The sequence below is a fragment of the Pantoea sp. Ft-CA_14 genome (assembly GCF_024520875.1).
In the GTDB taxonomy this organism is placed as follows: domain Bacteria; phylum Pseudomonadota; class Gammaproteobacteria; order Enterobacterales; family Enterobacteriaceae; genus Pantoea; species Pantoea agglomerans.
The window spans coordinates 54,357-110,474 of the sequence record NZ_JALNPM010000013.1; the positions used below are offsets into that span (position 1 = coordinate 54,357).

The window sequence follows — 56,118 nt, forward strand, 5'->3', positions numbered from 1 at the left end:
GGCGATTTCCACAGCAGCCAGTGATGAAAACGCGGCGATGAACGGGCAAAACACCAGGCCGCCAGCAGCATGAATGGCGTGGTAGGTAATAAAGGTAATACAATGCCCAGCGTCCCCAGCACAATCGCCAGCCAGCCGAGGGTTAATAACAGAATGCGTTGCATGAATGCCGCCCAACTCTTTCCTCATCAGCGTACGTTAGCACAATTGAGCGTCACGCGATGAGTGCGATCGCCATACAACAGCGCCTGCAACAGCTCCTTATCGCCCTGCGGCAGGAACTCGCCTGCCATTCAGATGGGGTTTGCCGTCTGCCACGTTTTGATACTCAGCTGTTTCGCACCAAAGGCACGCGGCTGGCTGATTACCTGCTGGAAGTGGAACAGAATTTTGCCCGGCTGTGCGACAGCAGCCACGATCTGGCCCGCAGTGCCTGGCTGGCTGAACGCCTGGTCGATCAGATTGCCGCCCTGCAACGTGAGGCGAGTACGCAACAGCTGCGTACCCGACGCGAACAGCCCGTCAGGAACCCACGCGCCGCAAAATATCAGGAGTACCGTGAATTTGAACGGCGTTTGCTGGCAATGATCGATCAGCGTGAGCAGCGGCTGGCGCTGGCCGAAACGCTGGCGGTACAGCATCAGCTGAAACAGGATCTGGAAACGTTAGAGCAGCGACTGGCACGCTGTCGGCAGGCGATTCGCTCTGTCGAATGGGCCTCTTCGTTGCGCGGCAGCGAATAAAGCGCAGCGTGACAAAAGCGCTCCTATACTGGGTGTGATTCGGCGCGGAGAAGAACCATGGCTTTACTTGTGTGGCTGTTAAGCGGTTTACTGCTGGGGTTGCTGAAGCGCCTGCTGATGCCGGGACCACCGGGCGGCCTGGTTGCTACCCTGACGCTGTCGATGATCGGGGCACTGATTGGCGGCTATATCGCCACCTATTTTGACCTGGGCACCCTGGCAACGCTGCATATTGGCGCACTGGGCGTGGCGATTCTCGGTGCATTAGTGATGCTGCTGGTCGCGGCCCGACTACGTATTTAGGAGAAGAGATGTCACTGGAAAATGCCCCTGACGACGTCAAACTGGCAGTTGATCTGATTCAACTACTGGAAGAGCATCAACTGCCGGTAGAAACCGTGCTCTCAGCGCTGGCCATGGTGCAGCGCGATTTCGAAAACAAGCGTGATCGCCCATCGGCTTAGTGGTGGGCAGTCAGCGTCGGACTGAGGCGCAGCATATCGATAAAGGCATTGACCAGCGTCGGCGCGTCTCCGGCTAAATCAAAACTGTCCGGCGCAAACAGCCAGCTTTCCATCATACCGTTGACGTAACCGCGCAGGATAAGAGCGGCCTGACGCGTGCTGAGACTGCCCGGAAGTTGTCCGGCTTCGATACACTGGCGCAGCACATCTTCAATTTTGTCGTAGCACTCCAGCAGTAAGCTCTGCTGCATATTCTTCAGCGCCGACATTTCGCCCACAAATTCACATTTGTGGAAAATGATCTCCATCAAGGCGCGGCGCTGCGGATCCTTTGCTGTCGCGTCAAAGATATAGACCAGCATCGCTCGCAACACAGAGAGTGGATCGCCAGGGTATTTTGTCTGATACTCAAGTTCCACATCGTCCAGACCAGCATCACAACGAAGCCATATTTCATGTAATACATCGGCTTTATTTTTGAAGTGCCAGTAGATGGCCCCTCGCGTGACGCTGGCAGCGGTTGCAATATCCGCCAGAGAAGTGGCTGAAACGCCCTGCTGCGAAAACAGAACAATGGCGGCATCAAGAATTTGATGTCGCGTTTCAAGTGCTTGCGCTTTGGTTTTTCGTGCCATAAGGGGCTTTTTTTACAAACAGGTAAGTTTACATACATTTGCGAATGTATGTACCATAGCATGACCTGCGACTTGACACAGCAATGGGTTTTTCAGTTTGTGATCCATTGACCAATTGATATCGGACACTAGAGGTTTATTTATGAATAAAATCAGAGGATTATCGCCTCTGGCGGCCGTCCTGATGCTATCAGGCAGCTTTTTGTTAACAGGATGTGACAACAATAAATCCGAACAAGCCGCCCAGCAACCGCCAGCAGTGGGGGTTGTAACACTGAAAACTGAACCCCTGAAAATCTCGACTGAATTACCTGGCCGCACCTCGGCATATCGTGTCGCCGAAGTCCGTCCGCAGGTTTCCGGTATCATTCTGAAGCGTAACTTTGTTGAAGGCAGCGATGTCAAAGCGGGTCAGTCTCTTTATCAGATCGATCCAGCTACCTATCAGGCTGCCTATGACAGCGCCAAAGGTGATTTAACTCAGGCGCAGGCCAATGCACGCATCGCTCAGCTGACAGTCAAACGTTATAAGCCTTTACTCGGCACCAAATATATCAGTCAGCAGGATTACGACACCGCCGTTGCCACGGCCGCGCAAAACGATGCTGCGGTTCAGGTAGCAAAAGCCAATGTAGAAACGGCCCGCATTAACCTGGCTTATACCAAAGTCACCTCGCCTATCAGTGGCCGCATCGGCAAATCGTCAGTAACGGAAGGTGCGCTGGTACAAAACGCACAAACCACCGCTCTGGCCACTGTGCAGCAACTTGACCCGATGTATGTCGACGTCACCCAGTCGAGCGAAGATTTCATGCGCTTACGTTCAGAACTGGAGTCGGGTCAGCTGAAGCAGAACGATGGCAAAGCCAACGTGACCCTGCTGATGCAGAACGGCAACAGCTATCCACAGACAGGTACGCTGGAGTTCTCTGACGTTACCGTTGATGAAACCACGGGTTCTATCACCCTGCGCGCCATTGTCCCGAACCCGAACCATGCGCTGTTACCGGGCATGTTTGTTCGCGCTCGTCTGGATGAAGGTACCAATCCTAATGCGTTGCTGGTTCCGCAACAGGCGGTAGCCCGCACCCCAACGGGTCAGGCAACGGTCATGGTGGTGGGTGCAGATAACAAAGTGGAAGCTCGTCAGGTCACCACCTCTCAGGCGATTGGCGACAAGTGGTTAGTCACCGACGGTGTTAAAGCGGGTGAACGTGTGATCAGCACGGGTCTGCAGCGAGCCAAGCCGGGCGCACAGGTTACCCCACAAGAAGTCTCAGACGATGCGAAAGCGGCACCCGATTCAAAGCCGCAGTCTGACAAGTCATCGTCATAACAGGAGCCGTTGATTCATGGCTAAGTTCTTTATCGATCGGCCCATCTTTGCGTGGGTGCTCGCCATCATCATTATGCTGGTCGGTGCGCTATCGATTCTCAAACTTCCGATTGAGCAATATCCCAATGTTGCACCGCCGGCGATTGAGATTCAGGCCACCTACCCTGGTGCAGATGCTAAAACGCTGCAGGACTCGGTGACCCAGGTCATCGAACAAAATATGAACGGCATTGATGGACTGATGTATATGTCCTCAAGCAGCGACTCATCCGGTACGCTGACCCTGACGATCTCCTTTGAGTCAGGAACAGATGCCGATATCGCGCAGGTTCAGGTGCAGAACAAACTGCAGCTGGCGACGCCGCTGTTACCGCAGGAAGTACAGCAACAGGGGATTCAGGTTAAGAAATCTTCCAGTAGCTTCCTGATGGTAGCGGGCTTCATCAGCGACGATGACAATATGACGCAGAATGATATTTCTGACTTTATTTCATCGTCCATCAAAGACCCGATCAGCCGTACCAAAGGCGTGGGTGATACCCAGGTATTTGGTGCGCAGTACGCGATGCGTATCTGGATGGATCCGCACAAGCTGAACAACTACAACCTGACGCCGGTTGATGTTATCAGCGCCCTGAATACGCAGAACACCCAGGTTGCTGCCGGTCAGTTGGGCGGTACGCCTCCGGTTCCGGGACAGCAGCTTAACGCCTCGATCATTGCGCAAACCCGTCTCACCTCTACCGATGAATTCGGCAAAATCCTGCTGAAAGTGAATGAAGATGGTTCTCAGGTTCGTCTGCGTGATGTGGCAAGGATTGAACTTGGCGCGGAAAACTACGAAATCGTTGCCCGTTATAACGGCAAGCCTGCGTCCGGTATCGGTATCAAGCTGGCCACCGGTGCGAATGCGCTGGATACCGCCAATGCGGTGAAAGAAGAACTGGCCAAATTGCAGCCGACGTTCCCGGCCGGTTTGAAAGTGGTCTATCCGTATGACACCACGCCTTTCGTTAAAATCTCGATTTTCGAAGTGGTGAAAACGCTGATCGAAGCGATCGTGCTGGTGTTCCTGGTCATGTATCTGTTTCTGCAGAACTTCCGCGCCACGCTCATTCCTACCATCGCGGTCCCTGTGGTATTGCTGGGTACGTTTGCCGTTATCAGCGCTTTTGGCTATTCGATAAACACCCTGACGATGTTCGGGATGGTGCTGGCCATCGGCTTGCTGGTGGATGACGCCATCGTGGTGGTCGAGAACGTTGAGCGCGTAATGGCGGAAGAGGGATTACCGCCAAAAGAAGCGACTAAGCGTTCTATGGAGCAGATCCAGGGCGCACTGGTCGGTATCGCGCTGGTGCTGGCTGCCGTATTTATTCCGATGGCGTTCTTTGGTGGTTCGACCGGTGTTATCTACCGTCAGTTCTCCATCACTATCGTTTCGGCAATGGCGCTGTCGGTGCTGGTCGCCTTTATTCTGACTCCGGCACTCTGTGCCACCATGCTGAAACCGATTAAAAAAGGCGAGCACGGTAAAACCACCGGTTTCTTCGGCTGGTTCAACCGCATGTTCGACAAAAGCACCAACCACTATGTGGATGGTGTGGGTCACATGGTTCGCAGTACGGGTCGCTATATGGTGATCTATCTGGTGATCGTGGTCGGTATGGCGTTTCTGTTTGTGCGACTGCCCTCTTCATTCTTACCGGAAGAGGATCAGGGTCTGCTGCTGGCTCAGGCGCAGCTGCCTGCTGGTGCAACCCAGGAGCGTACGCAGAAAGTGCTGGACCAGGTGACGGATTACTTCCTGACCCAGGAGAAAGACACGGTTAAATCGGTGTTTACCGTTAACGGCTTCGGCTTTGCCGGTCGTGGACAGAACACCGGTATCGCCTTCGTCAGTCTCAAGCCGTGGGATGAGCGTACCGGCAGCGACATGAAAGTACCGGCGATTGCTGGCCGTGCCATGCAGGCGCTGGGCGCGATCAAAGATGCAATGGTCATTCCTTTCAACCTGCCAGCCATTATTGAACTGGGTAACGCGACCGGCTTCGACTTTGAGCTGATCGACCAGAATAACCTTGGCCACGATAAGCTGACGGAAGCGCGTAATCAGCTGTTCGGCATGATTGCGCAGCATCCTGATACGCTGGTTGGCGTCCGTCCTAACGGGATGGAAGATACCCCGCAGTACAAGCTGACGATCGATCAGGAGAAAGCACAGGCGCTGGGCGTATCACTGAGTGATATCAACACCACGCTGGCGGCTTCCTGGGGCGGTTCCTACGTCAATGACTTCATTGACCGCGGTCGCGTGAAGAAAGTTTACGTCATGGGTAAAGCGGACGCCCGCATGCTGCCGGACGACATTGGTAAATGGTACGTGCGCAACAGCAGCGGAACCATGGTGCCCTTTTCTGCCTTCTCGTCAGCGAAATGGCAATATGGTTCACCGCGTCTTGAGCGTTACAACGGTCTGCCTGCGATGGAAATCCTGGGACAGGCTGCGCCAGGCAAAAGCTCGGGTGCGGCAATGGACCTGATGGAAGAGCTGGCCGCGAAACTGCCTGCCGGTATCGGCTATGACTGGACCGGCATGTCCTATCAGGAACGCTTGTCAGGTAACCAGGCCCCTGCGCTCTATGCCATCTCGCTGATTGTGGTCTTCCTGTGTCTCGCCGCACTGTACGAGAGCTGGTCGATTCCATTCTCGGTTATGCTGGTTGTCCCGCTCGGGGTCATTGGTGCACTGATCTTTACCACCCTGCGTGGCCTGAGTAATGACGTCTACTTCGTAGTGGGGTTACTGACAACCATCGGCCTCTCCACCAAGAACGCCATCCTTATCGTCGAATTTGCTAAAGATTTGATGGATAAAGAGGGTAAAGGGCTGATTGAAGCTGCGCTGGAAGCGTGCCGTATGCGTCTGCGTCCTATCCTGATGACGTCACTGGCGTTTATTCTCGGGGTACTGCCGCTGGCGATCAGTACCGGGGCCGGTTCCGGTTCGCAAAACGCCGTAGGTACCGGTGTTATCGGTGGTATGGTCACCGCGACCATACTGGCGATCTTCTTCGTTCCTGTGTTCTTTGTGGTGGTACGCCGCCGCTTTGGCAAGAAAAAAGAAGAATCAGCGAACAGTCATCCGGTTGAGCATAACCAGACTCACTAAGCTGTAAATCATCTGAGGCCGCGCAAGCGGCCTTTTTTTATGCCTGCGATTCTGCCCTTCTCCTTTCCTGTCCCCTTGCTTTTCCTGTCTCACGGACAGTTGCAATCCTGGCCTGTGCATCGCATAATATTGTTATAGTATAACATTACATAGGTGTGCATTATGAAAGCGAATATTCATCCTCACTATCGTCACGTGGTTTTCCATGACACATCGGCTGATGTCTGGTTCAAAATCGGATCAACCATCAAAACCGATCGCACCGTGGAGTTCGAAGGCGAAACGCTGCCCTACGTCACCCTGGATGTGTCGTCTGCCTCACATGTGTTCTACACCGGTAAACAGAAAGATTTTGCCAAAGAGGGCAGCACCGCGCGCTTTAACCAGCGTTTCGGGCGCTTTCTTGGAAAGAAATAGAGGAGAGGATCATGCAGGTATTAAGCTCGCTGCGTTCAGCAAAAAATCGCCATCGGGATTGTAAAGTGGTCCGCCGCAAAGGCCGTATTTACGTGATCTGTAAATCGAACCCGCGGTTTAAAGCAGTACAGGGAAGAAAGAAAAAACGCTAGTTTGTGTCGTGATGACTGGCCGGGCTTGCCCGGCCTTTTTTATGCTTAGTGCATGCTCTTCAGCATCGCATTCACGTTGTGTTTAAAAGCCGCCTGATAGGTGGCTGCCGGGCCAGAGGCCGTGGATAACGCTTCCGGATAGAGCTCACCACCCGGCTCTGCCCCGGTGGCGCTGGCAATCTGTTTTACCAGACGCGGGTCGGTCTGGTTCTCAATGAAATAGCGGTTGATGTGCTGCTGCTTCAGCTGAGTGATTAAATTACCCACGTTGCTGGCACTCGCTTCCGCCTCAGTAGAGAACCCTACCGGCGCCAGGAAAGTCACGCCATATCGCTGTCCAAAATAACCAAACGCATCGTGACTGGTCAGCACTTTACGCTTATCGGCTGGCACAGCGTCAAAGGCGGTTTTTGCCCAGCGATCCAGCGCCTGCAGTTGCTGAATGTAATTCTGTCCACGCTGACGAATGGCCGGAGCATCTTCAGGATCGGCTTTGACCAGCGCATTCATCACGTTGGTCGCGTAGATAACGCCGTTCTGCATGCTGTTCCAGGCGTGAGGATCGGTAACGGTTTTACCCTCCTCCTCCATGCTGCGGGTGGTGACACCGGTTGAAGCGACAACGGGCTGACCGCGATACCCTGAGGCGCTGACCAGCCGATCCATCCACCCTTCCAGTCCCAGTCCGCTGACAAACACCAGATCGGCCTTCGCCAGCGCCTGACTGTCCTGCGGTGTCGGTTCAAAAGTATGAGGATCGCCATTCGGCCCCACCAGGCTTTTAACCTTTACATGCTCGCCGCCGACCTGCTTAACGATGTCAGCCAGCACGGTAAAGCTGGCCACGACATCCACCGTTTTGGCCATCGCCAGAGGCGTGGCAAACAGCGCAGCGAGCGCCAGGCTAACCGGTAATTTTTTCATAGATACCCCTTAAGATTAATGGCGGCGTAAAATTCCGCCGCACGGCCCTGTAAGAATGGAGAAAAAAAACAGCATGGCGGCGCTCAGCACTACAGCGGGACCCGCCGGCAATGAGAAGTGCCAGGAGAGCATCAGCCCGGCCAGCGCCGAAATCATTGCCATGAAAATGGCGATAACCAGCATCGCGGCGAGATGGCGACTCCAGAAGCGGGCGCTGGCGGCGGGCAACATCATTAAACCCACTGACATCAGGGTGCCCAGCACCTGAAAACCCGCCACCAGATTCAGCACCACCAGCATTAAAAACAGACCATGCACCAGCGGCGCGCTCCATTTTCCCTGCGCACGCAGGAAGTCGCCGTCAAATGCATCGATGACCAGCGGACGATAGATCACCGCCAGCAGAATCAGCGTAAAGGCAGCGATGCCGCCCACCAGCAACAGCGCTGCGTTGTCTACCGCCAGCAGCGAGCCAAACAGAACGTGCAGCAGATCCACACTTGAGCCGCGTAATGAAACCAGCGTGACGCCCAGCGCCAGTGAACCCAGATAGAACCCGGCGAAACTGGCATCCTCTTTCAGCGGCGTGTAGCGACTGACCGCGCCAGAGAGCAGCGCCACGGCTAAACCGGCGATCAGGCCGCCGACACCCATCGCGACCAGTGACAATCCGGAGATCAGATAGCCAATGGCGGCACCGGGCAGCACCGCGTGTGATAAGGCATCGCCAATCAGGCTCATACGTCGCAGGGAGAGGAATACCCCGAGCGGCGTGGCGCTGACGGCCAGCGCCAGACAGGCCACCAGCGCGCGTCGCATAAAACCAAACTCAATAAAGGGTTGAATAAGAGTCACGGCGCACGACTCCGCAGAGAGGAAGCAGGCAGGCAGGTGCAGTTAACCTCACGTTCATCCATCGACATCACGTTACTGAAGTAGCGCGCCACCAGCGGACGATCGTGCAGCACCACCAGCAGGGTTGTTCCGGCCTGCTGTTGCTGCTCAAGGATCGACATCAGTAGCGTCACCGTCTGGCTGTCAATGCCGTTAAAAGGCTCATCCAGAAGCCAGAGCTGGCTGCGCTGCAGCATCAGCCGCGCAAACAATACCCGCTGCAGTTGTCCACCGGATAACGTCGCGGGCTGCGCATCCGCATAATCACTCATCTGAACCGCTTCCAGCGCCTGCCAGATCTCCCGACGCAGTATCCGGTTAATGCCGCCGAACCAGCCGCAGCGTGGCCAGCAGCCAATAGAGACCAGTTCAAATACCGTCAGGGGAAAGCGGGTCTCAAGTTCGGTGCGCTGCGGCAACCAGCCGATATCCCGGCGTGCAACCTGCAGCTCACAGCGCCCGGCTATCGGTGGCAGTAAGCCAGCAATGGTTTTTAACAGGGTTGATTTGCCGCTACCGTTCGCGCCGACCAGCGCGGTCATCGAGCCGGCTGCGAGCTGGCCGGTAATAGCCGGGGTCACAACCTGTCCCTGGTAGCCCGCGCGAAGCGCGTTAAACAGGATCATGCGCTGATCCCCCATTTTATTGCCACAGCAAGCAGCGTGATAAATAGCAGTGCTACTCCCAGCCGCCCGCTCAGTGACATAAGTAGTCCACTCTGACGCATTACTTCACCATAATGTTATAACATAACAGTAAAGATACCTGATGTTGCTCTCTGTTGAATGTGGGATTGTGTATCAAAAGATAAATACCACCTGCACGCACTGGCAGACCCGCGCTGGCGGTAAGGCCTGCGGCTGCGTCTGGCAAATCTCAGAAACTGAGAGTTTTGTGCTCAACTGACTTGCAAACCAGTTGCAGAAAACCAATGATAGGTTTATTAACGGTTATAAGTGGAACAGATATGCTGTCACGCATTGAATGTGATATTGCCGCGGGTGAATCGGACTGCGCAAAAATAGCAGAGATTGTTCAGCGGAATATTCTCAAAATAACCGATTTGCTGGTAGGGGATTTACGCTGGTACTCACATAATGCCCGGTTAGTTCCAGGCAGTTTAAAAATCATTTCGGTTGAATACCAGGATCTGAATAGTTTTAAATTACTTTACGATTTTGACTGGAATTTATTTAGTCCCTGCCTGGATCTAAATGAAACCGTGACGCAGTCAGAACAGGTAAACTTTCACATTAAGCCCGGTGCACTTGAGTTTGATGTGATCGACAATGAGCAACCCTCCCCTGGCGATGAATTGTAATATTTAGTAATGGAGGTGAGCAGAACTAATGGTTTTACACTATCTTTAAGGTATCCCGTTTAATAACTGCCCGAATAATCGCTTCCTGGCCGCGTGATCTTCTCTCGCCGCCCTGCGGCAACTGTGCTAGCTATGGAGGGGAAAAAGATGGACGAATACTCACCGAAACGGCATGATATTGCCCAGCTTAAATACCTTTGTGAGAGTCTGTTTGACGACAGCATGGCAACATTAACCGACAGTCATCATGGCTGGGTTAATGATCCCACTTCTGAAAGCAATCTACAGCTTAACGATTTGATTGAGCATATCGCCTCTTTCACCATGAATTACAAAATTAAGCACGTTGAAGATGAAGCGCTGATTTCGCAAATCGATGAATATCTTGATGATACTTTTATGCTATTCAGCAATTATGGTGTCAATAGTCCGGATCTTCAGCGGTGGCAACGTTCAGCAAAACGCTTATTTAATCTGTTCACTGAAGAGTGCGCTTTTCTCCAGCAACCGAGCCATTCATTATAGTAAAGACATGAGAACGGTTTATTTATGAACAAAACCCTGACTAAAACCGATTATTTGATGCGACTGCGGCGCTGCCGCTCTCTTGATACCCTGGAAAGGGTGATTGAAAAAAATAAGTATGAATTACCGGAAGATGAATTAGCGGTATTTTACTCAGCAGCTGACCATCGCCTGGCGGAACTGACGATGAACAAGCTCTACGATAAAGTCCCGGGTTCAGTATGGAAATTTGTCCGTTAACCTGATCGCTTACGGCTCAGTTTTACCCCAATAAAGTACCGGATAATCCTGCCTGCCGGCAAAGGATCGGCCCAGGCGGGTTTTGCCTGTCTGCAGCTTAGGGGGAGAATATCGAAGGGAGAAAGTGGTGGGGGCCCTGCCAGCTACATCCCGGCACACGCGTCACCTGCTACGGCTGCTTCCTTCCGGATCTGACCGAGTTCACAAGCTAGCATTGCGGGAGAACCAACAGGGCCCCCATTGACAAGCCCTCTTTACGAGAGCGGGGGCATTATCTGGGAAGGAGGTGGCAATTGCAAGCGTAGTCGGGACAACCGTTGTTTTCTTGAACAACCACCGCTTTTACGCTTTCTCCGCCTTTTCCCCGTGCTAAAGTTAAAACCCTTTTTCCTGATGAAATAAGTACATGAATCAGCCAGACACTTTCCAGCAACGCATCTGGCAAATTGTTGCCGCTATTCCGGCTGGCCGCGTCACCACCTATGGCGATGTGGCGCTACTGGCCGGTTCTCCGCGCGCGGCGCGTCAGGTTGGTGGCGTGCTGAGTCGCTTACCCGAGGGAACTACCCTTCCCTGGCATCGCGTCGTAAACCGACACGGCACAATTTCTCTTCAGGGTGACCGTCTGTTGCGGCAGCGGGATGCACTGGAGGCGGAAGGCATAGAGGTGAGTGATGACGGACAGCTCGATCTCGAGACTTATCGCTGGCGATTTTAGACAGGGTAAAAAGGGCGACAATGTCGCCCCGAAATGAGTTTACAGACGGGTTGGAGCAGGAACCGCAGCAGACGGCGTCACCTGAGTCGGTGAGGTCGAAGGAACGGTGGTCGCTGCGCCCGGCTGGGTTGGCATCGCCATAGACGGTACCGGTACCAGCAGCAGCTCTGCTTTGGTGCCACCCTGGTTAATCACTGGCTTCACGCCTTCAGTGATAAAGGCCAGCTTACCGTCGATTGAGATGGCTGCACTTAACAGAATGCGTGCATCAGGCTTGATGTCGTCTGGGTTAAACGGCAGCACGAACTGGAACGGTGCCTGTTTGCCTTCGGTTCGCACCACGCGCTGCGACAGCACTTTTGAGGGTGCATCGGCGACGGACGCATCAGAGAGCGTCACGGTTAATACCGCATCCGGCGGCAGCGCAATGCGCTGGCGGATAAAGACTGAACCACTTACGTTGGGCTGCGCAATCGCCGCCGTCTGTCCTGCAACCGCAGAACCCAGAGTTGGCGTTGGCACGGGTTTACTCTTGTCGGCGCATCCTACAACAGCAACCGCCATAACTACTCCACTGAACACATGCCTGAGTTTCATTGATGTCGTCTCCATTTGATCAAAATGATTGTCGGCAGCGAATCCTGCTTACAGCGCTTCACTCGCCGTATGTCCTTAATGTTGGCACAAAAATGAAATTTTGCCTGGCACCGACAATGGAGAAAGTCTGATTGACGTCAACTGGTCCGATCTTTCACACTGAGCAGGTCACTATATTGAGGAACGCGCCATGAGTCAGGCACTGCAAAATCTGCTGAATTTATTAAATCTGGAAAAACTGGAAGAGGGTTTATATCGCGGCCAGAGCGAAGATATTGGCCTTCGTCAGGTGTTTGGCGGTCAGGTGGTGGGTCAGGCGCTGTATGCCGCAAAGCAAACCGTGGCGGAAGATCGCATTATTCACTCTTTTCACAGCTATTTTTTGCGGCCCGGCGATAGTCAGAAAGCGATTATTTACGATGTTGAAACGTTGCGTGATGGCAAAAGTTTCAGTGCCCGGCGGGTCAGTGCCATTCAGAATGGGCAGCCGATTTTTTATATGACCGCCTCGTTCCAGTCACCGGAAAGCGGCTTTGAACATCAGAATCCGATGCCACAGGTGGCGGGGCCGGAGAATCTGTTAACTGAACAGGCGATGGCGCAGAAAATGGCGCATCTGCTGCCAGAAAAGCTACGTGAAAAATTCATTGCCGAGCGTCCGCTGGAGATCCGCCCGGTACAGATTCACAATCCTCTCCGGGGCCATGTGGATAAGCCTGAACGCCAGGTCTGGATCCGCGCCACCGGCCCACTGCCCGACGACTTACGTATCCATCAGTATCTGCTCGGCTATGCTTCCGATCTCAATTTCCTGCCGGTCGCGCTCCAGCCGCACGGCAAAGGCTTTTTAGAGCCGGACATGCAGGTCGCCACTATCGACCACTCAATGTGGTTCCACCGCCCGTTCGACTTCAGTGAATGGCTGCTCTATAGCGTAGTCAGTACTTCGGCGTCAGGCGCACGGGGTTTTGTCCGGGGCGAGTTCTACAATCAGCAGGGCGTGCTGGTGGCCTCAACGGTTCAGGAAGGAGTGATGCGTCAGCGCAGCGAATAAAAAAAGGGGGCGATTACTCGCCCCCGGTTGATCTTTTCACTGCCCATCCATTACTGGTTGTAAGCATTCTCGCCGTGGCTGTTTACATCCAGACCTTCACGCTCATGCTCTTCCGGAACGCGCAGACCGACAATCAAATCAGCCAGCTTGAAGCCGATGAAGGCGACAACGCCCGACCAGACGATAGTCAGGCCCACGCTGAAGAGCTGTACCCAGACCTGATGGCCCATGGTGACACCCTCTGCATAGCCTACGCCGCCCAGTGAAGAGGAGGCAAACACGCCAGTCAGGATACAGCCGACAATGCCGCACACGCCATGCACGCCGAACACATCGCAGGGATCATCCACGCGCAGCCATTTTTTCAGAGTGGTCACGCCCCACAGTCCCGCCAGTCCGCCGACCAGGCCGATAATTAATGCACCGCCGACGCCGACATAACCACAGGCAGGCGTAATCGCTACCAGCCCGGCAATAAAGCCTGAACAGGCACCCAGCAGCGAAGGCTTACCACGTACCGCCCACTCGCCAAAGGTCCATGACAACACGGCGCCCGCTGTGGCGACAACGGTGTTCAGGAAGGCCAGCGCCGCGATTTCGTTTGCTGCAGAAGCAGAACCGGCGTTGAAACCGAACCAGCCGACATACAGAATGGCGGTGCCGGTGAATACCATTGGCAGGTTGTGTGGTTTGAAGGCCTCTTTACCAAAGCCGGCACGTTTGCCCACCAGATAAGCGCCCACCAGACCGGCGACAGCGGCGTTAATATGCACCACGGTGCCGCCAGCAAAGTCCAGCGCGCCATCCTGTGCCAGGAAACCGCCAGCCCACACCATGTGCGCAATAGGCAGGTAAGCCAGGGTCAGCCAGACGCCGACAAAAATCAGTACGGCAGAGAAACGGATGCGTTCTGCGATAGCACCGACAATCAGGCCCACCGTGATACAGGCAAACGAGGCCTGGAACGCGACATGAATATATTGATAGAAACTGCCCATGACGGCGGTCAGCTGAATGTTTTTCAGCATCACCCAGTTAAAGCTGCCAAAGAAGGCGTTGCCTTCACTGAACGCCAGTGAATAGCCGTAAACCATCCACAATACGCAGACCAGTGAGAAGGTGACGGCAACCTGAGTCAGCATCGACAGCACGTTTTTACCGCGAATCAAACCACCATAAAACAGCGCGATACCTGGAATTGACATAAACAGCACCAGCGCGGTGCAAATCATCATAAATGCGTTATCAGCCTTGTCCGCAACGGCAGGCGCAGCCATTGCGAGTGAGGGTAACAGTGCCAGGCTGGTGAGGCCCAACTTAGCGAAAATTTTATTCATTTTTATTCCATCCCATCACAGTACTGAGTCTTTATTACAGAGCGGCTTCGTCGGTCTCGCCGGTACGAATACGGATGACGCGCTGCAGTTCAGCCACGAAAATTTTACCGTCGCCAATTTTGCCGGTGTAAGCTGCTTTACTGATGACATCCACCACTTCGTCTAACTGATCGTCGGCAATAGCGATATCAATTTTGACCTTAGGCAGGAAGTTCACGCTGTACTCTGCGCCACGATAAAGCTCTGCATGGCCCTTCTGACGGCCAAAACCTTTCACTTCGGAGACGGTCAGTCCCTGAATGCCGATAGAGGATAAAGCTTCACGTACATCCTCCAGCTTGAATGGCTTAATTACGACGGTAACCAGCTTCATTGGATCCCCTCCAGCGAGTAAATAGGTAACGTTTACGGACACGCAGGGATATAAGCAAAGCCTGTGCCAGAGTGTGAAAATGACGGTAATCCGTTGTTCAGGCGAGACGCGACAAGGGATGCTTTAAAGAGGATGGGAAACAGAGAGGCCGTACAGGGGTAATTGCAGCGGAGGGCTGCACTCCTTTGGTGCTTCAGGCGTCAAAGGAGTGCATTTATACAGATTAATCTGATAAAGGTGCGCAAAAAAGGTGCAACTCAGCCTTCAGTTGTTACAGCGACGCCCGATACCAGATCTTCACCTGCCTGCTGCAGCTGATACATCTGCCAGTAACGTCCCTGCATCGCCAGCAGTTGCTGATGCGTACCCTGCTCAACCACACGACCACGATGCAGCACCAGAATCTTGTCTGCTTCAATAATCGTTGAGAGGCGGTGAGCAATCACCACCAGCGTGCTGTGCTGGCGTAGCGTCTCAAGCGTCTGCTGAATGGCCTGCTCGGTGCCGGAATCAATATTGGCCGTCGCTTCGTCGAGGATCAGTATCTGCGGCAGATCAACCAGCACCCGGGCCAGTGCCAGCAGCTGTTTCTGCCCGACCGACAGATTATTACCCTGCTCGCCCAGCCGGGTATGTATTCCCTCCGGCAACGCATGCGCCAGCGGAGCCAGCTGCACCTGTTCCAGCACCGTCCAGACGGCCTCTTCGCTGATGTCACGTCCCAGCCGCACATTCGCCAGCAGCGTATCGGCCAGCACCACCGGATCCTGTTGCACCATCGCGATACCGCGCCGCAGCACGGCATGGCTCAGGTCACTAATGGGTCGATCATCAATGCGGATCTCGCCACGCGTTACCGGGTAGTAACCCATTAACAGGTTCGCCAGCGTGCTTTTACCGCTGCCGGTATGTCCCACCAACGCCACAAACTCGCGTGGGGCAACCTCAAGATTGATATCACTGAGCACATCGCGGTTTTCACGGTAGGCAAAGCTCAGATTGTTCAGGGTGATACGACCTGAAGCCAGCGGTTGCTGATCGGCACCATACTGCTGCTGTGCAGCATCCATCAGTTCGAAAATACGCTCACCTGAAACTACCGCCTGCTGCAGCATCGATTGCTGAGTGGTCAGCTCAATCAGCGGCTCATTCAGACGCCCCAGATAGGTAATAAAGGCATAGAGTACCCCCACTTCAAACACGCCAGGCATCGAGAAACTAAACAGGATCAGCAGCCCACACAACACCATCGCTGAAAACAGGCTCAACAGCGGACGCAGCAGAAAACCATCCAGACGCAGCGTTTCCATTCGCGCCAGATAGTGAGAGCGGCTCGCTTCGCCCATTCGCTCACCAAATCGCGCCTGCTGACGAAACTGCTGGATCACGCTCATACCGCTGATCACTTCGTTAAAGCCATTATTGATGTCTGCCAGATAGCTGCGAACCCGACGGGCAATGGGCGTGCTGTAACGCTGATAGATGAACATCACTACCAGTACCAGCGGAAAGATCATCATCGCCACCAGCGCCATGCGCCAGTCAAGGCTAAACATCGCCACCATCATGGCGCCGACCAGTGCGGCACTGCGCAACACGGTTGAAACCACCGTGACGTAGAGATCGCGGATCACTTCGGTGTCGTTAGTCACGCGTGAAATAATCTGCCCGACCGGCTGGGTATCAAAGGCACTCAGCGGCTGACAGAGTGCGGCATTCATCACGTCACTGCGTAACCGCTGTACCACACCGATAGCGGCTCGGTTAAACAACAGCGCCTGCCAGTAGTGCAGCCCGGCGGCCAGCAGCTGAAGCAGGATAAAACTGACCACCAGTCCTGCGACCACTCCCCAGGGCATCTGATGTTTCGCCACCAGGTTATCGATAAAGTAGCTGACCAGCACCGGTCCGGTCACTTCCGCCGCGGCAGCGATCCACAGCATCCCTACCGCCAGCGACAGGGATTTGCGCCACGGCTTACCGTAGCTCAGCAGACGCTTCAGGGTAGGCCACAAGCGTGCAGACTTAGCCATGCGGCACTCCTTTCTCATTTTCATCATCATCCAGCGCCGCTTCCAGTTGCTGGTAACGGTACATGTCCCGATACCAGCCAGCACTGCCGGTCAGCGCATCGTGGTCGCCCCGCTGCGCCACTCTGCCCTGCTGCAGGACCAGGATTTCACTGGCTTCCGTCAGTGCCGATAAGCGGTGCGCGCTGATAATCAGCGTGCGTCCCTGCCCCCAGATGCGCAGGTTATGCAGGATTTCGTGTTCGGTACGGCCATCCACCGCAGAAAGCGCGTCGTCCAGAATCAGGATTTCCGCATTCAGCAGCAGCGCCCGGGCAATCGAAAGACGCTGCTTCTGCCCACCCGACAGCATCACACCGCGCTCCCCGACTTCCGTTTCATAGCCCTGCGGCAAACGCAGGATATCGTCATGAACGCAGGCCAGCGTGGCGGCATGCTCAATCTCCTGCTGGGTTGCGCCCGGTTTCCCCAGCGCAATATTGTTCGCCACGCTGTCTGAGAACAGGAACGGTGTCTGGCTCACCACGGCCAGACGGCTGCGCCAGCTGTCCAGCCGCAACTGCGGCAGCGGGATCTGGTGATAACGGATGTCGCCCTGCTGAATATCAAAGTGGCGCTGAATCAGGCTAAGCAGCGTACTTTTGCCACTGCCGGTTGGCCCGCACAGCCCCAGCATCTCGCCGGGTTTCAGCTGGAAGCTGACATCGCTTAAGACCGGACCCACGCTGGCCGGATAGTTAAAGGCACGAATCGCGACCTGCAGCGTGCCCGGTTCAGATGGCAGTGACTTATCGCCATCTTCCACCGCTGGCGCTTCCGCCAGCAGCGCGCCGATGCGGCTCCAGGCGGCGCTGCCGCGTTCAACAATATTAAACATCCACGCCAGCGCCAGCATCGGCCAGATCATCAGGCCGAGATACATCACAAAGCTGGTGAGCTGCCCCAGCGTCATCTCTCCATGCCAGACCAGCCAGCTGCCGCCACCAATCGCCAGCAGGTTTGAGAAGCCGATAGCGATATAGATAGTGGGATCGAAACGGGCATCGACCCGCGCCACGCGCAGGTTTTTTTCACCGGTATCGCGGGCGATATCGGAAAATTGCTGCGACTGATGCTGTTCAAGGCCAAAGGATTTAATCATCCGGATGCTGGTCAGGCTCTCCTGCGTCTGATCGTTAAGACTGGAGAAGGCGGCCTGTGCCAGCTTAAAGCGATGGTGCAGTTGATTACCGTAGCGATGGATCACGATGGCCATAATGGGCATCGGCACCAGCGCAAGCAGCGTCAGCTGCCAGCTGATCTGCGTGCTCATTACCAGCAGCACCACGCAGCCCATGACCAGCGAGTCGACCAGCGTCAGTACTCCTTCCCCGGCAGCAAACACCACCCGATCCACGTCGTTGGTGGCGCGCGCAATCAGGTCGCCGGTGCGGTGACGCAGATAAAATGCCGGTTGCTGACGACTCAGCTGGCGATAGAAATCTTCGCGCAGCTCAACCGCCAGCTGGTAGGAGGCACCAAACAGCAGCACGCGCCAGACATAGCGCAGCAGATAGACCACCACTGCCGTTGCCAGCATGATCCCAATCCACACCATGATGCGGCTGGTGCTCATGTTGTCACGCGTCACGCCATCGACAATCACCCCGACCACATGCGGTGGCAGCAGCTGCAGAATAGCAATAACAATCAGCAGGAGGACCGCGCCCAGATAGCGCCGCCACTCCCGCAGAAAATACCAACTTAATTGACTGAATAATCGCACAACGCTGCTCTCAATCTCAGGCCCTCAGAGGGCGACAGGTAAAGCCGTGGTGTATTTAATCTCTTCCATGGCGAAGCTGGATGTCACATCAATCAGGCCGGGCACCCCATTCACTACTCGCTTGTAGAAAGCATCATAGCTTTTCATGTCGGCCACCTGAATGCGCAGCAGGTAATCATACTCGCCTGCCATACGGTAAAAGGCCATTACCTCCGGCATGCTGCTCACCACCGAGACAAATGCCTGATACCAGTCGCGGCTGTGCTGCTGCGTTTTAACAAACATAAACGCCGTCAGTGACAGTCCGATTTTATCTCCATCCAGCAACGCCACCCGTGCGCGAATAATGCCATCATCTTCAAGCTTTTTCAGGCGCTTCCAGCAGGGTGTGGTGGTGAGGTTGACGGCATCCGCCAGCGCCTGCAGCGACATCGTGCAGTCATGCTGCAGCAGTGAGAGCAATTTAAGGTCAGTTTTATCTAACATTCGCGGCTCCGGGAGAATCATTTTCTCCATTACCGCCATTTTAGCGGTAATTGTGCAATCTCTTTTTCCTGCACGTGCCATAAAATAGCCGCATCACTTTTTTACCGGACGCCTGAGATGCACACCTGCTGGATTCGCCACGCTATCAACGAAATTAACGCTGATTTTCAACGATCGGCTGAGACCCATTTGATCCGTTTCGATCTGGCGGACTTTCCCGGTATCTGGTTCTATCTGAAAGATGAAAGTACCCATCCCAGTGGCAGTCTTAAACACCGGCTGGCACGATCCCTGTTCCTCTACGGCCTCTCCAACGGCTGGATTAAACAGGATACGCCGATTATCGAAGCCTCGTCAGGCAGCACTGCCGTTTCTGAGGCGTACTTCGCAAGGCTGCTGGGTCTGCCCTTTATTGCGGTGATGCCGGCGAGCACGGCGAAGCGTAAAATTGAGCAGATCACCTTTTATGGCGGACAGTGCCATTTTGTTGAAGATCCCTGCCAGCTCTATGCTGAATCTGAACGGCTGGCGCGGGAGCTCAATGGCCATTTTATGGATCAGTTTACCTATGCTGAACGTGCCACCGACTGGCGCGGCAATAACAATATTGCAGAGAGCATTTTCCGTCAGATGGAGCATGAACCTTATCCGATTCCCCATACGATAATCATGAGTGCGGGCACGGGCGGCACTTCAGCCACGCTGGGCCGCTATATCCGTTATCAGGGACTGGAAACCAAACTGCTGGTGGTTGATCCGCAGCATTCGGTGTTTTTTGATTACTGGCAGCAGCGTGATGCTACCCTGACCAGCGCGCGCGGCAGCATGATCGAAGGAATTGGCCGTCCGCGAGTGGAGCCGTCGTTTATGCCTGACGTGATCGACGAAATGATCAAAGTGCCGGATGGTGCAACGCTGGCCGCCATGCTGAAACTGGAAAAGATTCTGGGACGCAAGCCTGGCGCCTCTACCGGCACCAATTTCTGGGGCATGATGCAGGTGGCAAAACGCCTACGGGCAGCGAATCAGCAGGGAGCGCTGGTGACACTGCTGTGCGACAGCGGCGAACGTTATCCCGATAGCTACTATCAGCCTGAGTGGGTGGCAAAACATATTGGCGATATCACGCCATGGCAGCGCGAGCTGGAATAAAAAACCGGACATCCTGTCCGGTTCACGGCAATCCTCAGCATTCGGGGGAATACGCGAGGTCGGGTGTTGCCAGCCAGTGATTTAAATAGTGAGACACCGCCTGTGTCTCGCAATGCCCTAATACCGGCAGATGCGGTAGCGCGGCTTTCAGCTGCGCCATCGCATTGCCCATGATGAAACCCTGTCCGGCCTGCGCCAGCATCTCGCGATCGTTCATCGCGTCACCAAACGCCATACACTCCGCCATGGTCAGCGACAGATGGTCACATAACAGTGCCAGCGCGCTGCCTTTATTGCAGCTGGCGGGTAACACCTCCAGACAATCCACAGCAGAGAAGCAGATGTTAGCCTGCTCGCCCAGTGCGGCATCCAGCTCTGTTTTTAGCTGACAGAGGCGCTGATGCTGATCGATAAAGCAGATTTTTGTCACCTGATGCGCGGGCAACCTTTTAAGATCGCACAGCTGATAGCCAAATCCGCTGATCTGATGGGCCACCAGCAGTTCAGGCTGTGGATGATCGGTAAACCACCCCTGATCGTTGAAAACATGCAGGGTGGCGTGCGTATCCCAGCGGCGGTGGATCACCTCTTCGGCGACCGAAGAGGGCAGATCACGCGCAAAGATCAGATTGCCCTGCCTGTCGTGTACACGGGTACCATTACCGGTAATCAGCCACGCGGGCAGTGTCATTTTTTCCCGTAAGATCTGCATCTCCAGCAGATGGCGGCCCGTCGCCAGCGCCAGATTAACGCCACGCAGATGCAACGCCTGCAGGCTATCCAGCGTCTGCTGACCCAGCTGATGATCCGGCAGCAATAATGTGCCATCCATATCGAACGCGGCTAAACGCACCATGATTTACCTCCTGCTGAAAGATGAACTCCACTATTGCCTGTTAATTGCGGAACTAATAGTGAATACTTTTAAAAAACTGTTCCGGGTTTAACATGCGCCAGCTTAACCGTCTTAATCAGTTCCAGCGTCTGTGGCAGCAGAGTCAGGGCGCCCCACAGCAAACCTGCGTGGCGGAGATGGCCCGCCACTGTATCTGCAGCGAGCGTCATCTGCGCACGTTGCTGTCACAGTGGCAGCATGCATGCTGGCTCAGCTGGCGCGGCGAGCCTGGCCGTGGCAAACAGGGACAGATAGTGTTTCTGCGCTCACCTGAACAATTACGGCAGCAGTTGCTGCAACAACAGCTCGACGCCGGAGACGCCGCTGAGGCCTTGCAGCTGCTGGATCTGCCGCCGGAAAGGCTGATCAATATGCTGCGGCCATTAATGGGTGGACAGTGGCAGAACGATACGCCGGTTCTGCGCATCCCCTACTATCGTCCGATGGAGAGCACAGAGCCGCGCCAGATTACCGGTCGGGCCGAGCAGCACCTGGCTCGCCAGATCTATTCCGGTCTGACTCGCTTTGAGCAGGATGAGCCGGTCGGCGATCTGGCGCATCACTGGCAACATGACGAGGCGTCATCTGGCTGGTTATTCTGGTTACGGCCTCAGCTGATGTGGCACAACGACGAACCTGTGCAGGCCGCACAACTGGTGGCGCAGTTCCACCAGCTGTTGCGGGATAGGCGCGTCAGTATGTTACTGGCCGATGTGGTCAGCGTGGATGCGCCCCATCCGCTTGCGGTGCGTTTCGTACTGCGACGCCCTGATTTCTGGCTGCCCCATCGGCTCGCCCACTTGTTGTGCCTGCTGCCCCATCCCATCGATCTCGCCACGGGCAGCGGGCCGTGGAAACTCAGGCACTTCAGCACCGAGCTGGTCAGGATTGAAAGTCACGCGCGCTGGCATCTGCAGCGCCCTCTGCTGCAGGCAGTAGAGTACTGGATTACCCCTCAGCTGTTTGATCCCGCTCTCGGCAGCAGCTGTCGTCATCCGGTGCAGATTGCGATAGGCGATGCCACAGAGCTCAGGACGCTGCAACCGGTCAGCAGCAGTATCAGCCTCGGCTTCTGTTATCTGGTCTGCCGACCGCGAGCCGGATTTACCGCTGATCAGGCGCGCACGCTTTTCCAGCTGATCCAGCAAAGCGGCATTGTCAGCCGGTTGCCTCTGGATGAGGGACTCATCACTCCCAGTAAAGAGCTATTACCTGGCTGGAGTGTGCCGCTGATTGATGCTGTCAGGGTTCCCTTACCGTCTACCCTGACGCTGCATTATCAGTTGCCGGTTGAGCTACACCAGATGTCACAGGCGCTGGTTGCACTGTTAAAACAGCACGGCTGCACCCTGAAGGTAGTTTTTCATCCGGTAAAAAACTGGCACGGCATCGACCCGCTTGATGAGGCAGATATCGTGATGGGCGACAGACTGATTGGTGATGCGCCGGTCTTTACGCTGGCCAGCTGGTTGCAGACTGACCCGCTATGGCGGCCGCTGTGGCCCACACTGCAGGGCGAAGAGATTCAGGCGCAACTGCTGGCTATCCAGCAAATTGCTGACGACGAAACCCGTGCCCGCTCGCTGCATCAGCTTTATCATCAGCTGATGACGGGCGGCATCCTGCTGCCACTGTTCAATTATCGCTATCAAATTTACGCGCCGCCGGGCGTTGAAGGGATTGAACTGAATACGCTGGGCTGGTTCGATTTCAGCCGCGCATGGATCCCGCCGCCCATTGATCTGCCATGCAGCTGTTCAGCGGCGGACTGAGGCATTACCATAAGCGCAAAATTAATTATCAGGAAAACACCATGAAACGCGCTGTTGTAGTTTTCAGCGGTGGACAAGACTCCACTACCTGCCTGATTCAGGCCTTAGAACAATATGATGACGTTCATTGCGTCACTTTCGACTATGGACAACGCCATCGGGAAGAGATCGATGTGGCCCGCGACCTGGCGATTAAATTGGGCGCGCGCGCGCATAAAGTGCTGGATGTCACCATGCTGAACGAACTCGCCGTCAGCAGCCTGACGCGGGATAACATTCCGGTGCCGGCTTATAATCCCGAGGCCAGTGGATTACCCAGTACGTTTGTGCCGGGACGCAATATTCTCTTTCTGACGCTGGCCTCGGTTTACGCTTATCAGGTCGAAGCGGAAGCGGTGATCACTGGCGTCTGTGAGACCGATTTCTCCGGCTATCCCGATTGTCGCGATGAGTTTGTCAAAGCGCTGAACCATGCGGTGTCGCTTGGCACGGCGCGCGATGTTCGTTTTGAGACGCCGCTGATGTGGCTCAATAAAGCGGAAACCTGGGCGCTGGCGGATTACTGGCAGCAGCTTGCGCTGGTACGCGAGCAGACGCTGACCTGCTATAACGGCGTGAAAGGTGATGGATGTGGTGAGTGTGCAGCCTGTCATTTACGGGCCAATGGCCTGCAGGGTTATCTCAACGATCGTGCTGGCGTAATGGCGGCAATGAAAGCAAAAAGCGGTCTTAACTAAGAGTGTCTGAGGTGGCGGCAGAGAATCCGGGTTGCCGCCTTTTTATCGACTCATGCCATCAGACGCATCAGTCGCTCACGCAACTCCCCTTCCAGCGCAACCGCCTTCTGAGTCCGCAAATCAATACAGACAAAAGTGAGTGCGGCATCCGCCACCACGGTCTCCTGCCCTGCCAGCAAAACCCGCTGCGCAATAATGCCGCTTTTGCCATTCAACTGCGTGATCTCACTGTCGATAGTCAGTACGTCGCCCAGCACGGCCGGGCGACGGTAGTTGATGTTGATGTTTACCACCACAAAAGCCAGTTTCTGTTCCTGCAACCAGTGGAATGCTTCCACCTCTTCCAGCCATTCCCAGCGCGCCTCCTCCAGAAACTCAAGATAGCGCGCATTATTGACGTGCTGATAGACATCCAGATGATAGCCGCGCACTTTTATGGTGGTCTGCATGATCATGCTCTCCTGCTGCTGTGAATTAACTGGTTGGACCTGTTCACTTTAGCAGAGTCGCCTGTCTATCGTGGGTTAAGCATCACAGATGTGTACTGCTTCACAATTTCAGCCGGGCCGCATTTCGCTCTATCAACGCATTGCCGATGCCCGGCACTTCACTGAGTTGCTGAATTGCGCTAAACGGTCCGTACTGTTCGCGATAGCTCACAATTGCCTGCGCCTTTTTCAGCCCCACCCCATTCATAACGGCAGAGAGCTGTTCGGCTGTTGCTTCATTGATGCTGACCTGCTCCTGCTGTGGCTGCGCGGCGGCTTCCGGCTTCGACGCAGGATGTGAGCTCTGCGTGACGGCTGCGCTGACAGGTTCAGGTGCCGCAGAGACGCTGCTGTGACAGAGTGCGCCGCCCAGCGCGAGTGAAAGATAAAAGGCAACGAGTTTAGGTTTAGCCATGCTGTGTTTCTCCTTGTGTGTAAACAGCAGCGACAGAGTGGCACTACTGCACGCAAGGCTCAAAAGCGGGATTTCAGAAATGGAAAAGGCCGCGAATGCGGCCTTTGATTGTTACAGTCGTTGCGCAGTTTCTGCGAGGCTTACTGCATTTGTGCGGCAGCGCCGTACTTAATTTTGGCCTCTTTACGCAGGTTTTGCAGTAACGCTTCAAACGCCAGCTGCGCATTATTCTGCGTAACGCCTTTGACCATTTCGTCAATCTGCGCCTGCGGCATGCTGCCGGTTTTAACTTTATCAACCGCCACCAGTACCACATTGCCCTGCATATCTTCGCTGACACCCCAGGAAGGTTTATTTTCCGCAGGCTGAGGCAGGTTAAAGGCAGTCTGTGCCACCGGATCCTGCGCATTGCGATCAACGGTCTTGCTGGCGCTCAGCGTCAGACCTGCGGCAGTCAGCGCATCCTGCTTACCGGCTTTGAGATCGGCCAGCAGCTTATCGGCCTGAGCTTTCGCCTGCTGCGTCGCTTTATCATGCTTAAGCGTGTCAGTGATCTGCGCCTTAACCTGCTCAAGCGGTTTTACCGCTTCCGGTTTATGCTCACTGATACGCAGCACAAAGGCACGGTCGCCATCGACAGTGATGATATCGGAGTTGTTGCCCGGCGCGCCGTTTTGCCCGACCAGACCGCCATTAAAGATCGCCTGCTTCACCGCATCAAAGTTAAGCTCATCTGGCAGCGTATCCTGACTGAACCAGCCAGTCTCTTTCGCTTTCAGACCAGAAGCCTGCTCTGCACCCGCCAGTGACTCATTGTCATTGCTGGCCGCTTCGCTGACTTTCTGTTGCACTTTGTAGAAGGCATCAACGCCCTTCTCCTGCTTCACTTTCGCTGCAATGGCGCTGCGCACTTCATCCAGTGGCTTAACCTGCTCTGGCTGAATATCGTCAAGACGAACCACCAGGAAGCCCACTGAAGATTTGATCACGCCTGACATCTGGCCTTTCTCAGTCAGACCGGCATTTTTCAGCTCATCCGGCGTCGTAGAGGGTTCCAGCCAGCCCATATCGCCGCCCTTACGCGCCGAGATCGGGTCAATGGATTTGGCTTTTGCCACGTCAGCGAAGCTGGCACCCGCTTTCAGCTGCGCCAGGACCGCATTGGCATCGGCTTCAGTTTTGGTCTGAATGACGCTGTAGCGCGTACGCTGTGGCTGCGAATAGTCCGCTTTATGCTGGTCGTACCAGGCCTGAATATCGGCCTCGCTGGCATCCTGCTGCATGCTGGCCGCATCCATCAGGAGGTAGCTGACACGGAACTGCTCTGGTGCCATAAAGCTGGTTTTATGCTGCTGATAATACTGACTGATTTCGTCGTCAGTAACGGCCTGCTTCGCCGCCAGTGCATTGACGTCCAGCGTCGCCTGACGAATCTCACGCTGCTGTGAAACCAGGTCCACCAGTTTGCTGGCTTCGCCTTTCAGCGTGAAGTCGGTGTTAGCCACGGCATTGATTAGCTGTTGATTGGAGAGCTGCTTACGCAGCGCTTCGGCATACTGGTCGGCGCTGAAGCCCATATTGCTGATCAGACTCAGATATTTGGCATTGTCGAATTTACCGTTGGTCTGAAAAGCCTGCTGATTGAAGATCGCCTGCTTCACCTGATCGTCGCTGATGCTGAGGTGGAGATCTTTGATGTAGCTATCAAGCAGCGCCTGATCGATTAGCTGCGACAGCGCCTGCTGGCGAATCTGCTGCATGTAGCCATCGTTGCTGGCCAGCTGTGAGAACTGATCGCCCAGCATCTGCTGCTGACGACTGCGCTCGCTGTTGAACGCCTGCTCCAGCTGTCCCCGGCTAATCTCCTGGCCGTTAACTTTGGCCGCATAGTCGTTATTGCCGCCAATCAGATAGTTGCCAACGCCCGTCAGCACAAAGGAGAGGATAATCAGCCCCAAAATAATCTTGAGCACGACATGGTTCGACGCCGCGCGTAAATTGTCCATCATGGTATGGCAACACTCCGCTGTAGTGTGAATGTAAAGCTCGGTCGCAATTCGCCATTGGCTGGCGACTCACGCAACTGCTGGCTTAGCTGGCAGTCTCAATCCGGTCCAGGTCCATCTTACGGCCCGATTCTCACCGGTTAAAACAAAAAAGGCACATCTGATTGATGTGCCCGTATGTTACATGAGAACGGGTTAATCGTCCTCTAATCCACTGAAGAAAATGCGTCAATGAATCTATTCGTTGTTATTAATTGACAGCGTCTTTCAATGCTTTACCAGCACGGAAGCCTGGTACTTTACCGGCCGGGATGGTGATCTCTTTACCGGTTTGCGGGTTGCGGCCAGTACGTGCAGCGCGGTCACGCACAGAGAATGTGCCGAAACCTACCAGAGCCACTTCATCACCGTCTTTCAGCGCATCTGAAACTGAGCCCATAAATGCATCTAAAACACGTCCCGCTGCAGCTTTAGAAATATCAGCATCGGCAGCAATTTTGTCGATCAATTGTGACTTATTCACTCTCTTCATCCCCTCTTTTATTATTTCACATCGTACCCTGCATCCGGCAGGGTGCGAACGCGCAGCAAGTTATATCAAGCCTGTGGAGCCGAAACAACGGAATTTCTCTGAGAACGTCGCGTCGGCAGCCACCTAAATTAACGGCACAAAAAAAAGCTGGCAAGCGCCAATTGCCTTGCCAGCTCCGCTTTTTAACGGTTTTTGCCGTTAATCACTATTTTGCTGTTACGACCTGCATACCGTATGGCGCATTTTCCAGTGCCAGATTCAGCACCTCTTCAATGCGTTTCACCGGATGAATCTCCAGATCGGCAATCACGTTCTGTGGAATCTCTTCCAGGTCGCGCTTGTTGTCGTCAGGGATCAGCACGGTTTTAATGCCACCACGGTGCGCTGCCAGCAGTTTCTCTTTCAGCCCGCCAATCGGCAGCACCTGACCACGCAGGGTGATCTCACCGGTCATCGCCACATCCGCCCGCACCGGGTTACCGGTCAGACAGGAGACCAGCGCAGTACACATGGCGATACCGGCACTTGGACCATCTTTCGGCGTAGCGCCTTCAGGTACGTGAACGTGAATATCACGTTTTTCGTAGAAGTCACCATTGATGCCCAGCTTCTCGGCACGGGCACGCACCACGGTCAGCGCAGCCTGAATCGACTCCTGCATCACTTCACCCAGAGAACCGGTGTAAGTCAGCTTGCCTTTACCTGGTACGCAGGCGGTTTCGATGGTCAGCAGATCGCCACCCACTTCCGTCCATGCCAGACCCGTTACCTGACCCACACGGTTTTCGCTGTCCGCACGACCGTAGTCGAAGCGCTGAACGCCCAGGAAATCCTTGAGGTTTTCGCCATTGATGGTGATGTGCTTTTTCGTCTTGTCCATCAGCAGCGATTTAACCGCTTTACGGCACAGTTTCGACAGCTCACGCTCAAGGCTACGCACACCGGCTTCACGGGTGTAGTAACGGATAATGCCCACAATCGCGCTGTCTTCAACCGTAATTTCATTGGCTTTCAGGGCGTTGCGCTCAATCTGCTTGGTCAGCAGATGCTGCTTAGCGATGTTCAGTTTTTCATCTTCGGTGTAACCCGACAGACGAATCACTTCCATACGGTCCAGTAGCGGTGCCGGGATGTTCATTGAGTTCGATGTAGCAACGAACATCACATCAGAAAGGTCATAGTCGACTTCCAGATAGTGGTCGTTGAACGCAATGTTCTGCTCAGGATCAAGCACTTCCAGCAGCGCTGAAGCCGGATCGCCGCGCATGTCAGAGGACATTTTGTCGATTTCATCCAGCAGGAACAGTGGGTTTTTAACCCCGACTTTCGCCATTTTCTGGATTAATTTACCCGGCATAGAGCCGATGTAAGTACGACGGTGACCGCGGATTTCAGCTTCATCACGCACGCCACCCAGCGCCATACGCACATATTTGCGTCCGGTCGCTTTGGCGATCGACTGACCGAGAGAGGTTTTACCTACCCCTGGCGGTCCGACCAGGCACAAAATCGGCCCTTTGATTTTGCTGACGCGACTCTGAACCGCAAGATACTCAAGAATACGATCCTTCACGCGCTCCAGCCCGTAATGGTCGGTATCCAGCGTCTCCTGCGCTTTACGCAGATCTTTCTTCACTTTGCTGCGCGCGTTCCACGGAACCTGCACCATCCAGTCGATATAGCCGCGAACCACGGTTGCTTCAGCGGACATCGGGGACATCATCTTCAGCTTCTGCAGCTCAGCTTCCGCTTTCTCGCGCGCTTCTTCCGGCATTTTTGCCGCATCGATTTTGCGTTTTAACGCTTCGTACTCGTCGGGCGCGTCGTCCATCTCGCCCAGCTCTTTCTGAATCGCCTTCATCTGCTCATTCAGATAGTACTCGCGCTGGCTCTTCTCCATCTGCTTCTTAACACGGTTGCGAATGCGCTTCTCAACCTGCAGCAGATCGATTTCAGATTCCATCATCGCCATCAGATATTCCAGACGTTCGTTGACGTCGGACATCTCCAGCACAGACTGTTTGTCTGCCAGCTTCAGTGGCATATGTGCTGCGACGGTGTCGGCAAGGCGGGCCGCATCGTCAATGTTGTTCAGCGAGGTTAAAACCTCGGGTGGGATCTTTTTGTTGAGTTTGATGTAGCCTTCAAACTGATTGATCGCCGTGCGCACCAGCACTTCCTGCTCGCGCTCTTCGATCTCTGGCGAAACCAGATATTCAGCTTGTGCCACAAAATGGTCACCGTTATCGGCCAGCGTCGTAATGTGGGCGCGCTGTAAACCTTCGACCAGGACTTTGACGGTGCCATCCGGCAGTTTCAGCATTTGTAATACTGATGCAACGGTCCCTACTGAGAAGAGATCGTTAATGCCAGGTTCATCCGTTGAAGCCTCTTTCTGTGCGACCAGCATGATTTTTTTATCATGATCCATTGCGGCTTCAAGGCACCGAATTGATTTTTCCCGGCCAACAAACAACGGAATTACCATGTGCGGATAAACCACCACGTCGCGCAGCGGCAACACGGGGATTTCAATGCGTTCAGAACGCTCAGGATTCATAGAGCTCTCTCTTTGTTTAATGTCCGCCAGGTGATGGGAACCGCATCAGGCAGGTATGCAGTTAAACCCACAGGTATCTGAGTATATGGGGATGATTGTCCGACATTCAACGTCACAGAGGCGAGAAAAGCAAAAGGGGAAACATTTTCCCCTTTTTTATTACGACAAGATGGACGATCTGTTTAATTATTCGCCAGATGCCTGGGCTTCATGCTTACCGTAGATCAACATGGGCTCAGACTGACCTTCAATAACTGATTCATCAATCACTACTTTTTCCACGTCGTCCATGGAAGGCAGGTCATACATCGTTTCCAGTAACGCACCTTCTACAATTGAACGCAGACCACGTGCACCGGTTTTACGTGACATCGCTTTCTTAGCAATGGCGGTTAACGCCTCGTCACGGAACTCCAGCTCAACGCCTTCCAGGTTAAACAGCGCCTGGTACTGTTTGGTCAGGGCGTTCTTAGGCTCACGCAGAATCTGAATCAGCGCTTCTTCGCTCAGCTCGCTCAGGGTCGCAACAACAGGCAGACGACCGATGAACTCAGGGATCAGACCAAATTTGATCAAATCTTCTGGTTCACACTGCGCAAGCAGTTCGCCTTCGCTGGCTTTCTGCGATTTCCCTTTCACAGTCGCGCCGAAGCCGATACCGGATCCGGTTTCAACACGCTGGGCAATCACTTTGTCCAGGCCGGCAAATGCGCCGCCGCAGATAAACAGAATTTTAGAGGTATCAACCTGCAAAAATTCCTGTTGCGGATGCTTACGTCCACCCTGCGGGGGAACGGCAGCCACGGTGCCTTCAATCAGTTTAAGCAGTGCCTGCTGTACGCCTTCGCCTGACACGTCACGGGTAATCGACGGGTTATCAGACTTACGTGAGATTTTGTCGATTTCATCGATGTAAACGATGCCGCGCTGTGCTTTCTGTACGTCGTAGTCGCATTTCTGCAGCAGTTTCTGGATGATGTTTTCAACATCTTCACCCACGTAACCGGCTTCAGTCAGCGTGGTGGCATCAGCCATGGTAAACGGCACATCCAGCAGGCGTGCCAGCGTTTCTGCCAGCAGCGTTTTACCACTACCGGTCGGGCCAATCAGCAGAATGTTGCTTTTGCCCAGCTCAATACCATTGCTGGTATCGCCGTTGCGCAGACGCTTGTAGTGGTTGTAAACCGCAACCGCCAGCACTTTCTTCGCTCTTTCCTGACCGATGACATAATCATCGAGGTGATGGCGAATTTCATGTGGGGTTGGCAACGCACTACGTTCACGATGCGGGGCAACTTCTTTAATCTCTTCGCGAATGATGTCGTTGCACAGGTCAACACACTCATCGCAGATATACACTGACGGCCCGGCAATCAGCTTTCGCACTTCATGCTGGCTTTTGCCGCAAAAAGAGCAGTACAGCAACTTTCCTGAACCGTCTTTGCGCTTATCTGTCATCAGTTAACCTCTTCTTGTTCTCAGGCCATACCCGCGTACGGCTCAGGCCGTGCGGAGACGGCCGAAATTCATTCAACCCATAATAGTACCGTTGTCCTGTTAACTATAGACCAGGGACAACGGTAAGTCGGGTCTTATTGGCGATGCGTCAGAATTGAATCGACTAATCCATACTCTACCGCTTCATTTGCAGAGAGGAAACGGTCACGCTCGGTGTCACGCTCAATTTCTTCCAGCGTTTTACCGGTGTGCTCAGCCATCAGCTCATTCATACGCTGCTTAACTTTAAGGATTTCGCGCGCATGGATCTCGATGTCTGACGCCTGACCCTGATAACCGCCCAGCGGTTGGTGGATCATCACACGTGAGTTTGGCAGACAGAAACGTTTGCCTTTGGTCCCCGCCGTCAGCAGGAAAGCACCCATAGAACAGGCCTGACCCATACAGATAGTGCTGACATCCGGTTTGATAAATTTCATGGTGTCGTAGATCGACATACCGGCCGTGATGACACCGCCTGGTGAGTTAATGTAGAGATAGATATCTTTTTCCGGGTTTTCAGCTTCCAGAAACAGCATCTGCGCCACAATCAGATTAGCCATGTGGTCTTCGACCTGGCCAGTCAGAAAAATGACGCGCTCTTTAAGCAGACGGGAGTAGATGTCGTAAGAACGCTCACCACGCGAAGTTTGTTCAACCACCATTGGCACCAGCGCATTGTGCGGTGCTGTATATTCACGATCGCCACTGTATGACATTACCGTCTCCTGGATAAATTTCATTGGCAACATTCTGTACCGATTCTACGTAAGACGCGCGGGAAACTCCACGCCGCGCCTTTTTCCGACACCTTCAGGACGGTTAATCAGCCAGCCTCACTCTTATTTCTGCATACTCCCTGTATCTGGGGATGCTGCACGCATGTTTCAAGCATAACAATCTTTTCCCTGTTCGCTAACCCGGAAAAAGCGATGCGTGAATAATTCGCCTGGTTATTAAACAAATAGCGGCGAAGAGTGGCTATCCGGACGCAAAACACAAAAAAGCCCGCGACTTTTCAGTCACGGGCTTAGCACAGACGGTTAAATGCGTGATCAGGCCTGAGCGGTCTGATTCATCAGATCCTGGAAGTTGGTCTCTTTCTCGGTCACTTTAGCTTTCGCCAGGACCGCTTCAACCGCTTGCTCTTCCAGCGCAACGTTGCGCATATTGTTCATCAGCTCGTTATTCTTGCTGTAGAACTCGATCACTTCCTGCGGATCTTCATACGCAGAAGCCATCTCTTCGATCATGGTGCTTACGCGCGCTTCGTCAGCTTTCAGCTCGTGGGTACGAATCACTTCGCCCAGCAGCAGACCGACAACAACACGGCGTTTAGCCTGCTCTTCGAACAGTTCGCGTGGCAGTTCCAGCGCCTGCTGTTCGTTGCCACCGAAACGCTGTGCAGCCTGACGACGCAGAACGTCGATTTCGCTGTCAACCAGCGCAGCTGGCACGTCGATTTCGTTCGCTTCAACCAGACCGTCGATTGCCTGAGTTTTGATGCGATTACGGATAGCGCCTTTCAGCTCGCGATCCATGTTCTTACGCACTTCAGTACGCAGACCGGCAACTGAACCATCTTCAACGCCGAAACGTTTGATGAACTCTTCAGTCAGCTCTGGCAGTTCGCGCGTTTCAACTTTCTTCAGCACGATCTCGAACTTCGCATCTTTCCCTTTCAGGTTTTCTGCGTGGTAGTCGTCCGGGAATTTCACGTCGATAGTGAAAGTTTCGCCCGCTTTGTGACCCACAACGCCTTCTTCAAAGCCTGGGATCATGCGGCCCTGGCCCATGGCCAGAACGAAATCAGAGGCTTTGCCGCCTTCGAACTCTTCACCGTCCACAGAACCGTTGAAATCGATAGTGGCACGATCTTCCGGACCTGCTGCAGCGTCGCTTTCGATCCAGTTGGCCTGCTGCTTGCGCAGAGTGTCCAGCATGGTATCAACGTCAGCATCAGTTACTTCAACGACAGGTTTTTCGACTTCGATGTTTTCCAGGCCTTTCAGCTCAACTTCCGGATAGACTTCGAATTCAACCGCGTAGGTGAAATCCTGACCTTCTTTGTATTCGCCTGGCACGTAGTTCGGTGCGCCAGCCGGATTAATTTTTTCTTTGATGATGGCGTCAACAAAGTTGCGCGTCATCAGCTCGCCCAGCACGTCCTGACGGACAGAAGCGCCGTAACGCTGTGCCACGATGTTCATCGGCACTTTGCCTTTACGGAAACCATCGATGCGAACTTTCCTGGCAACGTCAACCAGTTCTTTTTTTACAGCGCTTTCGATGCTGTCAGCAGCGACAGTAATCGTAATGCGACGGCCCAGGCCCTGAGTGGTTTCTACAGAAACTTGCATCTTGTTACCTCAAAAAATCACGTGCTCGGTCAACTTCAGACACCACACATAGTGAAATGCGCCGTATCCAACAACCGGGACGGCTTCCGTGAAGAGAACCTGATCCCTGTTACCAGAAGCGTCCCGAAGACATTCCGGAAAAATAGACGCAGCATTATAGCGGCATCGCTGGAATGAGTCGAGGATGCTAACTCACCACTTTTCAGCAGGTTTGCTGCTTTTTTGAGCCAGGGATCGCGTTTTTCGCTAAATAACAGAAAAAACGGCCCGCAGGCCGTTTCAGAGAAGGGAGATCAGGCGAGTGTTCCGGCACCACGACAGTTAGGCGAAGCCAGTACGGTATCCTGCAACCCTTCCCACTCTTTCAGGGTGTAAGTATGCAGGGCTAAGGCGTGTACGCTGCCCGCTAACTCAGCGGCCAGTTCGCCATAAATCAGGCGATGACGCGCCAGAAAACGCTGGCCTGCAAAGCAGTCGCTCACGATGACCACTTTGAAGTGACTTTCCGATCCGGCAGGAACATTGTGCCGGTAACTTTCGTCGTGCACTTCCAGATGAGCTGGCTGAAACGCCACACGCAGCTTTTCTTCTATTTGTTCGCGGATCATGGCTATTACTCCTCAATGGCGAGCGCAGTGCCCCATCTCATTCAATCTTAGTCGCTTTTAGTGCGCTTACCCGCAAGCGCACGCTAAATATTGCATTTTATGTCAGGCCGCTTCCGGCACGCATAATAACGCAGCTGAAACGAACAGCAAACCGACCTGTCAGAGAAGAGGCTTAAAACGGTTTCAGACACAATTTCCCCGGCAACAGGGCTTTTTTCACTGCCGGGCAATGCTATGATGACCGCAGTTTTTGCAAACCAACCCCCTGACACCAACGAGAAAAAGTATGTTGAAAAAACTGTTATTCCCACTGTTGGCTGCGTTCATTTTAGCCGGCTGTGCAACCAGCAATAATACCCTGACTATCCAGCCTAAAATTCAGTTACCGCAGCAGGACCCAGGCCTGATGGGCGTGACTGTCAGCATCAACGGTGCCGACCAGCGTAAAGATCAGGCGCTGGCTAAAGTAAACCGTGATGGTCAGTTAGTGACCTTAACGTCATCGCGTGACCTGCGCTTCCTGCTGCAGGAAGTGCTGGAGAAGCAGATGACAGCACGCGGCTATATGATTGGTCCTAATGGCGCGGTCGATCTGCAGATTGTGGTGAACAACCTCTATGCCGACGTCACTCAGGGCAATGTGCGCTACAGCATCACCACCAAAGCGGACATCTCTATTATCGCAACAGCGAAAAACGGCAACAAACAGGTTAAAAACTACCGCCAGACTTACAGCGTAGAAGGCGCGTTCAACGCCAATAACCAGAAGATTACCAACGCGGTGAACGCCACTATGAGCGATGTGATCGCGGATATGGCTCAGGACACCAGCGTCAACGACTTCATCAAGCAGAACGCCCGTTAATTCAGTCTCTCCTCTGCCCTGCCTTGCGCAGGGCTTTTTGTTATCTGCAGGATCCGCATGAACCACTATCTTCGCCTCTTCAGCCAGAAAAACGCCGCCGTATTGCTGCTTCTTGGTTTTGCTTCCGGACTGCCGCTGGCCCTGACATCGGGCACGTTGCAGGCGTGGATGACGGTGGAAAATGTCGACCTGAAAACCATCGGCTTCTTTTCGCTGGTCGGCCAGGCCTATGTCTTTAAGTTTCTCTGGTCACCGATGATGGACCGCTATACGCCGCCGTTTCTGGGCCGGCGTCGCGGCTGGTTACTGGTCAGTCAGCTGGCGCTGGTTGGCGGGATAATCGCGATGGGATTTCTGCAACCGGGACGCGATCTTACCCTGATGGCCGCGCTGGCCGTGCTGATTGCCTTCTGCTCCGCCTCACAGGACATCGTTTTTGACGCATGGAAAACGGACATCCTGCCGCCTGAAGAGCGTGGCAGCGGCGCGGCGATTACCGTGCTGGGGTATCGACTGGCAATGCTGATTTCCGGCGGGCTGGCGTTGTGGCTGGCTGACCGCTATCTCGGCTGGCAGGCAACCTACTGGCTGATGGCGCTGATGATGGTGCCGGGCATTATCGCCACGCTGGTGGCGAGCGAGCCAGATACCCGTATCTCCACACCCCATTCACTGCGTCAGGCGGTGGTCAATCCGCTAAAAGATTTCTTTCAGCGCAACAACGCCTGGCTGCTGATTACCCTGATTATTCTTTACAAGCTGGGCGATGCGTTTGCCGCCTCGCTGACCACCACTTTTTTGATTCGCGGCGTGGGCTTCAACGCCGGTGACGTCGGTCTGGTCAACAAGACGCTGGGTCTGCTGGCGACCATTATCGGCGCGCTCTATGGCGGCGTACTGATGCAGCGTCTGAGCCTGTTCCGGGCGCTAATGATTTTCGGTCTGCTGCAGGCTGTCTCGAACTTTGGTTACTGGCTGCTGGCGGTGACCGACAAACAGTTGTGGAGCATGGCCAGCGCGGTCTTTGTTGAAAATCTCTGTGGCGGCATGGGCACCGCGGCCTTTGTGGCGCTGTTAATGACGCTGTGCAATAAGTCGTTCTCCGCTACCCAGTTCGCCCTGTTGTCGGCGCTCTCAGCGGTGGGTCGGGTCTATGTCGGCCCGGCGGCGGGCTGGCTGGTGGAACTCTGGGGCTGGCCGACCTTTTATGCATTCACGGTGATGGCGGGTCTGCCGGGCCTGGTGCTGCTGGCTTTCTGCCGACAAACATTGAATCAGGTCGAGCAAAGTGGCAATTTTCTGACACGTAGCTACTATCCTCATGGCTATCGCTGGACTAATCGTCTGTTTGCAGCCGGATGCGGCGTACTGGCGCTCTGGCTGGTGGCTCTGGCACTGAATGCGTTGGGCGTGACGGCGCTGACACCGCTGCTTACCCGCCTGTTTGAGCTGGGTATGACACTCTCCCTGCTGGCGGTGCTTTCGGGGGTGTGGCTGGACTATCGGGCGCTGAAGAGAACCCCTGCGTTGCCTGCATCAGATGCTTAAGTGAAATCGATAGGTTTACAGGCTGCGGCTTATTTTATGACACCCCGATAAGTCGCCGCCATTTATCATCGCGTGTTATTTTTTAAAAATAACAATATGACCTGAGGAGGCGTAGCGGAAATACTAAAAACCGGTGAGCAATTACTTTAGTTAAATTTCATCGCGCAAATGATGCAGACTTGTTAAATATTTGGGAGTTAAAAGTAAGGGTTATTCCTTTCCCTGATTTTTTTACGGTTACTTCCATTGGTTTTTGTTATATTGATGCCAACTGCTTGTCTGCGTTAATTATTTGTCACCTGGCGCAACATCTGTGACACCCTTAGCAAAAGGTGTCAACACGTATCTGACACATCCTTAAGCTGGTTTACACTGCATAAACCTTCCCGTAAAATGCGCGCACACTTAAACGACAATAGAGCCCTTTGTCATTGAGGTCGTTAAATGAGACTCAGTAAATACAATAAAAGTTTGGGGATTTTGTCATTAATTGCAGGCACTTTATTAATGAGTGGCTGCGATAGTGCATTGTTAAATCCCAAAGGACAGATTGCACTGGAGCAACGTTCGCTGATACTGACTGCCTTTGGCCTGATGTTGATCGTCGTCATCCCCGCAGTCCTGATGGCCGTGGTGTTTGCCTGGAAATATCGGGCGTCCAACACGAATGCGAAGTACAGCCCTAACTGGTCACACTCTAACAAAGTGGAAGCCGTGGTCTGGACCATTCCGATCCTGATCATTCTCTTCCTCAGCGTGCTGACCTGGAAATCAACCCACGCACTGGAGCCCAGCAAACCGCTGCAATCTGATGTGAAACCGGTTGAGATCGATGTGGTTGCACTGGACTGGAAATGGTTGTTCATTTACCCGGAACAGGGTATTGCGACCGTGAACCAGATTGCCTTCCCGGCAAATACTCCGGTGAACTTCAAAATCACGTCTAACTCCGTCATGAACTCTTTCTTCATCCCAACGCTCGGCAGCCAGATTTATGCGATGGCTGGTATGCAGACCAAGCTGCATCTGATTGCAAATGAGCCGGGAATTTTCGACGGTATCTCTGCGAACTTCAGTGGTCGTGGTTTCTCTGGCATGAAGTTTAAAGCCATTGCAACCAAAGACGATGCGGAATTCCAGCAGTGGGTGGCTAAAGTTAAAGCAGCCCCTAACACGCTGAACACTATGGATGATTTCGAGAAAGTGGCTGTGCCAAGCGAAAATCACCCGGTGGAATATTTCTCTTCAGCTGATCCGAAACTGTTCATGCAAGTCATCGACAAGTTCAAGATGAGCCACGGGAAAATGGACATGCCAAAACATGAAGGTATGGACATGAGTCACGCCGCTTCCGCGGGAGCCGAGGAATAATACGATGTTCGGAAAATTAACACTTGATGCAGTGCCGTACCATGAGCCGATTATCATGGTTACGGTTGCCGCTATCCTGATAGGTGGTGCAGCGCTGGTTGCTGCGCTCACCTATTTTGGTAAGTGGAAATATCTGTGGTCTGAATGGCTGACGTCAGTCGACCACAAACGCCTGGGTATCATGTACATCATCATGGCGTTCGTCATGCTGATTCGTGGTTTCGCTGATGCCATTATGATGCGTACCCAGCAGGTTATGGCTTCGGCCGGTGAAGCGGGCATTCTGCCACCGCACCACTACGACCAGATCTTTACCGCGCATGGCGTGATTATGATCTTCTTCGTGGCGATGCCGTTCGTGGTTGGCCTGATGAACATCGCGGTTCCGTTGCAGATTGGTGCACGTGACGTTGCGTTCCCGTTCCTGAACAACCTGAGCTTCTGGTTTACTGCGGTCGGTGTGATCCTGGTTAACCTGTCTCTGGGTGTGGGCGAGTTCGCACAGACCGGCTGGCTGGCTTATCCGCCGCTCTCCGGCGCGGAGTACAGTCCCGGGGTCGGGGTCGATTACTGGATCTGGAGCCTTCAGCTTTCAGGTATTGGTACGACCTTAACCGGTATTAACTTCTTCGTGACCATCCTGAAGATGCGTGCACCGGGCATGAGCCTGTTCAAAATGCCGGTATTTACCTGGACCGCGCTGTGCACCAACGTCCTGATCATCGCTGCGTTCCCGGTTCTGACCGTGACCCTGGCGCTGTTGACCCTTGATCGTTATCTCGGCTTCCATTTCTTCACCAATGAAATGGGCGGGAACATGATGATGTACGTCAACCTGATCTGGGTCTGGGGCCATCCGGAAGTGTATATCCTGGTACTGCCGGTGTTTGGTGTGTTCGCAGAAATTACCGCGACCTTCTCCAAAAAACGTCTGTTTGGTTATACCTCACTGGTGTGGGCGACCATCGCCATTACCGTGCTGTCGTTTATCGTCTGGTTGCACCACTTCTTCACCATGGGTGCGGGTGCCAACGTTAACGCCTTCTTCGGTATCATGACGATGATCATCGCGATTCCGACCGGGGTTAAAATCTTTAACTGGCTGTTCACCATGTATCAGGGCCGCATTCAGATGCACTCTGCCATGCTGTGGACCGTTGGCTTCCTGGTAACCTTCTCTGTAGGGGGTATGACCGGCGTACTGCTGGCCGTTCCGGGTGCTGACTTTATTCTGCACAACAGCCTGTTCCTGATTGCACACTTCCATAACGTTATCATCGGTGGTGTGGTGTTCGGTTGTATGGCGGGCGTGACCTACTGGTTCCCGAAAGCATTTGGCTTCACCCTGAACGAAACCTGGGGTAAGCGCGCATTCTGGTTCTGGATCATTGGCTTCTTCGTTGCCTTTATGCCGCTGTACGCACTGGGCTTCATGGGTATGACACGTCGTCTGAGCCAGGATATCGATCCACAGTTCCACACCTTACTGGTGGTAGCTGCGGGCGGTGCCGGTCTGATTGCGCTGGGTATTCTGTGTCAGCTGACCATGTTCTACGTCTCGGTACGTGACCGCGATCAGAACCGTGATGTGACGGGTGACCCATGGGGCGGTCGTACGCTGGAGTGGGCAACCTCTTCACCACCACCGTTCTATAACTTTGCTGTCATCCCGCATGTGCATGAGCGTGACGCTTTCTGGGAAATGAAAGAGAAAGGCGAAGCGTACAAACAGCCGGAATCTTATGAAGAGATTCATATGCCGAAAAACAGCGGTGCCGCAATTATCATCTGCGCATTTGCAACGGTAATGGGTTTCGCGCTGATCTGGCATATCTGGTGGCTGGCGGGTGTTTCATTCCTCGGCATGATCGTTTCCTGGATCGTGAAGAGCTTCGACGAAGACGTGGATTACTACGTTCCGGTTGCCGAAGTTCAGAAGATTGAGAACCAGCACTTTGACGAAATCAGCAAAGCAGGTCTGAAATAATGTCAACTGAAACTCTGATTAAACATCACCACGACGCCCATGCGGAGCATGGGCATCACGATGCAGGAGCCAATAAAGTCTTTGGCTTCTGGATCTACCTGATGAGTGACTGCATTATCTTCGCAACCCTGTTTGCGACCTATGCTGTCATGGTCAACAACACTGCCGGTGGCCCGGCAGGTAAAGATATCTTTGAGCTGCCGTTTGTTCTGGTAGAAACCGCCCTGCTGCTGTTGAGTTCGATCACTTACGGCATGGCTGTTATCTCCATGAACAAGGAGCAAAAAGGTGCCGTTATCGGCTGGCTGGCGCTGACCTTCCTGTTCGGTCTGGGCTTCATCGGGATGGAAATCTATGAATTCCATCATCTGATTGCTGAAGGCTTTGGTCCGGATCGCAGTGGCTTCCTGTCTGGCTTCTTTACCCTGGTCGGTACCCACGGTCTGCACGTGACCTCAGGTCTGATCTGGATGCTGGTTCTGATGTTCCAGATTTCCAAACGTGGCCTGAACGCGACTAACCGCACTCGTATCATGTGTCTGAGCCTGTTCTGGCACTTCCTGGACGTGGTCTGGATTTGCGTCTTCACCGTTGTTTACCTGATGGGAGCCATGTAATGAGTCATTCTGTTAACGAACATGGCGCTTCACACGGTAGCGTGAAGTCCTACATGATCGGCTTCATCCTCTCTATCATCCTGACGGCGATCCCGTTCTGGATGGTAATGGATGGCAGTGCATCTCACGGTACTATCCTTGGTGTTGTTCTGGTATGTGCGGTGATTCAGGTGCTGGTTCACCTGGTCTACTTCCTGCACTTAGACAGCAAATCTGAGGGTGGCTGGAACATGGTAGCCATTGTCTTCTCGGCCATCATCATCCTGATTGTCGTAGTAGGCTCACTGTGGATCATGTGGAACCTCAACTACAACATGATGCCTCACTAAAGAGTCACGCGTAATGTTTAAGCAATACCTGCAAGTTACAAAACCAGGAATTATTTTCGGGAATTTAATTTCTGTGATCGGCGGATTTCTGTTGGCTTCCAAAGGCAACACGGATTACGCCCTGTTTCTCATCACCCTGGTGGGCGTGTCACTGGTGGTTGCATCGGGTTGTGTGTTTAACAACGTGATCGACCGCGACATTGACATCAAGATGGAGAGAACCAGGAATCGGGTGCTGGTAAAAGGCCTCATCTCCGCGAAAGTAAGCCTGGTTTATGCCACTGTGCTGGGTATTGCTGGCTTTGCGTTGCTCTACTTCGGTGCTAATCCGCTGGCCATGTGGCTGGCGGTGATGGGCTTCGTGGTGTACGTGGGCATCTACAGTCTCTACATGAAGCGTAATTCCGTTTACGGTACGCTGATTGGCAGTCTGTCGGGTGCTGCGCCGCCGGTTATCGGCTACTGCGCGGTCTCTAACCAGTTTGATGCTGGCGCATTAATCCTGCTGGCGATCTTTAGCCTGTGGCAGATGCCGCATTCGTACGCGATTGCCATCTTCCGCTTTAAAGATTACCAGGCAGCGAACATCCCGGTTCTGCCGGTGGTGAAAGGCATTTCCGTGGCTAAAAATCATATTACGCTCTATATTCTGGCGTTTATGATTGCCACGCTGATGCTGACGCTGGGAGGCTACGCGGGCTACAAATATCTGGTGGTGGCTGCTGCGGTCAGCGTCTGGTGGCTGGGCATGGCGTTATCAGGTTATAAAACCGCTGATGACCGTGTCTGGGCGCGTAAACTGTTTGTCTTCTCTATCGTGACCATCACCGCACTGAGCGTGATGATGTCGGTGGATTCGATGGCTCCGGCCTCGAAGGACCTGCTGACTTACGTCTGGTAACCGGCACCGATACAGCATGAAAAGGGCGCGATTTTCGCGCCCTTTCTTTTTGTTACCACTGCTTAAAAACTATTGTTTTACCCGCCCTGCCCCGCCCCCTAGAATAAATGCAGCACATTAACAGAGGTTGGAATGAACGATAATAAAATGACTCCGGTGGAGCTGCGCGCCACATGGGGCCTCGGTACGGTCTTTTCCCTGCGCATGCTGGGAATGTTTATGGTCCTGCCGGTACTGACCACTTATGGCATGGCATTACAGGGCGCGAGTGAAACCTTAATTGGCCTGGCAATCGGCATTTATGGCCTTGCCCAGGCGATATTTCAGATTCCTTTTGGTCTGCTCTCCGATCGCATCGGGCGTAAGCCGCTGATCGTTGGCGGACTGTTGCTGTTTGTCCTGGGCAGTATTATTGCTGCCTGCACTGACTCCATCTGGGGCATTATTCTGGGCCGTGCACTTCAGGGCTCAGGCGCGATTGCCGCTGCCGTGATGGCGCTGTTATCCGATTTAACCCGTGAGCAGAACCGCACCAAAGCGATGGCGTTTATCGGCATCAGTTTTGGCGTTACCTTCGCGATCGCCATGGTGGTCGGCCCGATTGTTACTCACGCACTGGGCCTGCATGCGCTGTTCTGGATGATTGCGATTCTCGCGTCGCTGGGTATCGTGATCACTCTGCTGGTGGTGCCATCGGCCTCCCATCATGTTCTGAACCGTGAATCAGGCATGGTTAAAGGCAGCTTCCGCAAAGTGCTGGCTAACCCACGTCTGGTGAAGCTCAATATCGGTATTTTCTGCCTGCACGTCCTGCTGATGTCGAGCTTTGTCGCGTTGCCGGGGCAGTTTGAGCAGGCAGGCTTCCCGGCTCCCGAACACTGGAAAGTCTATCTCTCCACCATGCTGATCGCTTTTGCCGGCGTAGTACCTTTCATTATTTATGCCGAAGTGAAGCGCCGCATGAAGCGTGTCTTTGTCGGCTGCGTCGGGATGATTGTCATTGCCGAGATCGTATTGTGGGGCGCGGAAGGACATTTCTGGACGCTGGTGGTGGGTGTTCAGCTCTTCTTCTTCGCCTTCAACCTGATGGAAGCGATTCTGCCTTCGCTGATCAGTAAAGAGTCGCCTGCAGGCTACAAAGGCACGGCGATGGGAATCTACTCCACCAGCCAGTTCCTGGGCGTGGCCGTTGGCGGCAGCATGGGTGGCTGGGTATTTGGTCATTTCGATGCGCAGACCGTATTCCTGGTTGGCGCGATGGTGGCCGCAGCCTGGCTGTTTGTCAGCATGACAATGCAGGAGCCGCCTTATGTCAGCAGCCTGCGCATCGTGCTGAGTGATGCCGCACTGGCCGTGCCGAATCTGGAGCAGCGCCTGAAAGCGCAGCCGGGCGTTAACTCTGTGTTTATCGTGCCCGAAGAGAAAAGCGCCTACATCAAAATTGATAGCAAGGTTACCAGCCGCCCTGAGCTGGAAGCTCTGCTGGGTAGTTGTTAGCTTAAAAAGTTTAGTGATAACGTCAGCTCGTTTCGCTTCAGGATCGAGCTGGCTCAGAGAACACGGTCAGATCGGAAAGTCGCAAAAGCCGCCATCCATGGCACGCTCGGCCCGCGCCGTCCCTGGCGCGGGACGCTTTCCTCCTCTGACCGTGTTCCCTGCGCCCCTGAGCTTTTGAGTTGCTGCTAAGTTCCCCCAGGATTTGAATCTGTTAATAGACTCAAATCCAACTCAATCCTGGTTTCAGACAGCTTATAAACTCAAAGCAAGGGGGCCAGCATAGGCTCAACCGCGCCAAACCCGGCACAAGCCTTCTTACAGACGACTCATAAATCCAAAGCGATGGGAGCCTGTGCCTGTAGCAAAGCATCGCGGGCCAGGGACAAAAATGCCGGGAGCGTTTTTGAACAACGCAACGCGTTTGCCCGGCTACGGGCGCACCTCAGGGATGAGGTGCGTAATCGCCCGCGCTGAGCCGCCATGGATGGCGCTTTTGCGTCTTTGCGAAAGGCACAGGCTCCCTGAGCAAGCGCGCGATCGCACAGACGCCCTACAGCTCCCAACTCTCTCCAGAATTTCGACTTGTTTAAAGCGACAGAAGCCCACCCAAACTCAACAACAAAAAACCCGGCTTTAGCCGGGTTTTTATCACTGCATTCATGCTGAAATTCAGCTGGCCCCCGCTTAATCGCGGAAGTTTTTAAACTGGAAGGGCTGCCCCAGATTGCTGCCGCGCACGATTGCCATCGCACCCTGCAAATCATCACGCGCTTTGCCGGTTACACGCAATGCTTCACCCTGAATCTGGGTCTGCACTTTCAGCTTGCTGTCTTTGATCAGCTTCACCAGCTTCTTCGCCACGTCGCTTTCAATGCCTTTTTTCAGTTTGGCATCGACCGCCCAGCTTTTGCCGCTGTGCTCAATCTCTTCCGGCACCTCTAAAGCACCGCCTTCAATCCCGCGCTTCAGTAACTTCTCACGCAAAATATCCACCAGCTGCTTAACCTGAAAATCGGACTCGCTGGTGATTTTGATGGTTTCATTCTTTTCGTTGAGCTCAAACTCGGCGCTCACGTTGCGGAAATCGAAGCGGGTAGACACTTCACGGTTGGCATTTTCCACCGCATTGCGAATTTCCTGCAGATCGACTTCTGAAACGATATCGAAAGATGGCATCTCTTCTTCTCCTGACGCTAAAGTGACATGCATAATACGCGTCTTAAGGTGCTAAATAAAATCAGGCTGCACACAACGCTATAATGACAGTGTGACAGTAAATAATAGATGGATAGCCCGCCAGCGGGAGGCAGCATGAAAATTACCGTGTTAGGTTGCGGCGCTCTGGGTCAGATCTGGATGACAACCCTTGCCCGCCAGGGACATGAGGTGCAGGGATGGTTGCGGGTGCCGCAGCCCTACTGTTCAGCCAATGTGATTGATCCACAGGGTAACATTTCGAACCGCACGTTTATCGCCAACGATCCGCTGTTTCTGGCAGAAAGCCAGCTGCTGCTGGTTACGCTCAAAGCCCCGCAGGTCTCGCCCGCGGTGAAAAACCTGGAAAGCGTGCTGCCAGAAAACTGCCCGGTGCTCCTGCTGCACAACGGCATGGGGACGCTGGAAGAGCTGAAAGGGCTGACTCAGCCGCTGCTGCGCGGCGTCACCACCCATGCGGCGATGCGCGACGGCACCGTTATTAAACACATCGCCAGTGGCATTACCCACATCGGCCCCGGTAACCGCAAAAGCGCCGCTTACAGCGATCTCGCCGATATCCTGCATCATGCCCTGCCTGATGTCGCCTGGCATGACAACATCCGGGCGGCCTGCTGGCGCAAGCTGGCAGTGAACTGCATCATCAATCCGCTAAGCGTGGAGTATGAGTGCCAGAACGGTGCCCTGCGCGCTTATCCGGAGCAGATCGCGCAACTGTGCGAAGAGATCAGCTGGGTCATGGAGCGCGAAGGTCAGAACGTTGCCAGCGAAAGCCTGCAGGACATCATCTTCGACGTGATTGAAAGCACCGCGGCCAACACCTCTTCGATGCTGCAGGACATACGCGCCCAGCGTCTCACCGAAATCGACTATATCAGCGGTTTTCTGCTGCGCCGCGCCCGGACGCACGGCCTGGTGCTGACGGAGAATACCCGTCTGTATGACATTGTAAAACGCAAGGAGTCCCATTATGACCGCGAACGCATCAGTGCTGGTTTGCCTGGCACATGGCAGTGAAGAAACCGAAGCTGTCACCACCATCGACCTGCTGGTACGCGCCGGGCTGAACGTTGTCACCGCCAGCGTCGAAAGCGACGGCAACCGGGAGATCGTCTGCTCACGCGGTGTTCGTCTGCTGGCTGACGTGACGCTGGTTGAAGTCGCCGACAATGATTTCGCCGCCATCGTCCTGCCCGGCGGCCTGAAAGGCGCCGAAACCTTCCGTGACAGTCCGCTGTTAGTCGAAACGGTACGCCAGTTTCACCTCAATGAAAGGATCGTCGCCGCTATCTGCGCCGCGGCAGGCACGGTACTCATCCCCCACGATCTCTTTCCGGTCGGTAACATGACCGGCTTTCCCGGCTTAAAAGAGACCATTCCGTCAGACAAGTGGATGGAGCGGCGTGTGGTCTGGGATCCGCGCGTCAATCTGCTGACCAGCCAGGGGCCAGGCACGGCAATGGATTTTGCGCTAAAGCTGATCGATCTGCTGGTGGGAAAAGAGATGGCGCGCGAGGTGGCCGCACAGCTGGTGCTGGCTCCCGGCATTTATGACTATCAGGCGTAAACACGCTGAGTTAAAACGCTCTGTTTAAGGCAATGCAGCCAGTCAGACCTGAACAGGCGCTGACTGGCTCTGGGGCGTCACTACGGGCGGTAGACTTTGACGTTTTTAAAGCCCTGCTCATGCAGATAGAGTGCCTGCAGACGGCTCATCACACCACGATCGCAGTAGAGCAACCAGGTCCGGTTCTGATCGAGATCGCCAAACTGCGTACTGAGTTTGTAGAACGGCAGCGATTTCACTTCCGTGGCTTTCAGTGCCAGAGGCTTCTCTTCCTGCTCATCAATAGAGCGGATATCCAGCACCACGTCGTTCTCGCTCAGCAGGGCGACGGTCTCAACTTCAACCACCTCCTCTTCTGTCTGCTCAGCGATGGTACGGATATCGACGTTGGTCGCCTCTTCAATGACCCGATCCAGAATCGTGAAGTCGAAATTCTGCTCTTCAGCCTCGATCTTCTCTTTCACCGCTTTCACGGTCGGGCTTTTTGAGATCACACCGCAATATTCCGGCATGGTGCTGGCGAAATCTTCGGTGCCAATCTCACGGGCAATCCTGATGATGTGCTCTTTGTCATGAGAGATCAGGGGACGCAGAATCAGCGTATCAGAGGCGTTATCAATCAGGCGCAGGTTGGTCAGCGTCTGGCTCGACACCTGACCCACCGCTTCACCGGTAACCAGTGCCTGCACGCCGTAGCGCTCAGCAATCGTCGAAGCGGCACGCACCATCATGCGCTTCAGCACCACACCCATCTGACCGTCATCCACTTTTTCGAGGATCTCCCCCACTACCGGCTCAAAGTTGATCGCCACGAATCGCACGCGGTGTGAACGACCAAAACGATTCCACAGATAGTGCGCAACCTGACGGACGCCAATCTCATGGGCGGCACCGCCAAGATTAAAGAAGCAGTAATGTACGCGACTGCCGCGACGCAGCAGCATATAGCTGGATACGCCGGAGTCAAAGCCACCGGAAATCAGTGACAGCACATCTTCCTGCGTGCCGATCGGGAACCCGCCCAGACCTTCGTAGCGCGCAGTCACCAGCGTCAGACTATTCTCTTCAACTTCAAGATTCACCGTCACGTCCGGGTTTTTAAGCTGTACGCGGGCGCTTTCAATATGCTGATTCAGACCACCGCCAACATAGCGCTCCACATCCTGTGAACTGAAGCTATGCTTACCACGACGCTTAACACGCACGCAGAAGCTCTTCCCTTCAAGGCTGTCGCGATACTGCACTAAAGTCTGTTCAAAGATGTGATGAATATCGGTGTACTCACGATCTTCAACCGCTAAAACGTGATGAATCCCCGGAATGCGCGTCAGCTCATCGGGAATAATGTCCCGCAGCACCGGATTTTTCGAACGCACTTCAATGTGATCCCAGTGACGCACAACGGCGATTTCGTCGCTAACGGTTTTCAGGACGTTGCGGATATTGCTGGCAAGAATCTTGATAAAGCGCAAACGCACCGACGGACTCTTGATGGTGATTTCAGGAAATAACTTGATGATAAACTTCATGGCGGCGACACAGCTTCGTTGGGCAAATAAGTGCTAAAACAGGCAGCACTTAGCTGGTAAAATCACAAAATTGCGGGCTGCAAGGCGCAACCGCATCCGAGGCGCGGGAGTATATCACCTTTGTCAGGTGACTGCTTCTTCATCAGCCGCCGCATTGATTATTTTGCTAATCATAGGGTCTCAGCTACCATGACCGATTGCGAGATAATGTCCCAACCGTGAGTCGACACGAAATATGCCGAAAAAAGCCGAACAGCCAGCCAGCTTTGAAACGTCATTGCAGCAGCTGGAGCAGATTGTCAGCCGTCTGGAAAGTGGTGAACTGCCGCTGGAAGAAGCCCTGAACGAATTTGAGCGCGGCGTGCAGCTGGCGCGGACTGGCCAGCAGACGCTGCAGCAGGCTGAACAGCGGGTCCGTATTCTGCTGAACGATGATAAAGATGCCGACCTCACTGCTTTCACGCCGGAAAACAGCTAATGGATTTCGCCCGATTACTCGACGCGTATCAGCAGCAGGTTAATGCCGCGCTGACGCGTTTTATAGAGCCACTTCCTTTTCAGAGTTCTCCTCTGGTGAATGCCATGCATTATGGGGCATTATTAGGCGGTAAACGCCTGCGTCCTTTTCTGGTCTACGCTACCGGCGAAATGCTCCACGCCGACCCGGCGAGTCTGGATGTCCCCGCCGCCGCGGTTGAATGCATTCATGCGTACTCTCTGATTCATGACGATCTCCCCGCAATGGACGATGATGCACTGCGTCGCGGGCAGCCAACCTGTCACATTAAATATGGCGAAGATACCGCGATTCTGGCGGGCGACGCCCTGCAGACACTGGCCTTTTCAATTCTGGCCGACCAGGCGATGCCCGGTGTCAGCGCTGAATATCGTCTGATGATGCTCTCTGAACTGGCGAAAGCCAGCGGCGTGGCCGGCATGTGTGGCGGACAGGCGCTTGATTTAGCGGCGGAAGGTAAATCTGTGGATCTGGACCAGCTGGAGCAGATCCATCGTCATAAAACCGGCGCGCTGATCCGTTCAGCGGTACGGTTAGGCGCCTTAACGGCGGGCGATGCTGGCCGGGAAGCCCTGCCGCTGCTCGACCGCTATGCAGAGGCCATTGGTCTCGCGTTTCAGGTGCAGGACGACATTCTGGATGTGATCGGTGACACAGCGGTGATCGGAAAACGCCAGGGTGCCGATCAGCATCTGGGAAAAAGCACCTATCCTTCACTGTTAGGCCTTGAAAATGCCCAAGCTAAAGCGCGGGATTTGTATCAGGAAGCACTTGATACGTTAGAAATGCTCGCTGCGCACTCTTATAACACTACAGCACTGCAGGCGCTGGCGAGCTTCATAATTGAACGCGACAAATAACTTCCATAATGAGTCTCTGATGAGTTTTGATATTGCTAAATACCCGACACTGGCGCTGGCAAACACGGTTCAGGAGCTGCGCGCCCTGCCGAAAGAGAAGTTGCCTGCGCTCTGTGATGAACTGCGTCAGTATCTGTTAGACAGTGTAAGCCGCTCCAGCGGCCATTTTGCGTCGGGTCTGGGCGTGGTCGAACTGACGGTTGCGCTGCATTATGTCTATAACACCCCCTTCGACCATCTGGTATGGGATGTGGGTCATCAGGCTTATCCCCATAAAATTCTGACCGGTCGCCGCGATCGCATCGGTACGATTCGTCAGAAAAATGGCGTACACCCGTTTCCATGGCGCGGCGAAAGTGAATATGACGTATTGAGCGTCGGACACTCGTCAACCTCCATCAGTGCCGGTCTCGGCATGGCCGCGGCGGCAGAACGTGAAGGTCAGGGTCGTCGCACCGCCTGTATTATTGGCGATGGCGCCATCACCGCTGGCATGGCGTTTGAAGCGATGAACCATGCCGGTGATATCAAGCCGGACATGCTGGTGATCCTCAACGACAACGAGATGTCGATCTCCGAAAACGTCGGCGCGCTGAATAACCGTCTGGCGCAGATCCTGTCAGGTAAAACCTATGCGCGACTGCGCGAAGGCAGCAAGCGTGTGCTGACCAGCCTGCCACCGATCAAAGAGCTGGTAAGACGCACCGAAGAGCATCTCAAAGGCATGGTCGTGCCAGGTACGCTTTTTGAAGAGCTGGGCTTTAATTATATCGGCCCGGTAGATGGTCACGATGTGCTGACGCTGGTCAATACGCTGAGCAACATGCGCAGCCTGAAAGGGCCGCAGTTCCTGCATATCATGACGAAGAAAGGTAAAGGCTACGCCCCGGCAGAGGAAGATCCGATTGCCTGGCACGCCGTGCCTAAATTTGATCCTGCGATTGGCGAACTGCCAAAAAGTGCGGAAGGTCTGCCAAGCTACTCTAAAATCTTCGGCAACTGGCTGTGCGAAATGGCCGCCGACGATCCGAAACTGATGGCGATTACGCCAGCAATGCGCGAAGGCTCTGGCATGGTGGCCTTCTCACGCGAATTCCCGAAACAATATTTCGATGTGGCGATTGCCGAGCAGCACGCCGTGACCTTCGCTGCCGGTATGGCGATTGGCGGCTATAAACCGATTGTTGCTATCTACTCCACCTTCCTGCAGCGCGCCTACGATCAGCTGATCCATGACGTCGCCATCCAGAAACTGCCGGTCCTGTTTGCTATCGATCGCGGTGGTATTGTTGGCGCGGATGGTCAGACTCACCAGGGCGCGTTTGATCTCGCCTATCTGCGCTGCGTGCCGGATATGGTGATCATGACCCCCAGCGATGAAAATGAGTGTCGGCAGATGCTCTACACCGGCTATCACTATCAGGATGGTCCAAGTGCAGTGCGCTATCCGCGCGGCACCGGTGTCGGTACGCCACTGGCTCCGCTGCAGAGCCTGCCGCTGGGTAAAGCCGTGGTGAAACGTCAGGGTGAAAAGCTGGCGATTCTGAATTTCGGCACCCTGTTGCCGGAAGCAGCCGCCACGGCGGAAGCGCTGAATGCGACTCTGGTCGATATGCGCTTTGTGAAGCCGCTGGATGAGGCGCTGATCGCCGAGCTCGCCGCCACGCACGACTCGCTGATTACGCTGGAAGAAGGCGCCATCAAAGGCGGTGCTGGCAGTGGCGTCAATGAATTTGTCATGGCGAAACGTCTGGCTGTTCCGGTGCTGAACATCGGTCTGCCTGATGAGTTCATCCCGCAGGGGACGCAGGACGAAGTGCGTCATGACTATCTGCTGGACGCGGAGGGCATTCAGCAGCAGATCGCCCGCTGGCTGGCGCAGTAACCTCCCCTCGCTGCGCTCCCCCCTCGGGGAGCGCAACATCCTGCTATGCTAAGACCTTTGCACTTTCGCAGGAGCCTCCACCATGAAAACGATTCAACTGGGTACCACCGATCTGCAGGTGTCGCGTCTCTGTCTTGGCTGCATGACTTATGGCGAACCCACGCGCGGCAACCATGCCTGGACGCTGCCGGAAGCGAGCAGCCGTCCGCTGATCCAGCAGGCGCTGAACGCGGGGATCAACTTTTTCGATACCGCCAACAGCTATTCAGATGGCAGCAGCGAAGAGATCCTGGGCCGGGCGCTGAAAGACTTTGCCCGCCGTGAAGAGATCGTGGTCGCCACCAAAGTCTATTTCCCGCTGACCAATCTGTCACAGGGATTGTCGCGCAAGAATATTCTGCAATCCATTGATGACAGCCTGCAGCGCCTCGGCATGGAGTATGTCGACCTGCTGCAGATTCACCGCTGGGATTATGAGACGCCGCTGGAAGAGACGCTGGAAGCGCTGCATGAAGTCGTGCAGTCTGGCAAAGCACGTTATATCGGTGCCTCCTCGATGCACGCCAGTCAGTTTGCCCAGGCGTTGCAGATGCAGTCGGAACAGGGCTGGCATCGCTTTGTCAGCATGCAGGATCAGTACAACCTGATTCAGCGCGAAGAGGAGCGTGAAATGCATCCTCTCTGCCTGCAAGAGCAGATTGCCGTGCTGCCATGGAGTCCGCTGGCACGCGGTAAGCTGACCCGCCCGTGGGGGCAAAATACCGCACGTTCCGCCTCTGACAAAGTGATGGCGTCGCTCTACGACAATACCGAAGAGAATGATGCTGTGATTGCAGAGCGGCTGGCGCAGGTGGCGGAAGGTAAAGGTGTAACGCGGGCGCAGGTGGCTCTGGCCTGGCTGCTGAGCAAGCCTGCCGTCACGGCACCGATTATTGGTGCGTCGCGTGCTGAGCAGTTTGAGGATCTGGTGAAGGCGGTGGATGTCACGCTGAGTGACGAGGAAGTTGCACTGCTGGAAGAGGTCTATCAGCCGCATCAGCCGGTAGGATTCGAATAAAATCAGAGAAGGAGACGCCCTGCCCGGGCGTCACCTTCTGTCGCGGTGTGATGAGCCCTGGCAGTTAACCTGCCAGCCAGACCCCAAAGCCATACAGTATGGCAGCGGAAATCACGCCAGCAATAATGTCATCCACCATAATGCCCATGCCGCCATGCACATTGCGGTCAAACCAGCGAATCGGCCACGGCTTCCACATATCAAGAATACGGAACAGCACAAAGCCACCCAGAACCCATTGCCAGCTGTTGACCGGAATCGCCATCAGCGTGATCCACATGCCGATAAACTCATCCCAGACAATACTGCCGTGATCGTGTACGCCCATATCTTTAGCGGTGCGATGGCAGAGATAGACGCCAACGCAGATACCGACCAGCACCACCAGCGAATAGAGATCCTGCGGCAGATAGGTCATCAGCCACCAGAACGGAATGGCCGCCAGCGATCCCATGGTGCCAGGCACGACCGGGCTTAATCCGCTGCCGAAACCGGTCGCCAGCAGATGCCAGGGATTGCTCATCCGCAGGCGACTCTTCGCCACGTCGTTATTTAGCATCAAAGTGATCAAACCCTTTATGACGGAATGTGGCGGGCTTGCCATTATCCAGCAGCGTTAAGCCTTCCGACTCCGGTGCCATCTGCCCGATGCAGGTATAGGGCACGCCCAGATGACCCAGCGCCACATCGAGCGCGCCGCGATTGACCTCGGGCACCGTAAAGCAGAGTTCGTAATCTTCTCCGCCACTCAGCGCCCAGCGCAGGACCTGCTCAGGGTCGAAATGGTCGCGCAGCGCAGCCGAAAGGGGCAACGCATCCAGATTAAGCCGTGCGCCACAGCCGCTGGCTTTCAGCACATGGCCGAGATCGGAAATCAGGCCGTCGGAAAGATCTACCGCTGAGGAGGCCAGCGAACGCAGCGCCTGGCCCTGCAGAATGCGCGGCATAGGACGCAGATGACGTTTAATCAGCGCTTCATGCACCGCCGGATCGCTGATGCGGCAGTGATGCTGCAGCAACGCCAGGCCCGCCGCGCTGTCACCCAGCGTACCGGTCACGTAAATCCAGTCACCCGGCTTCGCGCCTGAACGTTTCAGGGCGCGGCCCTGCGGCACCAGACCGTGAATCGCCAGCGTCAGGCTCAGCGGGCCACGGGTGGTGTCGCCACCGACCAGCTGCATGTCGTAATATTCCAGCAGTTCAAACAGGCTTTCGCTGAAGGCAGAGAGCCAGCTCTCATCGACCTGCGGCAGCGTTAAGGCCAGCGTCAGCCATGCGGGATCGGCGCCCATGGCAGCAAGGTCGCTGAGATTCACAGCCAGGGCTTTGTAACCCAGATCGGCAGGATGGATATCCCGTAAGAAGTGCACACCCGCGACCAGGGTATCGGTGCTGATCGCCAGCGTCTGTTTTTCCGGCACGCTAAGTAACGCACAATCGTCACCGATGCCGAGTTCGACATCACGGCGGCTGCGTGTTCTGCGGTTGAAGTAGCGTGCGATGAGTTCAAATTCACCACAAGACATAATTGCGTTCCGCTTAACCCTTCATGAAAAAAGGCCGGCAAGCCGGCCTTTTTGTTTATTTGCGATTGGGTCGAATTTGTGGACCGGCTTTATCAAGCACGCCGTTAACAAATTTATGACTGTCTTCGGCACCGAAGACTTTCGCCAGCTCAATCCCTTCGTTGATGGCCACTTTATAAGGCACATCATTACGTTTGCTCAGCTCATACAGCGAGATGCGCAGGATAGCTTTTTCAACCTGGCCCAGCTCTTCGAGCTGACGCGACAGATAGGGCTTCATCAGTCCATCCAGATACGCACTGTTGGTCGCCACACCGGACAGCAGTTCGCGGAAGTAGGTAATGTCGACGTCTTTGACGTCCTGTTCCGCCAGAAACTGGTATTCCACATCGGCAATGTCGTTATTCGACAACTGCCAGGAGTAAAGCGCCTGAACAGCGCACTCACGGGCGCGACGACGAGCAGCAGGTTTCACAAAATTCCCCTTACAAAAATCAGGCTTTAATGGCTTTCAATACGTTGATCATTTCGAGCGCAGTCAGAGCCGCTTCAGCACCTTTGTTACCCGCTTTGGTGCCGGCACGCTCAATGGCCTGCTCGATGCTTTCAGTGGTCAGCACGCCAAACGCGACAGGAATCTCGCTGTTCATGGCAACGCTGGCGATACCAGAGCTGGCTTCACCCGCCACATATTCGAAGTGCGCAGTGCCACCACGAATAACCGTACCGAGTGCGATAATCGCATCATATTTGCCGGTGTTGGCCAGCGCGCGTGCTGCCAGAGGCAGTTCGTATGCACCAGGCACCCAGACTACGGTGATATTGTCATCTTTGACCTGGCCGATACGTTTCAGGGCATCAACTGCGCCATCCAGCAGGCTGTCATTAATGAAGTTGTTAAAACGCGCGATAACGATGGCAACATTGGCCTCAGGCGTTGCAACAGCAGCTTCGATAACTTTCATACTTATCCTTTCAGGGGTTTGGTTGGCCCCGCGCAGGGGGGCGGATTCTATCATACTCTTGGGCGGCGTGCTCTCGCTTTTCCGACCGTGTTATTGTGGTGTCAGGGTCAGGCGTAAATCGTCACCGACCTGGCGGACATCACTGAAACGGAAGGCAGGTGCGTCAGCCAGCTGGCTCAGTCCCGGCAGCTGACACAGCCCGCGTCCTTCATGACCTAACAGCTTAGGCGCCAGATAAACAATCAGTTCATCGACCAGTCCGGCCTGCAACAGGGCACCGGCCAGCGTTGCGCCCGCTTCAACCCAGACGCTGTTAATCTGTCGCTGTCCCAGCAGCATCATCATCGCCACCAGATCCAGCTGCTGTTCGCGCAGCGGAACAGCAATTTGCGTCACGTCAGCGGGCCAGTTCTGCTGATCGGGCTGATGACGCATCAGCCAGGTTTCGCCAGGCTGCGAAATGAGCCGATGCTGCGGCGTCACGCGATTCTGGCTGTCGATAACCACCCGCACCGGCTGACGCAGTTGCTGCTCATCAAGCAGTGCCTGGCTCTCTGCATTGAGTTCAGACCAGCGTACCGTCAGGGAAGGATCGTCCGCCAGCACCGTGGCGCTGCTGCTGAGAATGGCGGCGCTCTGCGCACGCAGGCGCTGCACATCACGACGGGCAGCCGGCGAGGTTATCCACTGACTTTCGCCGCTGGCCATTGCCGTTCTGCCATCCAGTGAGGCACCCAGCTTGAGCTGGATCCAGGGGAAGCCAGTGCGCATGCGTTTGAGGAAACCGCGATTCAGCGCCTCCGCTTCCGGCATCATCAGACCGTGGCTGACCTCAATGCCCGCCTGATGCAGACGGTGCAGTCCGCGCCCCGCCACCTGCGGATTCGGATCCTGCATGGCGGCCACGACACGGGTAACGCCAGCGGCGATCAGCGCATCACAGCAGGGTGGCGTACGGCCATGATGGCTGCAGGGCTCCAGCGTGACATAGGCGGTTGCGCCACGCGCTTTCTCACCCGCCATGCGCAGGGCGTGGACTTCAGCATGCGGTTCACCGGCGCGCTGATGCCAGCCCTCACCGACCACCTCGCCATCGCGCACAATCACGCAGCCCACATTGGGGTTCGGCATCGTCGTAAAGCGGCCGCGTCGCGCCAGTTCCAGCGCACGCGCCATATAAAGTTCATCCATGGTTTAATCCTGTAACCGGGCGATCTCTTCGCCAAAATCACGAATGTCTTCAAAGCTGCGGTAAACCGAGGCAAAGCGGATGTAGGCGACTTTATCGAGCTTCTTCAGCTCATCCATCACCAGATTGCCAATCAGCTTACTGGGAATCTCACGTTCACCGGTGGCACGCAGCTGGGTTTTAATATGGTTTACGGCGCTTTCAACCGCATCGGCGCTGACCGGACGCTTCTCAAGCGCTTTCATCATCCCGCTGGCCATTTTGTCTTCATTAAAGGGTTCGCGCACGTCATTGCTTTTCACCACGCGTGGCATCACCAGTTCCGCCACCTCGAAGGTGGTAAAACGCTCATGACACATCAGACACTGGCGGCGGCGGCGCACCGAAGAGCCTTCACTAACCAGACGAGAATCAATCACTTTGGTGTCCACAGCGGAGCAGAATGGGCAATGCATGACGTTTCCTGACGCGAGAGAGATGGGCCAGAC

At 54.5% G+C, this 56,118-nt stretch carries 58 protein-coding genes and 1 other RNA gene (1 of these 59 cut by a window edge); 29 read left to right on the forward strand and 30 right to left on the reverse strand.

Going from position 1 to position 56,118, the window contains the following annotated elements; all coding sequences use genetic code 11:
* Positions 1-164, reverse strand: the start of a protein-coding gene (locus NR195_RS17935; protein WP_010255914.1) for a DUF454 family protein. The gene continues 226 nt to the left of window position 1, outside the view; the window shows 164 of its 390 coding nt (coding positions 1-164); its start codon is at positions 162-164; the stop codon falls past the left edge of the window.
* 57 nt (positions 165-221) lie between these two features.
* On the opposite strand from NR195_RS17935, the gene priC reads away from it, so the two are divergent.
* The 3 genes from priC to rsmS are packed head-to-tail and all read left to right on the forward strand — an operon-like array spanning position 222 to position 1,207.
* Positions 222-743: a primosomal replication protein PriC gene (gene priC / locus NR195_RS17940; protein ID WP_010255912.1), complete on the forward strand. Its 522-nt coding sequence runs from the start codon at positions 222-224 to the stop codon at positions 741-743.
* Positions 744-800: 57 nt separating this feature from the next.
* Positions 801-1,046 carry a membrane protein gene (locus NR195_RS17945; RefSeq protein ID WP_033766644.1) on the forward strand — a complete coding sequence of 82 codons (246 nt, stop codon included), beginning with the start codon at positions 801-803 and terminating at the stop codon, positions 1,044-1,046.
* Positions 1,047-1,054: 8 nt separating this feature from the next.
* Positions 1,055-1,207, forward strand: a complete 153-nt coding sequence (gene rsmS, locus NR195_RS17950; RefSeq protein WP_010255907.1) for a pleiotropic regulatory protein RsmS — start codon at positions 1,055-1,057, stop codon at positions 1,205-1,207.
* Here the strand turns inward: rsmS and acrR are convergent.
* Positions 1,204-1,842 carry a multidrug efflux transporter transcriptional repressor AcrR gene (gene acrR, locus NR195_RS17955; protein WP_010255906.1) on the reverse strand — a complete coding sequence of 213 codons (639 nt, stop codon included), beginning with the start codon at positions 1,840-1,842 and terminating at the stop codon, positions 1,204-1,206. The two genes, rsmS and acrR, sit on opposite strands and share 4 nt — an antisense overlap.
* Before the next feature lie 142 nt (positions 1,843-1,984).
* Here acrR and NR195_RS17960 point away from each other — a divergent pair, with 142 nt between their 5' ends.
* The 4 genes from NR195_RS17960 to ykgO all read left to right on the forward strand — a co-directional run bounded on the left by NR195_RS17960 (position 1,985) and on the right by ykgO (position 6,919).
* Positions 1,985-3,178: an efflux RND transporter periplasmic adaptor subunit gene (locus NR195_RS17960; RefSeq protein WP_010255904.1), complete on the forward strand. Its 1,194-nt coding sequence runs from the start codon at positions 1,985-1,987 to the stop codon at positions 3,176-3,178.
* Between the two features lie 16 nt (positions 3,179-3,194).
* Positions 3,195-6,350, forward strand: coding sequence for a multidrug efflux RND transporter permease subunit AcrB (locus NR195_RS17965; RefSeq protein WP_010255902.1), 3,156 nt, complete (start codon positions 3,195-3,197; stop codon positions 6,348-6,350).
* 162 nt (positions 6,351-6,512) lie between these two features.
* Entirely contained in the window at positions 6,513-6,767 is a 255-nt protein-coding gene (locus NR195_RS17970; protein ID WP_010671219.1) for a type B 50S ribosomal protein L31, read from the forward strand.
* Between the two features lie 11 nt (positions 6,768-6,778).
* On the forward strand, positions 6,779-6,919 hold the full coding sequence (gene ykgO / locus NR195_RS17975) for a type B 50S ribosomal protein L36 (RefSeq protein ID WP_010255896.1): 141 nt from the start codon (positions 6,779-6,781) through the stop codon (positions 6,917-6,919).
* Positions 6,920-6,964: 45 nt separating this feature from the next.
* Here ykgO and NR195_RS17980 read toward each other — a convergent pair whose 3' ends face one another.
* Genes NR195_RS17980 through NR195_RS17990 form a run of 3 tightly spaced genes read right to left on the reverse strand, consistent with a single transcriptional unit; the run spans position 6,965 to position 9,363 of the window.
* On the reverse strand, positions 6,965-7,843 hold the full coding sequence (locus NR195_RS17980) for a metal ABC transporter substrate-binding protein (protein ID WP_033785427.1): 879 nt from the start codon (positions 7,841-7,843) through the stop codon (positions 6,965-6,967).
* 15 nt (positions 7,844-7,858) lie between these two features.
* Positions 7,859-8,698 carry a metal ABC transporter permease gene (locus tag NR195_RS17985; protein WP_010255890.1) on the reverse strand — a complete coding sequence of 280 codons (840 nt, stop codon included), beginning with the start codon at positions 8,696-8,698 and terminating at the stop codon, positions 7,859-7,861.
* On the reverse strand, positions 8,695-9,363 hold the full coding sequence (locus tag NR195_RS17990) for a metal ABC transporter ATP-binding protein (protein ID WP_033772778.1): 669 nt from the start codon (positions 9,361-9,363) through the stop codon (positions 8,695-8,697). The genes NR195_RS17985 and NR195_RS17990 overlap by 4 nt, the downstream gene beginning before the upstream one ends.
* 341 nt (positions 9,364-9,704) lie before the next feature.
* On the opposite strand from NR195_RS17990, the gene NR195_RS17995 reads away from it, so the two are divergent.
* From NR195_RS17995 to NR195_RS18005, 3 genes are all read left to right on the forward strand, one after another.
* Complete coding sequence (locus NR195_RS17995; protein WP_031592173.1) at positions 9,705-10,058, forward strand: hypothetical protein; 354 nt, start codon at positions 9,705-9,707, stop codon at positions 10,056-10,058.
* Positions 10,059-10,205: 147 nt separating this feature from the next.
* The gene (gene tomB / locus NR195_RS18000) at positions 10,206-10,583 is read left to right on the forward strand and encodes an Hha toxicity modulator TomB (protein ID WP_003850455.1); all 378 of its coding nucleotides are present in this window, start codon (positions 10,206-10,208) and stop codon (positions 10,581-10,583) included.
* Between the two features lie 24 nt (positions 10,584-10,607).
* Positions 10,608-10,823, forward strand: a complete 216-nt coding sequence (locus tag NR195_RS18005) for an HHA domain-containing protein (RefSeq protein ID WP_003850458.1) — start codon at positions 10,608-10,610, stop codon at positions 10,821-10,823.
* 134 nt (positions 10,824-10,957) lie between these two features.
* On the opposite strand, the gene ffs is transcribed toward NR195_RS18005, so the two are convergent.
* An RNA gene (gene ffs, locus NR195_RS18010) (signal recognition particle sRNA small type) lies at positions 10,958-11,054 on the reverse strand.
* A gap of 175 nt (positions 11,055-11,229) precedes the next feature.
* Here ffs and NR195_RS18015 point away from each other — a divergent pair.
* Positions 11,230-11,541 carry an MGMT family protein gene (locus tag NR195_RS18015; RefSeq protein WP_031293095.1) on the forward strand — a complete coding sequence of 104 codons (312 nt, stop codon included), beginning with the start codon at positions 11,230-11,232 and terminating at the stop codon, positions 11,539-11,541.
* Between the two features lie 39 nt (positions 11,542-11,580).
* Here NR195_RS18015 and NR195_RS18020 read toward each other — a convergent pair whose 3' ends face one another.
* Positions 11,581-12,138 carry a YbaY family lipoprotein gene (locus tag NR195_RS18020; protein ID WP_256844787.1) on the reverse strand — a complete coding sequence of 186 codons (558 nt, stop codon included), beginning with the start codon at positions 12,136-12,138 and terminating at the stop codon, positions 11,581-11,583.
* Positions 12,139-12,328: 190 nt separating this feature from the next.
* Between NR195_RS18020 and tesB the strand changes: the two genes are divergently transcribed.
* Positions 12,329-13,192, forward strand: coding sequence for an acyl-CoA thioesterase II (tesB, locus tag NR195_RS18025; RefSeq protein WP_010255880.1), 864 nt, complete (start codon positions 12,329-12,331; stop codon positions 13,190-13,192).
* Positions 13,193-13,242: 50 nt separating this feature from the next.
* On the opposite strand, the gene amtB is transcribed toward tesB, so the two are convergent.
* The 5 genes from amtB to NR195_RS18050 all read right to left on the reverse strand — a co-directional run bounded on the left by amtB (position 13,243) and on the right by NR195_RS18050 (position 19,183).
* Positions 13,243-14,529 (reverse strand): ammonium transporter AmtB, encoded by a 1,287-nt coding sequence (gene amtB / locus NR195_RS18030; RefSeq protein ID WP_010255877.1) that lies wholly within the window; start codon positions 14,527-14,529, stop codon positions 13,243-13,245.
* Between the two features lie 34 nt (positions 14,530-14,563).
* Positions 14,564-14,902, reverse strand: a complete 339-nt coding sequence (gene glnK, locus NR195_RS18035; protein ID WP_003850469.1) for a P-II family nitrogen regulator — start codon at positions 14,900-14,902, stop codon at positions 14,564-14,566.
* Positions 14,903-15,159: 257 nt separating this feature from the next.
* Positions 15,160-16,935, reverse strand: a complete 1,776-nt coding sequence (locus tag NR195_RS18040) for a SmdB family multidrug efflux ABC transporter permease/ATP-binding protein (protein WP_010671215.1) — start codon at positions 16,933-16,935, stop codon at positions 15,160-15,162.
* A complete protein-coding gene (locus NR195_RS18045; protein WP_256844788.1) occupies positions 16,928-18,697 on the reverse strand; it encodes a SmdA family multidrug ABC transporter permease/ATP-binding protein in 1,770 nt (589 codons plus the stop codon). The genes NR195_RS18040 and NR195_RS18045 overlap by 8 nt, the downstream gene beginning before the upstream one ends.
* A gap of 24 nt (positions 18,698-18,721) precedes the next feature.
* Complete coding sequence (locus tag NR195_RS18050) at positions 18,722-19,183, reverse strand: Lrp/AsnC family transcriptional regulator (protein ID WP_256844789.1); 462 nt, start codon at positions 19,181-19,183, stop codon at positions 18,722-18,724.
* A 117-nt stretch (positions 19,184-19,300) separates the two neighbouring features.
* Here NR195_RS18050 and NR195_RS18055 point away from each other — a divergent pair, with 117 nt between their 5' ends.
* Positions 19,301-20,335: a PLP-dependent cysteine synthase family protein gene (locus tag NR195_RS18055; protein ID WP_010255863.1), complete on the forward strand. Its 1,035-nt coding sequence runs from the start codon at positions 19,301-19,303 to the stop codon at positions 20,333-20,335.
* A 34-nt stretch (positions 20,336-20,369) separates the two neighbouring features.
* Here the strand turns inward: NR195_RS18055 and cof are convergent, their stop codons facing one another.
* A complete protein-coding gene (gene cof, locus NR195_RS18060; protein WP_033779652.1) occupies positions 20,370-21,191 on the reverse strand; it encodes an HMP-PP phosphatase in 822 nt (273 codons plus the stop codon).
* A 92-nt stretch (positions 21,192-21,283) separates the two neighbouring features.
* Between cof and NR195_RS18065 the strand changes: the two genes are divergently transcribed.
* Both NR195_RS18065 and queC read left to right on the forward strand, forming a co-directional pair.
* Positions 21,284-23,002, forward strand: a complete 1,719-nt coding sequence (locus NR195_RS18065; protein WP_256844790.1) for an SgrR family transcriptional regulator — start codon at positions 21,284-21,286, stop codon at positions 23,000-23,002.
* Between the two features lie 41 nt (positions 23,003-23,043).
* Positions 23,044-23,739 (forward strand): 7-cyano-7-deazaguanine synthase QueC, encoded by a 696-nt coding sequence (gene queC, locus NR195_RS18070; RefSeq protein ID WP_256844791.1) that lies wholly within the window; start codon positions 23,044-23,046, stop codon positions 23,737-23,739.
* A 50-nt stretch (positions 23,740-23,789) separates the two neighbouring features.
* On the opposite strand, the gene NR195_RS18075 is transcribed toward queC, so the two are convergent.
* From NR195_RS18075 to bolA, 9 genes are all read right to left on the reverse strand, one after another.
* On the reverse strand, positions 23,790-24,188 hold the full coding sequence (locus NR195_RS18075; protein ID WP_010671209.1) for a YbgC/FadM family acyl-CoA thioesterase: 399 nt from the start codon (positions 24,186-24,188) through the stop codon (positions 23,790-23,792).
* Between the two features lie 100 nt (positions 24,189-24,288).
* Positions 24,289-24,642 (reverse strand): helix-hairpin-helix domain-containing protein, encoded by a 354-nt coding sequence (locus tag NR195_RS18080; protein ID WP_010255849.1) that lies wholly within the window; start codon positions 24,640-24,642, stop codon positions 24,289-24,291.
* Between the two features lie 140 nt (positions 24,643-24,782).
* On the reverse strand, positions 24,783-26,651 hold the full coding sequence (gene ppiD, locus NR195_RS18085) for a peptidylprolyl isomerase (protein WP_010255421.1): 1,869 nt from the start codon (positions 26,649-26,651) through the stop codon (positions 24,783-24,785).
* A 247-nt stretch (positions 26,652-26,898) separates the two neighbouring features.
* Complete coding sequence (gene hupB / locus NR195_RS18090; RefSeq protein ID WP_009091701.1) at positions 26,899-27,171, reverse strand: nucleoid-associated protein HU-beta; 273 nt, start codon at positions 27,169-27,171, stop codon at positions 26,899-26,901.
* Positions 27,172-27,385: 214 nt separating this feature from the next.
* Positions 27,386-29,740 carry an endopeptidase La gene (gene lon, locus NR195_RS18095; protein WP_010255415.1) on the reverse strand — a complete coding sequence of 785 codons (2,355 nt, stop codon included), beginning with the start codon at positions 29,738-29,740 and terminating at the stop codon, positions 27,386-27,388.
* Positions 29,741-29,926: 186 nt separating this feature from the next.
* Positions 29,927-31,198 carry an ATP-dependent protease ATP-binding subunit ClpX gene (clpX, locus tag NR195_RS18100; RefSeq protein ID WP_010671205.1) on the reverse strand — a complete coding sequence of 424 codons (1,272 nt, stop codon included), beginning with the start codon at positions 31,196-31,198 and terminating at the stop codon, positions 29,927-29,929.
* Positions 31,199-31,332: 134 nt separating this feature from the next.
* On the reverse strand, positions 31,333-31,956 hold the full coding sequence (gene clpP, locus NR195_RS18105) for an ATP-dependent Clp endopeptidase proteolytic subunit ClpP (protein WP_010255410.1): 624 nt from the start codon (positions 31,954-31,956) through the stop codon (positions 31,333-31,335).
* Positions 31,957-32,292: 336 nt separating this feature from the next.
* Positions 32,293-33,597: a trigger factor gene (gene tig, locus NR195_RS18110; protein WP_010255408.1), complete on the reverse strand. Its 1,305-nt coding sequence runs from the start codon at positions 33,595-33,597 to the stop codon at positions 32,293-32,295.
* A gap of 293 nt (positions 33,598-33,890) precedes the next feature.
* A complete protein-coding gene (gene bolA, locus NR195_RS18115; RefSeq protein ID WP_008924895.1) occupies positions 33,891-34,205 on the reverse strand; it encodes a transcriptional regulator BolA in 315 nt (104 codons plus the stop codon).
* Between the two features lie 286 nt (positions 34,206-34,491).
* Between bolA and NR195_RS18120 the strand changes: the two genes are divergently transcribed.
* The 8 genes from NR195_RS18120 to NR195_RS18155 all read left to right on the forward strand — a co-directional run bounded on the left by NR195_RS18120 (position 34,492) and on the right by NR195_RS18155 (position 43,320).
* Entirely contained in the window at positions 34,492-35,070 is a 579-nt protein-coding gene (locus NR195_RS18120; protein ID WP_010255406.1) for a lipoprotein, read from the forward strand.
* Positions 35,071-35,127: 57 nt separating this feature from the next.
* Positions 35,128-36,618, forward strand: coding sequence for a muropeptide MFS transporter AmpG (ampG, locus tag NR195_RS18125; RefSeq protein ID WP_256844792.1), 1,491 nt, complete (start codon positions 35,128-35,130; stop codon positions 36,616-36,618).
* Between the two features lie 444 nt (positions 36,619-37,062).
* A complete protein-coding gene (cyoA, locus tag NR195_RS18130; RefSeq protein ID WP_010255402.1) occupies positions 37,063-37,989 on the forward strand; it encodes a cytochrome o ubiquinol oxidase subunit II in 927 nt (308 codons plus the stop codon).
* Positions 37,990-37,993: 4 nt separating this feature from the next.
* The gene (gene cyoB, locus NR195_RS18135; protein ID WP_010255400.1) at positions 37,994-39,976 is read left to right on the forward strand and encodes a cytochrome o ubiquinol oxidase subunit I; all 1,983 of its coding nucleotides are present in this window, start codon (positions 37,994-37,996) and stop codon (positions 39,974-39,976) included.
* Positions 39,976-40,593, forward strand: a complete 618-nt coding sequence (locus NR195_RS18140; RefSeq protein ID WP_009091720.1) for a cytochrome o ubiquinol oxidase subunit III — start codon at positions 39,976-39,978, stop codon at positions 40,591-40,593. Before cyoB ends, NR195_RS18140 begins: the two co-directional genes overlap by 1 nt.
* Entirely contained in the window at positions 40,593-40,922 is a 330-nt protein-coding gene (locus NR195_RS18145) for a cytochrome o ubiquinol oxidase subunit IV (protein WP_008924889.1), read from the forward strand. Before NR195_RS18140 ends, NR195_RS18145 begins: the two co-directional genes overlap by 1 nt.
* Positions 40,923-40,935: 13 nt before the next feature.
* Positions 40,936-41,823 (forward strand): heme o synthase, encoded by an 888-nt coding sequence (gene cyoE / locus NR195_RS18150; RefSeq protein ID WP_010255394.1) that lies wholly within the window; start codon positions 40,936-40,938, stop codon positions 41,821-41,823.
* Positions 41,824-41,955: 132 nt separating this feature from the next.
* Entirely contained in the window at positions 41,956-43,320 is a 1,365-nt protein-coding gene (locus tag NR195_RS18155) for an MFS transporter (protein ID WP_010255391.1), read from the forward strand.
* 684 nt (positions 43,321-44,004) lie between these two features.
* On the opposite strand, the gene NR195_RS18160 is transcribed toward NR195_RS18155, so the two are convergent.
* The gene (locus NR195_RS18160; RefSeq protein WP_003852530.1) at positions 44,005-44,496 is read right to left on the reverse strand and encodes a YajQ family cyclic di-GMP-binding protein; all 492 of its coding nucleotides are present in this window, start codon (positions 44,494-44,496) and stop codon (positions 44,005-44,007) included.
* A gap of 135 nt (positions 44,497-44,631) precedes the next feature.
* Between NR195_RS18160 and panE the strand changes: the two genes are divergently transcribed.
* Both panE and yajL read left to right on the forward strand, forming a co-directional pair.
* Entirely contained in the window at positions 44,632-45,552 is a 921-nt protein-coding gene (gene panE / locus NR195_RS18165; protein ID WP_033756769.1) for a 2-dehydropantoate 2-reductase, read from the forward strand.
* Complete coding sequence (yajL, locus tag NR195_RS18170) at positions 45,506-46,102, forward strand: protein deglycase YajL (RefSeq protein WP_010671202.1); 597 nt, start codon at positions 45,506-45,508, stop codon at positions 46,100-46,102. Before panE ends, yajL begins: the two co-directional genes overlap by 47 nt.
* Positions 46,103-46,182: 80 nt before the next feature.
* On the opposite strand, the gene thiI is transcribed toward yajL, so the two are convergent.
* Positions 46,183-47,631, reverse strand: coding sequence for a tRNA uracil 4-sulfurtransferase ThiI (gene thiI / locus NR195_RS18175; RefSeq protein WP_256844793.1), 1,449 nt, complete (start codon positions 47,629-47,631; stop codon positions 46,183-46,185).
* Positions 47,632-47,866: 235 nt separating this feature from the next.
* Between thiI and xseB the strand changes: the two genes are divergently transcribed.
* The 4 genes from xseB to NR195_RS18195 all read left to right on the forward strand — a co-directional run bounded on the left by xseB (position 47,867) and on the right by NR195_RS18195 (position 51,950).
* Entirely contained in the window at positions 47,867-48,109 is a 243-nt protein-coding gene (gene xseB, locus NR195_RS18180; protein ID WP_010255382.1) for an exodeoxyribonuclease VII small subunit, read from the forward strand.
* Positions 48,109-49,008, forward strand: coding sequence for a (2E,6E)-farnesyl diphosphate synthase (ispA, locus tag NR195_RS18185; RefSeq protein WP_187501273.1), 900 nt, complete (start codon positions 48,109-48,111; stop codon positions 49,006-49,008). The genes xseB and ispA overlap by 1 nt, the downstream gene beginning before the upstream one ends.
* A gap of 19 nt (positions 49,009-49,027) precedes the next feature.
* A complete protein-coding gene (dxs, locus tag NR195_RS18190) occupies positions 49,028-50,893 on the forward strand; it encodes a 1-deoxy-D-xylulose-5-phosphate synthase (RefSeq protein WP_010671199.1) in 1,866 nt (621 codons plus the stop codon).
* A gap of 82 nt (positions 50,894-50,975) precedes the next feature.
* Positions 50,976-51,950 (forward strand): aldo/keto reductase, encoded by a 975-nt coding sequence (locus tag NR195_RS18195; protein WP_256844794.1) that lies wholly within the window; start codon positions 50,976-50,978, stop codon positions 51,948-51,950.
* Between the two features lie 64 nt (positions 51,951-52,014).
* Here the strand turns inward: NR195_RS18195 and pgpA are convergent, their stop codons facing one another.
* The 6 genes from pgpA to nrdR all read right to left on the reverse strand — a co-directional run bounded on the left by pgpA (position 52,015) and on the right by nrdR (position 56,085).
* Positions 52,015-52,509: a phosphatidylglycerophosphatase A gene (gene pgpA, locus NR195_RS18200; RefSeq protein WP_256844795.1), complete on the reverse strand. Its 495-nt coding sequence runs from the start codon at positions 52,507-52,509 to the stop codon at positions 52,015-52,017.
* Entirely contained in the window at positions 52,499-53,476 is a 978-nt protein-coding gene (gene thiL / locus NR195_RS18205; protein WP_010255374.1) for a thiamine-phosphate kinase, read from the reverse strand. Before thiL ends, pgpA begins: the two co-directional genes overlap by 11 nt.
* A gap of 55 nt (positions 53,477-53,531) precedes the next feature.
* Positions 53,532-53,951, reverse strand: a complete 420-nt coding sequence (nusB, locus tag NR195_RS18210; RefSeq protein ID WP_010255372.1) for a transcription antitermination factor NusB — start codon at positions 53,949-53,951, stop codon at positions 53,532-53,534.
* Positions 53,952-53,970: 19 nt separating this feature from the next.
* Positions 53,971-54,441, reverse strand: a complete 471-nt coding sequence (gene ribE / locus NR195_RS18215; protein ID WP_010255369.1) for a 6,7-dimethyl-8-ribityllumazine synthase — start codon at positions 54,439-54,441, stop codon at positions 53,971-53,973.
* Between the two features lie 90 nt (positions 54,442-54,531).
* A complete protein-coding gene (ribD, locus tag NR195_RS18220) occupies positions 54,532-55,632 on the reverse strand; it encodes a bifunctional diaminohydroxyphosphoribosylaminopyrimidine deaminase/5-amino-6-(5-phosphoribosylamino)uracil reductase RibD (RefSeq protein WP_256844796.1) in 1,101 nt (366 codons plus the stop codon).
* Between the two features lie 3 nt (positions 55,633-55,635).
* Positions 55,636-56,085, reverse strand: a complete 450-nt coding sequence (gene nrdR / locus NR195_RS18225; RefSeq protein WP_009091750.1) for a transcriptional regulator NrdR — start codon at positions 56,083-56,085, stop codon at positions 55,636-55,638.
* Positions 56,086-56,118: the final 33 nt, after the last annotated feature.

Coding starts and splice junctions, on each gene's coding strand:
- priC (WP_010255912.1), top strand. CDS start 222: ATGAGTGCGATCGCCATACAACAGCGCCTGCAACAGCTCCTTATCGCC.
- NR195_RS17945 (WP_033766644.1), top strand. CDS start 801: ATGGCTTTACTTGTGTGGCTGTTAAGCGGTTTACTGCTGGGGTTGCTG.
- rsmS (WP_010255907.1), top strand. CDS start 1,055: ATGTCACTGGAAAATGCCCCTGACGACGTCAAACTGGCAGTTGATCTG.
- acrR (WP_010255906.1), bottom strand. CDS start 1,842: ATGGCACGAAAAACCAAAGCGCAAGCACTTGAAACGCGACATCAAATT.
- NR195_RS17960 (WP_010255904.1), top strand. CDS start 1,985: ATGAATAAAATCAGAGGATTATCGCCTCTGGCGGCCGTCCTGATGCTA.
- NR195_RS17965 (WP_010255902.1), top strand. CDS start 3,195: ATGGCTAAGTTCTTTATCGATCGGCCCATCTTTGCGTGGGTGCTCGCC.
- NR195_RS17970 (WP_010671219.1), top strand. CDS start 6,513: ATGAAAGCGAATATTCATCCTCACTATCGTCACGTGGTTTTCCATGAC.
- ykgO (WP_010255896.1), top strand. CDS start 6,779: ATGCAGGTATTAAGCTCGCTGCGTTCAGCAAAAAATCGCCATCGGGAT.
- NR195_RS17980 (WP_033785427.1), bottom strand. CDS start 7,843: ATGAAAAAATTACCGGTTAGCCTGGCGCTCGCTGCGCTGTTTGCCACG.
- NR195_RS17990 (WP_033772778.1), bottom strand. CDS start 9,363: ATGATCCTGTTTAACGCGCTTCGCGCGGGCTACCAGGGACAGGTTGTG.
- NR195_RS17995 (WP_031592173.1), top strand. CDS start 9,705: ATGCTGTCACGCATTGAATGTGATATTGCCGCGGGTGAATCGGACTGC.
- tomB (WP_003850455.1), top strand. CDS start 10,206: ATGGACGAATACTCACCGAAACGGCATGATATTGCCCAGCTTAAATAC.
- NR195_RS18005 (WP_003850458.1), top strand. CDS start 10,608: ATGAACAAAACCCTGACTAAAACCGATTATTTGATGCGACTGCGGCGC.
- NR195_RS18015 (WP_031293095.1), top strand. CDS start 11,230: ATGAATCAGCCAGACACTTTCCAGCAACGCATCTGGCAAATTGTTGCC.
- NR195_RS18020 (WP_256844787.1), bottom strand. CDS start 12,138: ATGAAACTCAGGCATGTGTTCAGTGGAGTAGTTATGGCGGTTGCTGTT.
- tesB (WP_010255880.1), top strand. CDS start 12,329: ATGAGTCAGGCACTGCAAAATCTGCTGAATTTATTAAATCTGGAAAAA.
- amtB (WP_010255877.1), bottom strand. CDS start 14,529: ATGAATAAAATTTTCGCTAAGTTGGGCCTCACCAGCCTGGCACTGTTA.
- glnK (WP_003850469.1), bottom strand. CDS start 14,902: ATGAAGCTGGTTACCGTCGTAATTAAGCCATTCAAGCTGGAGGATGTA.
- NR195_RS18040 (WP_010671215.1), bottom strand. CDS start 16,935: ATGGCTAAGTCTGCACGCTTGTGGCCTACCCTGAAGCGTCTGCTGAGC.
- NR195_RS18050 (WP_256844789.1), bottom strand. CDS start 19,183: ATGTTAGATAAAACTGACCTTAAATTGCTCTCACTGCTGCAGCATGAC.
- NR195_RS18055 (WP_010255863.1), top strand. CDS start 19,301: ATGCACACCTGCTGGATTCGCCACGCTATCAACGAAATTAACGCTGAT.
- cof (WP_033779652.1), bottom strand. CDS start 21,191: ATGGTGCGTTTAGCCGCGTTCGATATGGATGGCACATTATTGCTGCCG.
- NR195_RS18065 (WP_256844790.1), top strand. CDS start 21,284: ATGCGCCAGCTTAACCGTCTTAATCAGTTCCAGCGTCTGTGGCAGCAG.
- queC (WP_256844791.1), top strand. CDS start 23,044: ATGAAACGCGCTGTTGTAGTTTTCAGCGGTGGACAAGACTCCACTACC.
- NR195_RS18075 (WP_010671209.1), bottom strand. CDS start 24,188: ATGCAGACCACCATAAAAGTGCGCGGCTATCATCTGGATGTCTATCAG.
- NR195_RS18080 (WP_010255849.1), bottom strand. CDS start 24,642: ATGGCTAAACCTAAACTCGTTGCCTTTTATCTTTCACTCGCGCTGGGC.
- ppiD (WP_010255421.1), bottom strand. CDS start 26,651: ATGATGGACAATTTACGCGCGGCGTCGAACCATGTCGTGCTCAAGATT.
- lon (WP_010255415.1), bottom strand. CDS start 29,740: ATGAATCCTGAGCGTTCTGAACGCATTGAAATCCCCGTGTTGCCGCTG.
- clpX (WP_010671205.1), bottom strand. CDS start 31,198: ATGACAGATAAGCGCAAAGACGGTTCAGGAAAGTTGCTGTACTGCTCT.
- clpP (WP_010255410.1), bottom strand. CDS start 31,956: ATGTCATACAGTGGCGATCGTGAATATACAGCACCGCACAATGCGCTG.
- tig (WP_010255408.1), bottom strand. CDS start 33,597: ATGCAAGTTTCTGTAGAAACCACTCAGGGCCTGGGCCGTCGCATTACG.
- bolA (WP_008924895.1), bottom strand. CDS start 34,205: ATGATCCGCGAACAAATAGAAGAAAAGCTGCGTGTGGCGTTTCAGCCA.
- NR195_RS18120 (WP_010255406.1), top strand. CDS start 34,492: ATGTTGAAAAAACTGTTATTCCCACTGTTGGCTGCGTTCATTTTAGCC.
- ampG (WP_256844792.1), top strand. CDS start 35,128: ATGAACCACTATCTTCGCCTCTTCAGCCAGAAAAACGCCGCCGTATTG.
- cyoA (WP_010255402.1), top strand. CDS start 37,063: ATGAGACTCAGTAAATACAATAAAAGTTTGGGGATTTTGTCATTAATT.
- cyoB (WP_010255400.1), top strand. CDS start 37,994: ATGTTCGGAAAATTAACACTTGATGCAGTGCCGTACCATGAGCCGATT.
- NR195_RS18140 (WP_009091720.1), top strand. CDS start 39,976: ATGTCAACTGAAACTCTGATTAAACATCACCACGACGCCCATGCGGAG.
- NR195_RS18145 (WP_008924889.1), top strand. CDS start 40,593: ATGAGTCATTCTGTTAACGAACATGGCGCTTCACACGGTAGCGTGAAG.
- cyoE (WP_010255394.1), top strand. CDS start 40,936: ATGTTTAAGCAATACCTGCAAGTTACAAAACCAGGAATTATTTTCGGG.
- NR195_RS18155 (WP_010255391.1), top strand. CDS start 41,956: ATGAACGATAATAAAATGACTCCGGTGGAGCTGCGCGCCACATGGGGC.
- NR195_RS18160 (WP_003852530.1), bottom strand. CDS start 44,496: ATGCCATCTTTCGATATCGTTTCAGAAGTCGATCTGCAGGAAATTCGC.
- panE (WP_033756769.1), top strand. CDS start 44,632: ATGAAAATTACCGTGTTAGGTTGCGGCGCTCTGGGTCAGATCTGGATG.
- yajL (WP_010671202.1), top strand. CDS start 45,506: ATGACCGCGAACGCATCAGTGCTGGTTTGCCTGGCACATGGCAGTGAA.
- thiI (WP_256844793.1), bottom strand. CDS start 47,631: ATGAAGTTTATCATCAAGTTATTTCCTGAAATCACCATCAAGAGTCCG.
- xseB (WP_010255382.1), top strand. CDS start 47,867: ATGCCGAAAAAAGCCGAACAGCCAGCCAGCTTTGAAACGTCATTGCAG.
- ispA (WP_187501273.1), top strand. CDS start 48,109: ATGGATTTCGCCCGATTACTCGACGCGTATCAGCAGCAGGTTAATGCC.
- dxs (WP_010671199.1), top strand. CDS start 49,028: ATGAGTTTTGATATTGCTAAATACCCGACACTGGCGCTGGCAAACACG.
- NR195_RS18195 (WP_256844794.1), top strand. CDS start 50,976: ATGAAAACGATTCAACTGGGTACCACCGATCTGCAGGTGTCGCGTCTC.
- pgpA (WP_256844795.1), bottom strand. CDS start 52,509: ATGCTAAATAACGACGTGGCGAAGAGTCGCCTGCGGATGAGCAATCCC.
- thiL (WP_010255374.1), bottom strand. CDS start 53,476: ATGTCTTGTGGTGAATTTGAACTCATCGCACGCTACTTCAACCGCAGA.
- ribE (WP_010255369.1), bottom strand. CDS start 54,441: ATGAAAGTTATCGAAGCTGCTGTTGCAACGCCTGAGGCCAATGTTGCC.
- ribD (WP_256844796.1), bottom strand. CDS start 55,632: ATGGATGAACTTTATATGGCGCGTGCGCTGGAACTGGCGCGACGCGGC.
- nrdR (WP_009091750.1), bottom strand. CDS start 56,085: ATGCATTGCCCATTCTGCTCCGCTGTGGACACCAAAGTGATTGATTCT.